The organism is Nocardia sp. NPDC019219 (assembly GCF_040632645.1).
GTDB lineage: Bacteria > Actinomycetota > Actinomycetes > Mycobacteriales > Mycobacteriaceae > Nocardia > Nocardia sputorum.
Genome location: NZ_JBEYCG010000016.1, coordinates 1 through 56,841, shown reverse-complemented (window position 1 = coordinate 56,841; position 56,841 = coordinate 1). Strand labels below are relative to the sequence as shown.

Sequence of the window (56,841 nt, the reverse complement as noted above, 5' to 3'; positions counted from 1 at the left end):
CCCGTCCGCGATCTGTGACAGGTTCTCCCGCAGCGCGGGCTGCAACGTCGGATGCTCGGCGATCTCGATGAAGGTGTCCACCTCGGCGGTGGCCGCCACGACCGCGCGATCGAAGCGAACCCGGTTGCGCAGATTCCAGTACCAGTAGTCGTGGTGGGTCAGCTCGGCGGTGATCGGGGCACCGAGCGTTCCCCCGTAGCAGGGGATCTCGCCGATCGTGAACGTTTTGCTGCCCAGTTCTGTCAGCGCCGATTGGAATTCACCGCGCAACCGCGTCATGGCGGAGGTATGCGAGGGGAAGGACATCTGAATCTGCTTGGCGAACAGTCCTTGCGCGGTCGCGGTCGCCACGAGTTCCGCGATCGCCGCTTCGTCGCCGGAGACACCGGTCAGGTTCGGTGAGTTGACGAGGGAGACCTCCGCCCACCCCGAATTCCGCGCCAGCAGCGCTTCACACTCGTCGCGGCCCGCGCCGAGCACAGCCACTGCGTAGCCGTCCGACAGGTCCCGCTCCAAGAGCTGGGCCCGGTGGGTGACGATCAGCACGGCATCGCGCAACGTCAGCGCTCCGGCGACGACGCAGGCGGCGAGTTCTCCCTGACTGTGCCCGATGGTCGCGGCGGGAAGCACGCCCGCCGCCCGCCACATGGCGGCCAAGCCGATCAGGTGGAACATGCGGGCAGGCTGTAGCTCCCAGAGTGTTTCGCCGTACTCCTCACCGCTTCCGAGCAGATAGTGCACCGGCCGCGCATGGCCGTAGTGCTCCTCGTGCACCGCCGCGCACTCGTCCACGACGGCGCGGTACGCCGGCGAGGAGTCGTAGTACGGCTTGCCCATGCCGGGGCGCTGGCTGCCCTGGCCGGGGAAGACGAATCCGGCGCGGCGCGCCGTGACAGCGCCGCCGGAGGTCACAACCGCGGGATGCGCGGTACTCTCCGCGACCGACCGCAGCGCGTCGAGCAGTTCGTCGCGCGTGCCGACCATGGCCAGCGCGCGATACCGGCGGGCGATCCTGGTGCGGAACAGGTGCTGTGCCAACCGATCCGGATCCACCCGGGGATGGGCCGCGCAGTAGGCCGATATCGCGGCGGCCTCCGCGCGCAATCCCTCCGCGCTGTCCGAGGAGAGCAGGACGGGAATGGTGCCGTCCGGCAGCCGGTATTCAGGCATCGCCGTTCTCCTCCAGGACGGGCATTCCCACGATCGCGTGCGCGTTGGTCCCCGCCACCCCGAATGCCGATACCGCGCCGTAGCGGACACCGTCGATCGGCTCCCACGGCGCGTACTTCGTGGCCAGCCGCAGGCTGGTGGCCTCCCAGTCGACGGCGTCGGTCGGGTTCTCGGCCCAGAGACTCGGCACGACGTGACCGTTCGCGCCGCACAGCAGCATCTTGATCAGGCCGAGCATGCCCGCCGCCGCCTGGGTGTGACCGATGTTCGACTTGACCGAGCCCAGCAGCGCGCCGTGCGCTCGCTCGGGTGCGCCGTACATCCGGATCAGCGCGGCGAGTTCGATCGGGTCACCCACCGAAGTACCGGTGCCGTGCCCCTCGACGAGTCCGATCTGTTCCGGGGACACGCGGGCCGCGGTGAGCGCGGCCCGGATCAGCCGTTCCTGCGCGTCGGCGCTGGGCACCGCCAGCGGAGCGCCTTTGCCGTTGTGGTTGACCCGAGAACCGAGCAGCCGCGCGTAGATCCGATGACCGAGCCGCCGTGCCCGCGACTCCGGTTCCAGCACCACCACTCCCGAGCCCTCACCCCACAGCGTTCCGGTGGTGCCCGCGGAGTACGCGCGGCAGTGGCCGTCGGTCGACAGCGCGTTGTTCTTCGCGAACTCGACGAACATGCCGGGCGAACCCATGACGCACACGCCACCCGCCAGCGCCCAGTCGCATTCGCCCGCGCGGATCGCCGCCGCCGCCTGATGCAGTGCGGTCAGTCCCGCCGCGCACGAGGTGTCGACGCTGATCGAAGGACCGATCAGTCCCAGGCTGTGCGAGATCCGTCCGGCCACCGCGCCGAGCGTCGTGCCGGTCATCCGGTAGCCGCTGTGCTCGCTGACGCTCGCCATGCGCGGGCCGTACTCCAGCGGTGTGACGCCCATCCAGCATCCCGCCTCGGCGCCGTCGACGTCGCCGGGATTCAGCCCGGCATCCTCGACCGCCCGCCACGCGACACGCATCCCCACGCGCTGCTGCGGATCCATCGCGACGGCTTCGCGCGGCGTGATCCCGAAAAATGCCGCGTCGAATTGCGTTGCTTCGGACAGAAATCCACCCGCGTCACGCACATCGCTCCACCCGGCGTTCCGGCCGAGAGTGCGCAATTGTTCGATCGGCCATTCCCGGTCCCGGGGCAGGGGGCCGATGAGTTCCCTGGATTCGGTGAGCGCCGACCAGAATTCCTGTGGACTGTTTATTCCGCCGGGGGCCTCGACCCCGATTCCGACGATGACGATATGGTCTTCGTCCCCCGAAGCCGATCCTGACATGGTGAACCTAACTGGAAAGAGCGGACTGTCCGGCGTCGGCGGCTGCGGCGGAAAGCAATTCCGCGACGCCGTCGATGTGGTCGTACAAATAGAAGTGCCCGCCGTCGAAGAGCGTGACCGAGCCGCCCCGGCTGCTGTGCGCCAGCCACGGCCGCAGATCGGCGACGGTGACGAAATCGTCGTCGGCTCCGCCGATGACCTCGATCCGCGCGCCGATCCGCGCGTCCGGACCACAGGTGTAGGCGTCGAACGCGCGATAGTCGGCCTTGAGGACGGGCAGCGTCATCCGCATGATGTCGCGATCGGCCAGCACGTCCGCGCCGGTGCCGTTCAGGGCGATGAGCCGGTCGAGCAGTGCCTCGTCCTCGGTGGGCAGCGGCTCGCTGTCGGCCACCAGCGCCGGCGCCACCGCGCTCGACGCGCCGAGCAGCGCCACCGGCACACCGGCCGCCTCCGCTTGCCGGACGAACTCGAAGGCCACCATCGCTCCGACGCTGTGCCCGAATACCGTAAGGGGAACGCCGCGGTGATACGGCGATTCGAGGAATTCCGCGAGGGCGCCCGCCGCGAGTTCGGCGAGATCGGCCGCCATCGGTTCGGCAGCCCGATCCTGACGTCCCGGATATTGCACGAGAACGACGTCGAAATCAGCACTGAGCCGCTTGGACATGGTGCGGTAGGTGGAAGCGCCACTGCCCGCGTGGGGAAACAACACCAGTGGCGGCAGGGTTTCCGCGGCGGGCTTGTGAAACTTCCGAAGCCACCCAGGTTTTCTCGACATCCAACAGCTCCTACACATGACGCGGTGTCAGCGAAAAGTTCCCACGACCAGTCGAATTCGACCGCGGGCCGCTGCGGCCGAAAGCCGCCCTTCCGGAACGGCCGGGCCTCGCCGACCACGTGAGGTTATCATAGGCTAACCTTACATTCATCCAGCAGGGCCACTACCGAACGGAGCTCGACAACCGATGAACCCGACCGAAACGCCTTATGTCATCGCGCGCGAGCTGACCGACATCTCCGATGAGCTGCGGGCCGTGCCCGCTCCGCCGACGCCCGCCCTTCCCGCACCGTTCGACATCCGCACGGCCGACGCGGACGGCGCCGACGCGGAGCTGCTCACCGAATGGATGAGCCGGCCACACCTGGTGGAGACGTGGGAACAACCGTGGCCCCTCGAACTGCGCAGGCAGAATCTGCGCGCGCAGCTGCTCGGATCCTATTCCCGCCCATACATCGTCGGCTACGACTTCACCGCGGCCGGTCGGCCGGAGCTGGGCCGCCGCGACATCGCCTACTTGGAGCTCTACCGCCCGGCCAAGGACGAGATCGCCCGCATCTATCACGCCGACCCCTACGACGTGGCCTTCCACCTGGCCACCGCCGATCCGGAGGTGATCGGGCGGGGCATCATGTTCTCCTTCGTCAGCGGCCTGCTGGCCGGCGTCTTCGAAGCGGAACCGCGGTGCCGCCGCATCGTGATCGAGCCCGACCACCGCAATGTCGCGGTCCGGCGCATGACCGAACGGTTCGGCGTTCCCAATCTCGGCGACTTCGACATCCGGCCGGATCGCCGGATCACGCTCTACTATCTCCCGCGCACCCCGGCGGACATCCCGGTCGCGCGGTAGTGCGCCGCGGCGCGCGGCCGCGGCGCCGCGAGCGTGGGTGCTCACCCGAGCGCCCACGCGCCGGCCACCTGCGGATAGGGACCGTATCGCCGCGTGACCGGTTGCAGGACGCGATCGGAAAGTTCGCCCAGGCAGCTGAGATTCGGGAATCCCGGCCCCTGCGCCACCCCGGCCAGATTGGGCAGATACAGCTTCGTGTCCATCGCCGACACCGCGAGGTCGTAGCCGATCGATACCTCGATCCGCTCCTGAGTCGGCCTGCCGCCGACCGCGAGCTCCAGCAGATCCGCCGCGTCCTGATCGAAGAGGTCCAAGAACCAGAGCGGCTGTCCGCCAGTGGCATCGATGACCAGATCGAAAGTATGCGTTTGATCCGGACGCCGCTCGTTGCGCAGCGTCAGGGCCACCCCGTCGCCCTGCTCGGCGACCCGGACGGCACGGCCTTGCAGGTGATGCACGCGGCTGTCGCCGAGCAGGCTCTCCTGCACCCGTACCGAGAAGACGCCGCGATCGGTGCGGCGGATGACGTCCCGCCGCTCCTGAACGGTCAGTCCCGCCCATTTGACCGGATCGCTGAACAGCGAGTTCTCGAAGTAGCTTTCGCCACGGGTGTAGATGGTGGCCATCGGTGAGATCACCGAGATCGACAGCATCCCGTGGCGCACCAGCTCGTCCAACGCGGAGCCCGCGGTCTCGCCGCCGCCGATCACCGCGACCCGGGAGGACACCGGCAGGCTGCGCCGCCCGGCCAGATCCCAGAATTGCGCGATGCTCAGCACGCGCGGATGGTCGGCGAGGGCTTTGGTGCTGGCGCCCGGGCCGGTGATCATCAGTCCGGCCGCGTCCAACCGGACCGCGCTGCCGTCGGGATCGGTCGCGGTGACCAGCCACCCGTCGGCGGTCGCGCCGATGGATCGCACTCTGCCCGAGATCAGTTCGAGATCGATCCGGTGCGCCACCCACTGCAGGTACTTGGCCCAGACGTGGTGGGCCGGATTCGGGCGGCCTCGATCGATCCACTCGGCATAGGTGCCCTGCTCGATGAGGAACGACGTCCAGCTGTAGGACATCATGGCCGCGTTGATCTCCTGGTTGCGTCCACGCGCCCAGGTCGAGTGGTACGGGAAGCCGATGTCCTTCTCCGGGCTCGTGCCCAGCCGGTGCCTGCCGTCGGTCCAGCCGCCGCTCGGCAGCCAGTTGCCGCCGACCGCGTGTGCCTCGACGACCACGACCCGAGGAGCGGGCAGGCCGAGCGTGCGCAACACATGCGCTTTCGCCGCCACCGCAAGGGCTTTCGGACCAGCTCCGATGACCAGAAGCGTTTCCACCGGTTCTCCACTCTCTCCGACGTCCCGCGGTTTCCCGCTGAGTGCGCGGGGTCTGCTCCGCGCCGACAACCAGAATCCGTCTGGATCATGTTTGCATAGGCTTACCTTATATTGCACACTCGTACCCGACCAGAGCGGTGACACTCACACCCGCGAACGATTGGATGAACAAATGACCACTCCGAACAAGGCACTCGCCCGGCTGGCCGCGACGGCGGTCGCGCTCACCGCCGCACTCGTCGGCGCGGCGGGTACCGTTGCGCCCGCGGTCGCGGCACCCTTGGTCGCACCCCTGCACGCTCGAGCCCCCGGCGCCGGTGAGCTGACCGCCAAACTGCGCGTTGCCATCAACACCGGCGCCGCGCGCAGCACGCGAGCGGCGGAACTGGAATCCGGCGACGCCGGCGTCGCCACGATGGACAAGATCGCGGGCCTGCTCGCGATCTCCCCGCCGAGCCTGCGCTACAACGTGATCAACCCGTCGACCTCCGGCGACCGGATCGACGCGCAACTCCTGATCACCACCGAGGGCTACCCGGACTTCACCTACGACGTCTCGTGGAAGCAGATCGACGGCTATTGGAAGTTGACCCGCCAGGCGGAATGCAGCCTCGCCTCGGCGCTCGCGCTGTCCTGCTGAACCAGAACCCTTCTCCTCCGCGGTTTTCCGCGGGAGCCGACGGTCGAGTGTCGCGCGACTGCACCTACAGCGCGCGACATTCAACTTTCGTTAGGCTAACCTTAGTGCCATGGGTAAAGGCTTGAACGGTCTGATGGTCAAGGCGTGGGGTGGCAACGACTACCGGCTCACCGTCACCTCGACCGAATACGTCACGGACAAATACGTGCGACTCGGCTTCACCGCGGGCGGGCTGCTCGCCGATCACCCGGTGCACCCCACCCAGTGGATCCGCGGCTGGTTCCCGGACGGCGACAGCGGCAAGTTGCAGCAGCGCGGCTACACGCTGGTCGACCCCGATCCGGACGGCGACCGCTTCTCGATCGAGTTCGCGCTGCACGACGGGCCTGCCGCCCGCTGGGCCCAGAACGCCTCCGTCGGTGACGAACTCGACGCGTCCGTGCTCGGCTCGAATTTCCAGCTGCCGGAGTCCACTCCCGGCGAATACCTCATCTTCGGCGACACCGCCTCACTGCCCGCGATCAACTCGCTGCTGGACGCCATTGGAGACACCCCGGCGCGGGTCTGGCTGGAGTGGCAGTACGAATCCGACACCACGATCCCGCTGCGCAACAAACCGCATCACCAAGTGACGTGGGTGCAGCGGATCGATGACGGCAGGTTGCTGCGGGAAGCGGCACAGGAACTCACCTGCCCGGCGAACGCGTTCGCCTGGGTCGCCTGCGACGGGCACACCACCCGCTCGATCGTGAAGAGCTTCAAGACGATGCACAATCTGCCCAAGACGGCGATCAAATCCCAGGCCTACTGGAAATGAGGTCCGCGACGCCGCACCGCCTTCGCGCGGTGCGGCGTTTTCGATCCGCGACGCCGGCACACCGCCCAGAGGTCGTCTCGTTCGCCGTCGGAGCGCCTGATCCCGCCCTGCTCCCGAGCGGCTTGCCGATCGACCCGTAACGAGGCGAGTAGCCGATTCACCAGCGGCAGCGGCGAACCCGCAGACCACCCGGCGAGCATCTCGGCGCAGCTGCTCGCGCACGATGCGAGCCGGTCGGCGGACGTGCCCGTCACGGCCACCGGGTGTCTCGGCGTCCACGGCGACTTCGTCCGCCGACCGGCTGTTCGCGCTAGCTCGCGACCGGTTCCAGATGCCAGCCCGCCGCGCGGGATCGCTCGTTCCAGAACGCGGCGTACCGGCCGTTCAAGGCGAGCAGTTCCGCGTGGGTACCGCGCTCGATGATCCGGCCGCCGTCCACGAACAGGATCTGGTCGGCGTGGGCGATGGTGGCCAGCCGGTGCGCGACCACGATCACCGTTTTGTCCTTGGTGATCTCGTGCATCCCGCGCACCACGAGCGCTTCGCTGTGCGGATCCAACGCACTGGTCACCTCGTCCAGCAGCACGATAGGCGCGTCCTTCAACAAGGCCCTGGCGATCGAGACCCGCTGGCGCTCACCGCCGGACAGCGCCGCGCCGCCCTCCCCGACCCGGGTGTCGAAGCCGTCGGGCAGACGGTCGACGATCTCGTCGACTCGCGCCGCCTCCGCCGCGCGACGCACCTCGTCGTCACCGGCCTCCGGCCGGCCGATCCGAATGTTGTCCGCCACCGACTGATCGAACAGGTAGACGTTCTGGAAGACCAGCGACAGCTGGCTCAGCAGAGTCGCCGACGGCTGGTCGCGCACATCGTGCCCGCCCACCGACACCCGTCCCGCATCCACGTCGTAGAACCGGGCGGCCAATCGCAGCACAGTCGTCTTGCCCGCGCCGCTCGGCCCGACGATGGCCGTGGTGGTGCCCGCGGGGACGCTGAACGTCACATTCGACAGCACCGGCTCACCGGGACGGTATCCGAAACTCACGTCGTCGAACACCACCGACGGCGCCCCCGGCGTAACGGCCGACTCCGCCTCCGGCAACACCGGTTCGTCCAGCAGTTCGGTGATCCGGCCCGCGGCCGTGCCCGCCGAGCGCAACGCGGTGCCCAATTGCGCGGCCTGGTTGAGCGGTTCGATGAACCGGGAGCTCACCGCGATCAGCGCGATCGCGGCGGCGGCGGAGACGGCGCCGTCGGTCACCCGCGCCACCGCGACGTACACCAGCACCAGGAACACGGCCTGCACGAAGAGCGCGAACAAGATCAGGCCGGGCACGCTGGCGAACACCATGCGCGACCCCGCCGAGCGCTGTCCGGCCAGCGCGGCGTCGAGCGCGCGGTTGCCCGACCCCACCGCGCCGAACGCGCGCAACACCGGCTGGGCCTGGGCGAATTCGATGACGCGCGAATCGGCCTCGGCCGCCGCCGCGTGCATCCGCTGATCCGCGCCTAGGTAGGCGCGGTTGGCCAGACCGTTCACCAGGTACAGCACCGGCGCGGCGAGCAGCATGGCCACCGCGATGCGCCAGTCGACCAGCAGCATGCCGACCGCGACCGCGAGCGGGACGATGACACCGGTGAGAATCTTGGCCAGCAAGTAGGCGACCAGACCTTGCAGCTCCCGCACGTTGTCGACCATCAGCCGCCCCAGCGGCCCGGCGTCATGGGTCTCGAACCAGCCGAGGGGCAGCGCGTTGAGGTGGTCGCCGAGCCGGGTCTGCAATCCGCGCTGCATGCCGATGCCGACGCGCAGGCCGATCGCCGCTTGCAGATAGCCGAACACCACCACGCCCGCGACGGCGGCGAGCATCCCGAGCGCCCAGAGCCAGGCGCGGCCGAGGTCGTCGTCGAACAGCGCCGTCAGGACCGGGACCAGCAGCAGATACGCCGCGGCCTGACTGAGGGCCTGCGCCACGATGGCGGCGAACAACCTCGGTGTCAGCCGGGCGAATTCGGCCGGAACCAGGTCCAGCACCTTGCGGATCATCGGGCACCCTCCACACTGTCGACGAGGGCGATCTCGCCCAGCGCCGCTTCGTTGATCTCCCACAGCCGCTGGTAGGCGCCGCCCGCGGTGACGAGACTCGCGTGGTCGCCCTGCTCGACCAGCCGTCCCCGCTCGAGCACCAGGATCCCGTCCACCCCCGTGATGGTGTGCAACCGGTGCGCGATGACCAGCACCGTGCGGCCCGCGACCAGGACCGCCAGCGCGTCCTGCACCGCCGCTTCCGATTCCGGGTCGGCGAACGCGGTCGCTTCGTCCAGCACGAGGACGGGAGTGTCCGCGAGCAGGGCGCGTGCGATCGAGAGCCGTTGCGCCTCGCCACCGGACAAGGTGGCGTCGACGCCGAGCTCGGAGTCGTAACCACGCGGCAGCGCCACGATGCGGTCGTGGATCTGCGCGGCGCGGGCGGCCTGCTCCACGGCGGCGTCGTCGGCGTCGGGCTGGGCCAAGCGCAGGTTCTCCCGGATGCTGCCCCGGATCAGACGCACGTCCTGGAAGACGAATCCCACCGTCCGGTAGAGCTCCTCGCTCGGAATGTCGCGGATGTCGCGGCCTCCGATCGTGATCCGGCCCGACCCCACGTCATAGAACCGGGGGAGCAGTTTGGCCAGTGTCGACTTGCCCGATCCGCTCGGTCCGACCAGAGCGGTGATGGTGCCGGGGACGAGCTCGAGGTCGATGTCGTGCAGCACGTCATGGCCGGAGCGATAGCCGAAGCCGACCCCTTCGAACCGGACCAGACCGGACGCGGATTCTGGCTCGGCGGGAGTCGGCGCCCCGGTGCTCAATTCGGGTGTCTGTTGCAGCTCATGCAGGCGCTGCGCGGCCACCGCGGCAGCGCGGAGCGCCTGCGCGCCGTAGCCGAGACTGAGCAAGGAGCTGCCCAGGCCGAGGCCGACCAGCAGGAACGGCAGCACATCCAGCGGCTCGATCCAGTCCAGACCGACGGCGCCCAGACCGGCGACGACCACGACCAGCATCACGAACACCGGGGTGACGACGATGTCGGAGGCGGCCTGCACCTTGATGATCGGCGTCTTCAGCCGGTCGACGCTGCGCGCCTGGTGCTCGACGGCGTCTTGGAAGACGCTGTGCGCCTTGCCCGCCTGACCGAAGGCACGCACCACCTGGATGCCGTCGACGAATTCGATGGTCGCTTGCTTGGTGGCCTGCTCGGCGCGCGTGTAGACCACGTAACGGTCCTGGCCGTCGCGGTCCATCATCCGGCTGTAGAGCACCGCGTAGGCCAGGATCGGCAGCAGCAGCACCACGGCCAGCCGCCATTCGACGGTGACCAGGTATCCGAGGGTGATCAGCGGAATCGTCACCGCGCCGACGAACTCCAGGCGGGCGTGGGCCACCAGGTAGTGCAAAGCCTCCACGTCATCCTGGAGGTACTTCTTCACCTCGCCCGAGGTCCGTTCGCCGAACCAACCCAGCGGCACCCGCGTCAGCTTGGCCGCCAGCGCCCGGCGCACGGCGAGCTGATAGCCGGCGTCGACCAGGTGCGTCCAGGTCAGCGCCGCGGCTTGCAACAGGGCCCGCGCCACCAGCACCAGCACCGCGATCGTCAGCAGGCGCCACACCCGGCCGGTGTCCACCTGGTCCCGCAGCAATTCGCGGCAGGCTTCCACGATCAGCACGAAAGGCACGACCGCGCACGCCGACGCGACGACCATGATGAGGCTCGCGACGGTCAACGAGCCGCGCACGGGCGCGAGGATTTCCTTGCGCGCCTGCGCCTCCTGCTGCTTGCGTTCCTTCAGCACCGACTTCGGCGGCCGGTTCCCCGCCTGCTCCGCCGGCAGCGGCGCGACCTCTACCGTCATCTGACCTCGTCTCTCGCGGCATCCGTCTCTGGGATCGTCCTATCCTCACACAGCGACGCCCAGTAAGAAAGGTTAGCCTAAGTTATCTTGCCCCGAGCGGTCGTCGGGGTGACCACGCACTCAGCGCGGCGCGCTGCGACAGATCCGGCCGCGCGCCTCCCGACTCGCCGGACTCGAAGGCGTTGCGCTCCGGCGGAGCCCGCCCACCCCACCGGTCGTTGTCCTTCGGGACTTATTTCGTCCATGTGCGAGAACCCCTGCGAACCCATGGTTTTCGAGCGTCCGACGCGCCGGGGAAACCTCCGGAACGGGGCTGTATGCTGGCCCGATAGCCCGTGCGCATCGCTAACTTCGAGTGAAAGCGAAACAATGGGACGCACAGGAGTACCGATATGTATGGCACGGAGTTGTTTTCGGTTCTGTCGAATTGCACGAGAGATCCCGGCGAACTCACCGCGGGTCAAGCGCACCGCGCCATGCAGGTGCACTTGGATTGCAGCGTCGAGATGTGCCGGGTCCGGCGGCGCGCACGCAGGACGCTGGTGGAGGCTCGGTTGATGGTGCTCGACGAGCGGGCGACGCCGTAATGACGTCCGCGATGGGCGCACCGCGCTCATGCCTCCGGTCGCAGGCGCGGACCGCCATGAACTCGCACGCACCCGCATGGCTCATCCGCGTCGAGCGGAATCGTCCCGGCCGGAGAAGCGTTGTCTCGGTCATGACCGCAACGGCATCCGATCGATCCGCCACCCCCGTCGTCGACACCGAGACCGAATTCGGCGCGAGAGTCGCCGAACGCCTGGCGCGCGAATCCGTCCTCTGGCTGACCACCGTCGGCCCCACCGGCACACCGCAGCCCAACCCCGTCTGGTTCCAGTGGCGCGACGGCGAATTCCTCGTCTTCAGCAAGCCCGCCCAGCCGAAGATTCGCAACATCCAGCGCAACCCCCGGGTCTCGCTGAATCTCAACAGCACCGAGACCGGCGGCGACGTCGTCGTACTCACCGGCACGGCCCGCGTGGTCGACCAGCGGCCCGGCGCGGACGAGATCGACGCGTTCACGAAGAAATACGCCGACGGCCTGCGCTCGATCGGCATGACCGACGAGCAGTTCTACGCCGAATACTCCGTCGTCCTGCGCGTCACCCCCGATCGGTTGCGCGGGTTCTGACCCCGATGACCTTCGCGCCGCCGCCGCCCACCGCCGCGTGGCGGCACCGGTCCGCCCGCGACGGATTCGAGGTGGCGTATTTCCGCGTCACCGAGCAGGGCGTGCTGATCGACGGCTGCACCACGGCCGTCGAGGGCGGCGCGGCGTGGGTGGTGGACTACCGGATCGCGCTGGACACCGAATGGCGCACGCGCCGGGCCCAGGTCGCGATGCGCAAACCCGGTGGCTGGAACACGCTGGTGCTGGAGTGCGACGGCGCGGGGTCCTGGCTGCTGGACGGCATGCCCGCGCCATTGCTCGACGGCTGCCTGGACGTGGACCTGGAGTCTTCTGCGCTGACCAACGCCCTGCCGGTGCACCGGGCCGCGCGGGACGTAGGCGACGGCATGGACGCGCCCGCGGCGTACGTCTACGCCTCCGGCGCCGCGGTCGGCCGGTTGGAACAGCGCTACCTCCGCACAGCCGACGGCGAGCACGGACCGCGGTTCGACTACGCGGCCCCCGAATTCGACTTCCACTGCACCCTGGACTACGACAAATCGGGCTTGGTGCTCGAGTACCCGGGCATCGCGGCCCGTGTCCACTGATCCCCCGGCCTCGGACAACGCCGCTCCCGCCTGCAGTTAGGGTCTATACCGATGAGAAGGCGGCAACAACCGCCGTTGCCGAAACGGCACGGCTTGGACCCGGCCCGGCTACGACTACCGGAGCAGGGCGACTGGGCGACCATCCGGGACCATCTGGTGGAGCGCCTCCCCCGGGTGCCCGCGACGCGGATCGACGAACTGCTGCACGCGGGCGGCATCGTCGACCTGAGCGGGCCGATCGCCCCCGACGCACCGTACGTGCCCGGCGGCGCGGTCTGGTTCCATCGCGATCTGCCCGAGGAGACGGTGGTCCCGTTCGACATCCCCGTCGTGCATCGCGACGACGACCTCCTGGTGGTGGACAAACCGCATTTCCTGGCCACGATTCCGCGCGGTCAGCACATCCTCCAGACCGCGCTGGTGCGACTGCGCCGAGAACTGGACCTCCCCGACCTGGTCCCGGCGCATCGGCTCGACCGCGTCACGGCGGGCCTGGTGCTGTTCGTGATCAACCCCGCCCGCCGCGGCGCGTACCAGACCATGTTCCACAAGCGCACCGTGCGCAAGGAGTACGAGGCGATCGCCCGGTTCGATCCCGATCTCGCGCTGCCCCGGGTGGTGCGCAGCCGGATCATCAAGGAGAAGCAGGTGCTCGCGGCCCAGGAGGTCCCGGGCGAACCGAACGCGGAGACCGAGGTCGAATTGCTCGAGCATCGCGACGGCCTCGGCCGCTACCGGCTGCGACCGCACACCGGCCGGACCCACCAGTTGCGACTGCACATGAACAGCCTCGGCATCCCGATCCTCGGCGACGACTTCTACCCGGCGCTCACCGACAAGCCCGTCGACGACTTCACCAGGCCGCTCCAGTTGCTGGCCGCCTCGCTCGAGTTCACCGATCCGGTCACCCGCGAGCCGCGCCGTTTCGAGACCACTCGCACGTTGCAGGCCTGGACCGACCCACACGGGTGGGCCGGCTGACGGCAGGGCATCAGCGCCCGTCCGTTGTCTCGGGTAGCGCCGTCGGGCCTTCTGCGAGCAGACTCCGGCGGACCCCGACGGCGGCGGAAAAGTGATCGATCCGGCAATAAGACCGGGATCCCTGGTGAAGGTGCTCCTTTTCCGTAGACTCGGCCGGGATGTCTGAGCCGGACCTAGCAGCCCCGACCCATCCGCGCCACAAAGTGCACGCCTACGTCGACGTCGCCGTCGTCGTGATCGTCCTGGCGGGCACCAATCTGATCGCGCATTTCACCACCGCGTGGGCGAACATCGTGACGGTGCCGGTCGCGGCGATCGTCCTCCTCGCGCTGATGCGCAGGCGCGGCCTCGGCTGGTCGGAACTGGGGCTTTCACCCCGCCACTGGCGGCGCGGTTCGCGCTACGCGCTCGCGGCGGTGGCGGTGGTCCTCGCGGTCGTCGCGATCGGCGCGGCGCTGCCCCTGACCCGCCCGTTCTTCCTGGCCGATCGCTACGCGACCATCTCGGGCGCGCTGATCGCCTCGATGATCGTCATCCCGCTGCAAACCGTGATCCCCGAAGAGCTGGCCTTCCGCGGCGTGCTGCACGGCACGCTGCACCGCGCCTACGGTGCGCGCGGCGTCTTCGCGGCGGGCTCCCTGCTGTTCGGGCTCTGGCACATCGCGTCCTCCCTCGGCCTCACCTCCGGCAACCGCGGCCTGAGCGGCTTCATCGGGGGCGGCGTGGCCGGACAGATCATCGGAATCCTGCTCGCCGTCGTCGCGACAGCCGCGGCGGGCATGGTGTTCACCTGGCTACGCCACCGCAGCGGCAGCCTGCTCGCCCCCATCGCCCTGCATTGGTCGGTCAACGGCGCGGGAGCCCTGGCGGCCGCCGTCGTCTGGCACACCACGCTCGGTTGATTGGCCGCGACTGCAGCGTTGGTTTTCCAGCGCCTGCGGCGCTGGGTGTTCGCGGCCCCCTTATGGCTCGCGAACGGCGGATGCTCGGTCTCGCTTCGCTCGAAAGACGTGGTTCAGGTGAGCCGGGCGCGTCAGCGGGGAACTCCGGCCCCATCGCTCACAGGGTCGGTCGATCATTTCCGTCCAGGCTCGGCGGGTCCGTTCTCACAGAGTCAGTGCCGTCCGGCGGGCATCCGGGCCGGGCGCTAGACCGCGAGGGCATGCTCGATCTCGCTCGAAAGGCGTCGTTCAGGTGAGCCAGGCGCGTCAGCGGACGAACTCCGGGTACATGGCTTGCGCGAGGTCGGTTGATCTGTCCTGGAGGGTTCGGTGCGGACGGTGACCATCCCGTCCGTGAGCCGTGCCCGCGAACAACGCACGTTGATTCCGTTTCGCCCGCAAGACGTGATTGAGGCGAGCGGACGTGTTGCGGTTCGACCAAGAGCCCGTGGGATGCAGGGCGGAACCCGTAGCGGGGAATTCACGCGATTGCTATGCGCAGATTCGAACTCAGTTTCGACACGCGGAGGGCGCCGATAAAAGCGCCGCTCATCCGGATATTCGAGCCAGCCATGAATTTCCCCTGCTCGGCGTGTCGCCTTCGACCGGGAGAGCGCCACGTTGACCACGGGAAGAGCTCGGTTTAGTCTCACTCCGATCACACATATGTTCGAGCAATCATGTCTCCACCACCCGACATGACACCTGCTCTTGGGAAGGCTCGCGATGCCCGACGAACCCTCGAACGGTAGTTCCGAGATTGCCGCGCTGGCAGAGCAGGTCGAGACCGCGCGGGGCAAGTTGCCCCTGCAGCTCGATCCGGCCCTGCTGGAGGTGCTGTCCGAACGCGAGATCGCCGCCGAGCGCGAACTCGCGGAGTGGATTCGCGCGCAGCGGCGCACCCAGCGGCGCCGGGAGATCGAGGCGGAATTGGCCGCCGAGCAGCGTGATCGCAAGTCGGCCGCGGCGTTGCGCCGCTCCGAGGAGGCCGACGCCCGCTGGCACCGGCGGGCGCTGGCCGCGCGGCGGCGGGCGTCCAGCGAGGACGCGCGACTGGCCCAGCTCTACCGGCGGGCGGAGTGGTCCTCCCGCGCCTTGATCGCCGTCGTGGTGCTCGGCATGGTGTGGGCCGGTGTCAACGTGCAGCACAACCTGGTGCCCAGCGGCGACATGTCCGATCCGCTGTACTGGTTGAGCTACGGCATCGAAGCGATGATCTCCATCCCGATCATCACCATCATGGTCGCGGCGACCACGGCCGCCAAGTGGGGCCGGGAGCTGGCGCGCGGCAAGGTGATCTTCTTCGAGGCGGCCCTGCTCGGCACGACCGTCGCACTCAACACCGGCCCGCATCTCGCCGCAGGCGACCTCGGCCGCGCCGCCGAATACGCGATCGCCCCGGTGATGGTCGGCGTCGTGATCTGGTTGCACGCCTGGGTTTCCGCGCGGTACGCGGTGCTGATCGACGGTGCGCCGGTGATCGAGCGCGACCGGCGGATGATCCGTGTCGATGCGCAACCGGACATGCCGGAAGCCGAGGGATATCACTCCCTCGACGCAGCGGCGACCAACCGACGTAGTCCCTGGGAAGGCGATATCTACACCGCGCCGGTGAGCGATAGCCGCGCGGCACACCACCATGCGGACTCCGGAACGGAAGTCGGTCATCGAGGTGGCGTCCACCATCCTGGGCGGGAGACCTCCGTCCACCGCACGATCGCGGGCGCCGGATCCGCACCTCACGACCGAAGGACATCCGAAACGCCTTTCACGCACCGCGCTACGCAGGCAGAGTCCGCGAACTCGAGCGCAGCCACCTCCCACGTCGACCACGGAAGGTTGCCGACCCACGGTCACGCAGTCGACTCGCCGATCAACGGCCGCCCACACACCGCCGACCGCGCCTTCCTCGCTGCCGCGAGCCATGGAGATGGCGAGGACGGGGGCGACTCGAATTCGACTGATATCCGCTCCGCCAACGGTCACGCCGTCGAGTCGCTGATCAGCGGCCACTCCCTCGACGTCGACCGCGCCCCGCTCACGCCGGTGGATGACAGGGCCGGCGAAGCTCCAGCGCCGTCCCCTGCTTCGGACCGGACCGATGCTCGCCCGACCAACGGGCACGCGGTCGAGCCCGGTGCCGCAATCCACCGCGCCCCGAACGGCCACCCCGTCCAAACCACCGTCAACGGGCACCCCCAGGACCTGTCCACGAACGGCCACACCCTCCCGCCGATCGAGCGCAACACCGACCAGCCGCCTGTCAACGGAAACGCGCACCCGCGCATCAACGGACACGCGGTGCGCCCAGCCACCAACGGCCACATCACCGCGTCCCCCACGAACGGCGATGCACACACGAACGGCGATGCACAAGCGGCCAGCGGTCACGCCGCCGAGACGCCCGCCGACATTGCTGCGCAAGCCATTCCGCTCGACGAGCACACCGCTCCCGCCGCCGAAGACCACCCGATCGCTCCCAACGGATACCGTGGTCAGTCGGTTGTCAGTAGCGAAGTGACGATTCCTTCCCCGCACGCCGTTCCGCCTGTAACGCAGCATGTCCCGGAGGCCCGTGTCGACGGACACCCGACTCGATCCGCCGAATCTGAAACTGCACAGATCTCTCCTGCCACCTTCGAGGAGGGAGTCTCGAACCGAGCGGAAGCGCCTGAGTTCGAGAGCCCGCTGCCGCGTTTCGAATCCACGCGATCTGCGGCACAGCAGATCTCGCTTGCCGACCTGCACGACGGCCTGGAATTCGGTGCGCACTCCCGTACGCAGGCGAACGGTGCGGCATCGACGCACGCTGCTGCCAACCGAGGCGAACGCTCGATCGATCGCGCGCATCGCGGAGACGACGCACGGCGTCTTGGCCCCACCGAACCCATGCCCGCGCCGTCCCCCGCATCCGCCGACACCGCCGCACAGGTGCACCCGAACGCCACCGCCCCGCGCGCGGCGAAACGCGGAAAATCGGCGACCGCCGAGCAGAACGACCGCTCCGCCGACGCGGAGAGCGAACAACTGGCCCTCGAGGAAACACCTGAGCTTTCGCACCCGCGCGTCGAACCGATGCCGATCCTCGAGGACGACGACGAAGACGACGAATTCCCCACCGAACCAGAGGAAGCCGACACCGACGACGACGAAATCTCCGCACTCGCCCGGGCAATCACCGACCGCCACCTGTCCAACCTCCCGATCGAGGAGGTCAGAGAAATCCTTACCCTCGCCGACCAGGGCGGCACCACCCCCGCCATCGCCAACGAACTCGGCGTCCCCCGCTCAGCAGTCACCCGCGTCCTGGACTCGGCCCTCAAAGTCCACCGCCCCTACGCAACCATCGGCTGATCACTGCCAGTACAGAACCTGAGCCGACCTTCCTGATTGTGCTGCATCACCATGCTCACGGCCCCCGATGATCGCGAGGTGGCAGCCCACCCCCGTGCTGCCGAGCGGGCGGCCTATCGGCAGACTGAAGTCACGGTCATCACTGTGGACCCTCTGGCTGCGATGACTGGCAGGACAGGCCCTAGTCGCTCGCTTGACTGTCCGGCGTGCTGCCCTCGCCGCGTGCGCGTAGGTAGCGCTCAGCGGACACCTTGCGCGGGCACGGCGGTTCGCAGCTCTGGTGAAGCTTCGACAGTCCGCGCGCGTGCTCCTCGTCCTCGGGCATGTTGCCGTCGTCGCAGTAGTCCTGCACCCAGGAACCCCGAGTCGTCATCCCTGCTCGTCCTCCAGCCGCGCGAAGATCTCACGTGCCGGTACGGATTCGTCCGGGTCGTCGCCGAGGTCGAGTAGCAAGGGCAGCACCCAGAACACGAGTATCAGCAGTCCGCCGACGGCGGCCATGACGATGAGGACGGTTGCGAGCTCTACGGTCATTCGATGACCTTTCGGCGTGTCGTGTCGTGGTTGCCGGGCACCCGACGCCGGGGGCTCGGGACTCAACCCGACGCCGGGGCCTGCGGATACTTTGGCCTGGGTGAAGCCCTGCGAAGCGGCACATCCTGTGTCACCGTGGAGGCATGGACGATGCCGGGATCGGAGAACGTACCGCCAGAGCTCGCAAACTCACCCGGCTCACACAGCAACAGCTCGCGCAGAAGGCGAACGTCTCGGTGTCGCTGCTCCGCAAGGTCGAACGGGGCGCCCGCCCGGCCTCGCCCGCGTTCATCGCAGCCGTGGCCGGAGCACTCGGGGTCGACATCGAGAATCTGACCGGTCAGCCCTACACCCCGGCGCGCGACGATGCCGGAGCTCACGCCACCATTCGCGAGTTGCGCCGGAAGATACTGGCATTCAACGACGAACCATTGAGCGCGCCGATCACCTTGAAAGAGCTGACCACAGCACTGCATCGGGTGCAGGAGAGCAGGCGGCGCGGCCGGTACGGCGACCACATCGCCGAACTGCCGGACGTGATCCACGGGTTGCACGCCCTCGCGGCCGAGGAGCCTTCCGAGCGTCGTCTGGAGAGGATCTATGCGACGCTCGCCTACGCCTACAACAGCGCGTCTTCGGTGGCCTACCGGTACGGCTACCTGGACCTCGCCGCGTTGGCCGCTGAGCGCTGTGTGTGGGCGGCTGAACGCAGCGGCGACCCGGTTTGGCCGATCGCGGCGGAATACCATCGCGCGCTGATCCTGCTGTACTCCGGCTCGTACGCCGGTGGTCTGCGGATCATCGCGCGCGCACAGACCGTCGGCGAGCAGCTGCCCACGACACCGGAAGTCCTCGCGGTGCGGGGCGCATTACATCTGCGGGGGTCGATACTGTCGGCCCGTGCTCTCGACGCCGACGCCGCCGACACGCATCTGCGGGAGGCCCGCCGGATCGCCGAGACCATCGGTTCCGCGCAATACCAGGAGTACGGAACCGGGTTCCACTTGGCGAACGTCGATATCCACTCCGTTTCTGTGCCCGTCGAGTTGTCCGATGGCACGACAGCGGTTGCGCGTGCCGAGCGGATTCGTCTACCGGCATCGGTCACGCCCTCTCGCGCCGGGCATCACTGGATCGATGTGTCCCGCGCGTGGTTGCTCCACGGGGACAAACAGCGCGCTCTCGCCAGTCTCGACCGAGCACGCCGGATCGCACCAGGGCTCACACGCAACCACCCGCAGGTCCACGAGACCGTCCGCGTGCTGGCTCACGCCCGGCGCGGAACCGACTCCCTGGCCCGGTTCGCGAAATGGGCAAACGTCAAGATTTGAAGTAGGAAAGAGCTGTGCACCCGATGAATTCGGGTGCACAGCTCTAATCCGGCTTACTCATCCGCGAGCGCCGAGTGTCGAACGCTCGGGCCCGCTCACCTCTCGCCGACCGAAGTCCCGACGACCTCCTGCGCCTCCGGTCGCGCCCCACCGGGCTTCTCGTCCCCATGCCCCGGCCACCACGCCTTGTGCCCGATGAGCGCCGTGAGCGCGGGCGTGAAGAACATCGCCATGACGAAGGCCGCGATCGCGATGCCCACCGAGATGGCGAAGCCCATCTGTGCGAGGACGTTGTTGCCGGCCAGCATCATCGACGCGAACGTGCCCGCCAGGATCACTCCGGCCGCCGCGATGGTGGGGCCGGTGTGCCGCACGGCCAGCGCCGCGGCCTGTTTCGGCTCGTTGCCCTCGCGCGCCTCTTCCCGCAGCCGGGCGACCATGAGGATGTTGTAGTCGGTGCCCAGCGCGACCACGAACAGATACATGATCACCGGAAGCGTGAAGATCAGGCCGGTCTCACCGCGGAAGTGCTGGAACACCAGCACCGCGGCGCCGAGCGTGGCGGCGAAGCCGAGGAACACCGAGGCCATCAGGTACCACGGCGCGACCAGACTGCGCAGCAGCAGTCCCAGCACGATCATGATGAGGATCGCCGCCACCGGGAACACGATCGAGTAGTCCCGCGCCATCGCCTCCTGGAAGTCGACGAACACCGAGGTCAGACCACCGACGGCGGCGGTCGTACCGGCGGGCGCCGCCGCGTGCGCGGTATCGCGCAGCGGGCCCTTGACGGTGTCCAGCGCTGCATCCGACTCCGGCGCGGCATCGAGCGTCACCGCGAAGTCGGCGATCGTCTTATCCGCGGACAATTTCGGCTCGGCCACCTGTCCCACACCGGGTACCCCGGCCAGCGCGTTGCGGTAGGCGGTGAGCTGCTCGGCGGTCAACGCGCCGTCGGACTGCAACAGGACGTCCGAAGGTTGGGTGGTCCCGGCGGGCAGGCCCTTGACCAGCTCCTTGCTGTAGACGACGGATTCCGAAGCCTCCGAGGTGGACCCGGAGCTGAGATCGAACGTCGGGTGGAAACCGAACGCGAAGACGCCGAGCACGATCAGCGCACCGCCGGAGACTACGGCGAACACACCGGGCCGCCGGCCGAGCGCATTGCCGATCGCGGTGAACCGCGCGCCCTTCGGTTCGGTGCGCCAGGCCTTGGACGGCCAGAACACTTTGGTGCCCAGCAGCGACACGACGGCGGGAACGAGTGTCAGCCCCGCCAGCAGCGCGACCGCCACCGCGATCGCCAGCGCCGGCCCCATGGCGCGGAACATGCCCAGCGTGGAGAGCACCAGCGCCATGAACGCGATGATCACCGCGCCCGCCGCGGACGTGATCGCCTCACCCACCCGGGTGACGGCGCTGACCATGGCGGTCTTCGAATCCTCGCCTGCGCGCAGGCGTTCGCGGTAGCGGAACATCAGGAACAGGATGTAGTCGGTGCCGACACCGAACAGCACGACCACGAGGATGGCATTGATCGAGGCGTCGATCTGCAGGTCGAACGCTTTGGCCACCATGGCGATCAATCCGCCGACCATGCTGGAGACCGCGCCGATCACGATGATCGGCAGCAACGCGATCACCGGGCTGCGGAAGATGACCAGCAACAGCACCAGGATCAGCACGACGGTGGCGACTCCGACGATGGCCAGACCCTTGTCGCCCGATTCCTGCTGATCCAGCACCTGCGCCGCCTGGCCGGTGATGCCCGCCTTCAGCTCGGTGCCCTCGATGCGCTCCTTCAACTCCTTGCGCAGCGCCTTGACCGCGTCACCCTGCGTGGTGTCGTTCGGGTTCGTCACCTTCGTCATCTGCACCGCGATGATCTGCACCAGGCGGTTCTCCGACGGCGGCGTCGGTTGCATTCCGATGACGTCCTTGATCTGCGCGTCGCGCAGGTTGCCGCCGATCGACACGACCGAGGCCGCGTCCGCGTCGGTCAACGGCGTGCCGTCCTTCCGGGCGAACACGATGATCGCCGCGGGAGCGGAGCTGTCGGGGAAAGCCTTCTGCTGCAACTCCAATGCCTGAATAGATTCGTAGTGGGAAGGCAGGAAGGCTGATTGGTCTGTCGTCGATTTCAGTTCCGGCGCCGAGGCCACCACCGCGATGGCGAGCAGCACCCACAGGCCGATCACCTTCCACGGATTGTGGACGACCACGGCCCCCAGTCGTGCGAACATCTGCGAAGAAATCCTTTCCGGATTCGGCGAAAGCGGCGGGTATCTCAGATCTGCAGGTCCTGCGAGGTCGGGTTCTCGGCCACATCGACAACGGTTCGGTAGATGTGCTCCGGGATTCGGCCTCGCAGCTCAGCGGGCGAGTCCACGATCTCCACCGTGTAATCACCCCACTCGCGCTCGCCGCTGCCGGGCCGCAGCAGCTCGCGCCAATTCTTCCATTCGGTCCAGTCGATGGCGACGGACATTTCGCGCCAGTCCGATTCCCGCCGGTGCACCACGAACTTGCCTTTGCGGCTCACGTAGACCCGCACCACGGTGATCCCGACCTTGGTGTATTCGCGGGATTCACCGAGCAATCTGCCGAAGAACCGCTGCTGACGCCCGCCGCCCGGGCCCACCCGCAACACGACCTGGCGCAGGTCGTCCGCGTCGACCGGCTCGGCGGATTCCTTGACGATGGTGACGCCGCAAGCCTGCTCCTCGACAGTGCCCGCACCGTCCAGCTCGTTCGGATCGGTGGTCATGATTTCCCCGTTTCATAGATCAGTGCGCATGCAGGCATGCGTCTATGCCAGTTCGGCCCCCTCCGAATCCGCTTCTCCAGGTGCGCATTCGATGTTCTCAGATCATTCGGGCCGCTGTCTCACTATAAGTAGATGTATACGTATAACGCAAGACATGACACGCCACCGACCCCGCACGGGCCGTTGAACCTAGTCGCCGCGCCCGACCGGACGCCCGTGTTCGAGATACCTGGGGCAGCCGTCGAGGTATGCCAGGTGCGCTCGCCGCACCCGCCGAGCCAACCTCGGTATCACGTAGTCATCGAGGTCGTCGATCGAAACCCACTGCCACGCATCGAGTTCCGATTCCTGCAAGCGGATGGCACACTCGTCGGCACCGAGCACACCGCAATCGAATACGTACAGGACCTTGTCGCCTTCTCCTGGCCTCGGCGCCCAGTCGTGCACGAGCAGCCGACGGACGGAACGATCGATCCCCAGTTCCTCCCGAACCTCGCGCCGACAAGCGGCAGCGGGCGCCTCCCCTGGCTCCACGTATCCGCCCGGCAGATCCCACCCATTGCCGTACGTCTTGTGCACAAGCAACACATGGTCACCGCGCACGAACAACGCCCCCGCAGCCATCCGCGCTCGCCCGAGTTCCACCACCCCAGCCAACCACGGAAGACATTGGCCGCGGTTCGTTCAGCGCACGGTTCCACACTGCCGCGCCAGGCGGTACACGACTCGCCCAGACCCCCGTCTGTGCGTTATCGCAGAAAAGAAGGCGTTCCCGGTGATGGCGCTGCCATGCCAGGCGGTACACGACTCATCCAGCCCCCGTCTGCGCGTCGTCGCAGCCAGAAGGCGATCCCGGCGATGACACTGCCGTGCCAGGCGGCGCACGGCTCGTGCAGGCACCCGTCTGCGCGTCGTCGCAGTCAGAAGAAGAGATCCCGGAGACGGCACTGCCATGCCAGGCGGTACACGACTCATCCAGCCCCCGTCTGCGCATTGTCGCAGCCAGAGGACGGTCCCGGCGATGGTGGCGTTCTGACCGGCAGCAGGCGGTGCGTTCGACGTAGCGGGGTAGCCAGATAGCACCGCCCGCCGTCATACGCCGAGGCGGCCCACCGGTGCGGGACAGGTGGGCCGCCGTGCGTCGATCTCAGGAGTCGAAGCCGGTGTTCGTTCCCAGCTCGGCGGTGGCGTCGAGGTCGGCGGCGACCTGGGCGAGCTTGTCCCTGATGCCCTGTATGGCATCGGGGCCCAGCGCCAGGCGCAGCGGCGCGCCGGGGCGGCCGACCGTCGCCAGGACCGCGGCGGCGGCTTTGTCGGGGTCGCCTTCCTGTTGCTGATCGGACTCCGGCAGGCCGTCGCGGACCGCGCCGGCGGTCGCGGCGTAGTCGGAGATCGCGGAGCTGATAGCCAACGCGGCGGGTTTCGCGAAACCGGTGCGGAACGCGCCGGGCTCGACGATGAGCACCTGGATGCCCAGCGGGTTCACCTCCTGGGCGAGCGCTTCGCTGGCCAGCTCCAGCGCACCCTTGGCGGCACTGTAGATGCCGACGCCCGCGAAAGACATGAATCCGCCCATGCTCGTCACCTGCACGATCGCCCCGGCACGGCGTTCCCGCATCTGCGGCAGCACCAACTGCGTCAACCGGAGCGGGGCGTGGAACATGACCTCCATCGCATCACGCACGTCGGCCGGACTGGTCTCCTCGATCGCGCCGACGACGCCGTAGCCGGCGTTGTTGACCAGCACGTCGACGTGTCCGGCCTCCTTCACCGCACGCTCGGCGGCGGCGGGATCCCGCATGTCGAGTGTCACCACCTGCACCCGGTCCGGATGTGCGGCAACGACCTCCGCCATGGTCTCGGGCCGGCGCACCGCCGCGACGACTTCGTCACCCGCGGCGAGCACGGCACGGGTGAACGCCGCACCGAAGCCGCTGTTCGCGCCGGTGATCAGCCAGCGGCGCGCAGTGGTTTCCGTAGTCATGATCGATCCTTCTCACTTCCCGGGTCCGATGCGCCCGGTCGTCGCCACAATCCAGAATGCCGATGCCGCTGCGAGATTCGGCCATCCGAACCACAGGCCGGGCGGACCCCGGCATGCGTGCATGAATATACGACATAACGTATCTTCTTGCACAGATGGGGTGTGGCAGCTATTGCGATACGTTACGAAAATTCTTCCGAAATAAGTTCTGGTCGCGGCCCAATGCAGGTTCCTGCACCAAGCGCTGCACAAAGCTGCATCAGCCCGGATCCACCACACCTCGACAGCGGTTCGGGGCGAACAATTCTCGTCTCAGCACAAGATTTCCGCTGGTAGAAGCGCCGTGAAGAATGGCCGATGCACGATATCCGTCGGCGCCGGCAGGTGCGGCAGCGCATTGCGTGCGCCATAAACCAAGCGGCGCGGCCGCTTCCCTTCTGCTAATTGTGGCAGTACGAATAGCACTCCCCGTGGCGCGAGAGCCCTCGACGCGGCAGATACCGCACCCTGAGCCACTCTCGCACCGCAAATCAGCAAAGGATTCATCAATGTCGTTCACCAAGCTGCTCGGCGCAGGCATCACCGCGCTGGCTTTCGGAGCAGTCCTCAGCGCAGGTAACGCAGTCGCCGAACCGCTGGCACCCGCACCCTCGGCTCCCGCACCGGTGGTCGCGCCCGGCGAACCCGCACCCGGCGGAGTATCGACCGGTAGCTCGCTCATCGACCTGAGTTCGCTGCTGCGCCTGCTGCAATGCGGCTCCGCCGCGCAGTGCCCACTGCCCGCGGCATAGCGGATATCCGCCCGGGTGGACTGGTTCCGGCCGCTGGCCACCTGCGCCAGACCTCCCGGGCGATCGCTCGACCCGCGAGGTTGTGCAGCCCGTGCCCGCGAGCGCGGACCGCTTCCGGCACCAACGGAAAGACGTGTGCTGATCAGACGTCCGCCCCGAGCAACAGCGACTCCTGTTCGGTGACAAGATCGTATGGTGCGCGTTCTCGTCACCGGAGCGAACGGCTATATCGGCAGCGCGGTTGTCGATCTGCTGGGCAGCGCGGGGCACGAACCGATCGCGATGGTTCGTGAGAGCGGTCCGGCCGTGCGAGTGACGACTCGGATCGCCGACCTGCTGGACGAGGCCGGGTTGTGGGAGGCGCTGGACGGCGTGGACGCGGTGTGCCATCTCGGCGGGCTGACTCGGGCGCGTGAATCGACGGCCGATCCGCTGCGGTACTTCCGCGTCAACACCGGCGGGACCGTCGCCTTGCTGGACGCCATGGCCGCGACCGGCGTCTCGCGGATAATCTTCGCCTCGACCGGATCGATATACGGAACTCCGGAGCGCCAGCCGATGACGGAATCCCTACCCGACGCGCCCCCGCACCCGTACGCCGCGAGCAAGCTGGCGGCGGAGTGGGCCATCCGCTCGCAGACGGGCACCGGCCGCTTGTCCGCCACCGTACTGCGCTTGATGAACGTGGCCGGTGGCGCGGACCCCGATCCGACGCGTTTGATCCCCCGAGCGTTCGCCGCCGCGCGGAACGGCTCGGTATTGGAAGTCAACGGCGACGGCAGCGCGGTGCGCGACTATCTGCACCTCGACGACGCCGCAGCGGCTTTCGTGGCGTGCCTCGCGAACATGCCGCCGAAAGGCGAGTTCGCGCGCTACCTCGTCGGCAGCGGTCAGGGCAGCAGCATCCTCGACGTCGTCGCCGCGGTCGAGCGGCGGACCGGCCGCCGGATCCGGCTGACCCATCGGCCTGCCGCGCCCGAACCGGCCGTCCTGATCAGCGATCCCGCCAAGGCGATGACCGAATTGCATTGGCGCCCTGATCGTTCCGATCTCGAAACGATCGTGCGCGACACCCGGCTCATCCTGTGAGCCCCGCCCGATCCAGCAGATAGGCGATCAGCGGCCGGTAGTGGTCGGGATGGATTCCATCGTCGAGCGGCACCGTAACCGCGATCTTGCCTTCGGCCTGCCCGGCGAACAGCGCCGGATCGTTGCTGTCGGCGAATCCGACGGTCTCGATTCCGGCCTCCCCCGCCGCTCCGGCCCAGCCGTGATCGGCGACGACCAAGTCGGGCCAGTGGCCGGTCGCGGCGTCGCGCAGTTCCCGCAGCACCGCCCGCATCGGGTGCGGATCATGGGTGTGCCGCAGCGTCCCGTCGGTGCCGAGCGCGGCGACGCCCGAGGTGTAGACGATTTCGCGAATCTGCGGACCGAAGGGTGTGGTGACCGGATAGGACCAGCCGGCGGCAGGCGCGAGCACCACGCACCCTGCCGCCCGCAGCGCGTCCTCGACGGCGCGATAGACGCCCATGAGCGTGTCCGGATGCCCGGTCGCCAGGAGCACGGTCTCCCGGCGACGAGCAGCGATCCCGATCCGCGCCCCCATCGCATCGAGCGCGTCGAGCGTCAGGTCGACGTCGATGGTGTCCGCGCCCCGCAGGTGACGAGGATCGGGGCTGACCCCGCAGAGCCGAGCCATCATCTCCAGCGTCTCGGCGAACGTCCAATCCTTCAGCGTCAGCCCGAACTGGTACCCCGGGTCCTTCTGCACCATCTTGCGGTAGTTCGCGAGATTCCCCTCCCGAGGCGTCGCGACGTCCCCCGCGATCCGCGTCTTCAGCAGATGTTCGCGCAACAGCGCCCGGTCATCGGGCTGATCAGGTCGAGTCACATTCCCCACCGCTCATACCTCCGCATCGGCCGTCGGCGCGATCGATCACCGGTCAGGCCAGGACTCGATCGCCACCCGCACGACCAGACAGTACCGATCCAGGGTGCACAGCGCGGGAATTCCTCAGCCGTACCCGGATACGGCGAAGGCCCGCCTCCCGGGACGGGAAGCGGGCCTTCGGGTTTCACGCCGTGGAGCAGGCTTACTTGGCCTTCTCCAGGACCTCGACCAGACGCCAGCGCTTGGTGGCCGACAGCGGACGGGTCTCCATCAGCTGCACGCGGTCGCCGATACCGGCGATCTCGTTCTCGTCGTGCGCCTTCACCTTCGAGGTGGTGCGAATGATCTTGCCGTAGAGCGGGTGCCGGTTACGGTCTTCCAGCTCGACGACGATCGTCTTGTTCATCTTGTCCGAGACAACGTAACCGACACGCACCTTGCGGGTGCCGCGCTGCCCTTCTACTTTGTCGCTCATGCGGCATCTCCCTTGCCAGCGGGTCCGGTGGCCAGACCGAGCTCACGCTCACGCATGACCGTGTAGATGCGCGCGATCTCGTGACGGACGACGCGCAGACGACGGTTGTTGTCCAGCTGACCCGTCGCCATCTGGAAGCGCAGGTTGAACAGCTCTTCCTTGGAGTCGCGCAGCTTGGCCACCAACTCCTCTTCGGTGAGCTCGCGGAGCTCTGCGGCCGGTGTTCCGGTAGCCATCAGAACTGCTCCTCCCTGGTCACGATCCTGCACTTCATCGGGAGCTTGTGCATCGCGCGGCGCAGGGCCTCACGAGCGATCTCCTCGTTGGGGTAGCTCATCTCGAACATCACGCGACCGGGCTTGACGTTCGCGACCCACCACTCCGGCGAACCCTTACCCGAACCCATGCGGGTTTCGGCGGGCTTCTTGGTCAGCGGGCGATCCGGGTAGATGTTGATCCAGATCTTGCCGCCACGGCGGATGTGGCGAGTCATCGCGATACGCGCCGACTCGATCTGCCGGTTGGTGACGTACGCCGGCTCCAGCGCCTGGATGCCGAAATCGCCGAACGCCACCGAGGTGCCGCCCTTGGCCGTTCCGGAACGGCTCGGGTGATGCTGCTTGCGGTGCTTCACCTTGCGAGGCATCAGCATGCGTCAGCCCTCCTGTGTCTCTGCCGGAGCGTCGGCCACCGCGGTGGCGGCCCGCCCGGCCTCCGTGCTGGTCGCGGTGGTGCCGGTGGAACCGGACCGACGCGGGCGGCTCGGCCGCTCCCGGCGCGGACGCTCGGGCGCGGCGGCAGCGGCGGCGAGCTCACGCTTGCCACCGACGATGTCGCCCTTGTAGATCCAGACCTTCACGCCGATGCGACCGAAGGTGGTCTTGGCCTCGTAGAGGCCGTAGTCGATGTCGGCGCGCAGCGTGTGCAGCGGCACCCGACCCTCGCGGTAGAACTCCGAGCGCGACATTTCGGCGCCGCCGAGGCGGCCCGAGCACTGCACACGGATGCCCTTGACGTTCGGCGAACGCATGGCCGACTGGATGGCCTTGCGCATCGCGCGACGGAACGCCACACGGTTGGACAGCTGCTCGGCGACGGCCTGGGCCACCAGCTGCGCGTCCGACTCGGGGTTCTTCACCTCGAGGATGTTCAGCTGCACCTGCTTGCCGGTGAGCTTCTCCAGCTCGGCGCGGATGCGGTCGGCCTCGGCGCCGCGGCGGCCGATCACGATGCCGGGACGCGCGGTGTGGATGTCCACCCGCACGCGGTCACGGGTGCGCTCGATCTCGACCTTGGCGATGCCCGCCCGCTCCATGCCGGTGGCCAGCAGCTTGCGGATCGCGACGTCTTCCTTCACGTAGTCCGCGTACTGCTTGTCCGCGTACCAGCGCGACTTCCAGTCGGTGGTGATACCGAGGCGGAAGCCGTGGGGATTGATCTTCTGTCCCATTTACTTTGCCCCTCCCTTCCGGCGGTTACGAGTGGCTCCACCGGCGGTGGGGATGCTCTCGACCTCGATGGTGATGTGGCTGGTGCGCTTGCGGATGCGGAACGCACGGCCCTGGGCACGCGGCTGGAACCGCTTCAGGGTGGTGCCCTCGTCGACGTAAGCCGTCGAGATGACCAGCGTGGCCGGGTTCAGGCCGAGGTTGTTCTCGGCGTTGGCCGCGGCGCTGGCGACGACCTTGGCGACCGGCTCGCTCGCGGCCTGGGGCGCGAACTTCAGCAGGGCGAGGGCGTCCTCGACGCGCTTGCCGCGGACCAGGTCCACGACACGGCGTGCCTTCATCGGGGTGACGCGAACGTGCTTGGCGGTCGCGCGCGCAGTCGGGTTCTGAGTCTCGGTCGTCGTCATCGCCGCTTGCTCTTCCGGTCTTCCTTGACGTGGCTCTTGAACGTCCTGGTCGGCGCGAACTCACCGAGCTTGTGCCCGACCATGTTGTCCGAGACGAACACCGGCACGTGCTTGCGGCCGTCGTGCACCGCGAACGTGTGGCCGATGAAATCGGGGATGATGGTCGAACGACGCGACCAGGTCTTGATGACCTGCTTGGTGCCCTTCTCGTTCTGCACGTCCACCTTCTTCAGGAGGTGGTCGTCGACGAACGGGCCTTTCTTGAGGCTGCGTGGCATTTCTTACCTCCTCCTTCAGCGCTTCTTGCCGGTCTTGCGACGGCGGACGATGAGCTTGTCGCTCGGACGGTTGGGCTTGCGGGTGCGGCCTTCCGGCTGACCCCACGGCGAGACCGGGTGGCGACCACCGGAGGTCTTGCCCTCACCACCACCATGCGGGTGGTCGACCGGGTTCATGACGACACCACGGACCGTGGGGCGGCGGCCCTTCCAGCGCATGCGGCCGGCCTTGCCCCAGTTGATGTTCGACTGCTCGGCGTTGCCGACCTCGCCGACGGTGGCGCGGCAGCGCACGTCGACGCGGCGGATCTCACCGGAGGGCATACGCAGCGTGGCGTAGGGGCCTTCCTTGCCCAGCAGCTGGATGCTCATGCCGGCCGAACGGGCCAGCTTGGCGCCGCCGCCCGGACGCAGCTCCACCGCGTGGATGGTGGTACCGGTCGGGATGTTGCGCAGCGGCAGGTTGTTGCCCGGCTTGATGTCGGCGGTCGGGCCGGACTCGATGCGGGTGCCCTGCGTCACGCCCTTGGGGGCGATGATGTAGCGCTTCTCGCCGTCCACGAAGTGCAGCAGCGCGATGTTCGCGGTGCGGTTCGGGTCGTATTCGATGTGCGCGACCTTGGCCGGAATGCCGTCCTTGTCCAGTCGACGGAAGTCGATCAGACGGTAGGCGCGCTTGTGCCCGCCACCGCGGTGCCGGGTGGTGATCCGGCCGTGGGCGTTGCGGCCGCCGGACTTGGTCAGCGGGCGCAGCAGCGACTTCTCCGGGGTCGACCGGGTGATCTCGGCGAAGTCCGAGACGCTGGAGCCGCGGCGGCCCGGCGTAGTCGGCTTGTACTTACGGATTGCCATGAGTTCTTCTCTGCTTTCTGGATTCCCAGGCGCTTACGCGACCGGGCCTCCGAAGATCTCGATGGGCTTGCTGTCGGCCGAGATGGTCACGAGCGCGCGCTTGGTGTCTTTGCGCTTGCCGTAACCGAAGCGGGTCCGCTTGCGCTTGCCCTGACGGTTGGCGGTGTTGACGCTGGTCACCTTCACACCGAAGACCTTCTCCACGGCGATCTTGATCTGCGTCTTGTTGGAGTCCGGGTGCACCAGGAAGGTGTAGGTGCCTTCCTCGATCAGTCCGTAGGACTTCTCGGAGATGACCGGCGCCAGCAGAATGTCGCGGGGGTCGGCGATGGTGGTCACTTGCTCTCCTCCTGTGCAATCGCCGCAGTGTCTTGCGGAGACTCCGCGGGGCCGTGCACGAACGCGTTGAGCGCCTCGACGCTGAACACCACGTCGTCGCTGTTGAGCACGTCGTAGGTGTTGAGCTGATCGGGTGCGATCGGGTGCACGTTCTGCAGGTTCGCCACGCTCTTCCACGCGGCGACGTCCTCGCGGCCCACCACGACCAGGAACTTCTTGCGGTCCGACAGCTCGGCCAGGAAGGTCTTGGCGGTCTTGGTGGACGGCGCCTGGCCCGCCACCAGTTCGGTGATCACGTGGATGCGCTCGTTGCGCGCCCGGTCCGACAGCGCGCCACGCAGGGCGGCGGCCTTCATCTTCTTGGGCAGGCGCTGGCTGTAGTCGCGCGGCTGCGGGCCGTGCACGGTGCCACCGCCGGTGAACTGCGGCGCGCGGGTCGAACCCTGACGGGCGCGACCGGTGCCCTTCTGCCGGTACGGCTTCTTGCCGCCGCCGGAGACCTGGCCCCGGGTCTTGGTCGCGTGCGTGCCCTGGCGCGCGGCGGCCTGCTGGGCCACGACGACCTGGTGCATCAGCGCGATGTTGGCGGTCACGTCGAAGATCTCCGCGGGGAGGTCGACGGTGCCGTTGGTCTTGCCACCGATCTCCTTGACCGGCAGCGTGAGATTCGCGGACTTCTTCTCAGTGTTCACAGCTGAGCTGGTCATGCGTGCGCACCACCCTTCACGGCGCTCTTGACGATCACGACGCCGCCCTTGCGACCCGGGATCGCTCCCTTGATCAGCAGCAGGCCGTTCTCGGTGTCGACCTTGTGCACCGACAGGTTCTGCGTGGTGACGCGGTCGTTACCCATCCGGCCCGACATGCGCATGCCCTTGAACACGCGGCCGGGGGTGGCGCAGCCACCGATCGAACCCGGACGGCGGTGCACGGCCTGCGCACCGTGCGAGGCGCCCTGGCCACGGAAGCCGTGGCGCTTCATGGTGCCCGCGAAGCCCTTGCCCTTGCTGGTGCCGGTGACGTCGACGTAGCTGCCCTCTTCGAACACGTCGGCGTTGATCTCCTGGCCGACCTCGAAGGTGGAGGCGTCCGCGACGCGGATCTCGGCGACGTGGCGGCGCGGGGTGACGCCCGCCTTGGCGAACTGGCCTGCGACCGGCTTGTTCACCTTGCGCGGGTCGATGGCGCCGAAGGCGACCTGGACGGCGCTGTAGCCGTCGCGCTCCTCGGTGCGGATCTGGGTGACGACGTTCGGCCCGGCCTTGATGACGGTCACGGGAACGACGCGGTTCTTGTCGTCGAAGACCTGGGTCATGCCGAGCTTGGTGCCCAGGATGCCGGCGGCCGGCCTGTTCTTGTTGTCAGTCATGTCTCGAGTCCCCGTCACTGAATGTTGACGTCGACGCTGGCCGGCAGGTCGATGCGCATGAGCGCGTCCACCGTCTTCGGCGTCGGGTCGAGGATGTCGATAAGGCGCTTGTGCGTACGCATCTCGAAGTGCTCGCGCGAGTCCTTGTACTTGTGCGGCGAACGGATGACGCAGTACACGTTCTTCTCGGTCGGCAACGGCACCGGGCCGACGACGCGTGCCCCGGTGCGGGTCACCGTCTCCACGATCTTGCGCGCCGATGCGTCGATCGCCTCGTGGTCATAGGCCTTGAGCCTGATGCGGATCTTTTGTCCCGCCACGCTAAGTGTCCTTTTCTCCGCTTTCCTTCGTGGTCCGAAGCCCGGCTACACCAGTCCTCTGGACCACCCTCATTTGCACAGCCCGAACACACGAAGACGTCCCACACGGTGGAGACCCCGACCGGGCGTGCCCGATCCTCGCCGCTGTTCATCTGTCATGGTTCTCCGGTCCACGCGGTCGGGCGTGTCGCCCGTCCGCTCATTCCTCGGCCTCGGATCGCGAACGCATCTCAGGCCTGGAACACTGTCCCGGACGTACCCACGCCAGAAACCCGGCGAGGTACACGATGGGGTACTGCTCGCCCCGCCCAGCCACCCGTTTCGCAGGGAAACGGACATGACCCGGTGCAGGGCAACCCGAACAGTATGCACGACCCCTGCGAGTCACTTCAAATCGGTGGGGTGTTCGGAAACTTACTTCTGAGTAAGATACGCGTATGGCGAAAGAGACCGCGACCTACCGCGGCTGGAAGAAGCTGCCGGACAACCGGCTGGGGCATGCGCTGTTCTCGCTCGGGATGGTGGCCCGGGTGCCGTATTTCGGCACCGTGCTGCCGAACGTGGTCCGGCTCGAACCCGGGTTGTGCGAGGTGACCTCGCCCAAGTGGTTCGGCATCCACAACCATCTGGGCACCTTCCACGCCATCGCGGCGTGCAACCTGGCCGAGGTCGCGATGGGCATGCTGAGCGAGGCGACGGTCCCGGCGACGCACCGGTGGATTCCCAAGGCGATGAACGTGCAGTATCTGGCCAAGGCCGAGACCGGCCTGCGGGCCGTGGCGAAGCTGGCCGAACTCCCCGATTTCCCGAGCATCACCGAAGGACGCGAGGTCGTGGTGCCGGTCTCGATCTACGACAAGCACGGCCTCGAGGTGGTGCACGCCGACATCACCACCTGGGTGACGCCGCGGTAGTCGGCCTCCGTGAGCCGCGTGCGTCCGGTCCCGCGCAGGCCGTCCGACCTGGATCGACCGGGGCCGGAGGCGATGCGTCCCCGGCGACGAGTCGCCCGTGATCGAGGTGCAGGACGCTCTCCGCGCATCCGGCGAGATCGTCGGCGAGACAAGCCGAAACGACGATCGTCATGTCTTGGTGCGCGAGCGCTCGCAGCATTCCGGCCAGATAGCGACGACCGTCGTGGTCCAAGTCGGCCATCGGGTTGTCCAGGACGAGTGCCGTCGTACCCGCGGCGAGCGCTCTGGCCAGGCTCAGCCACTTCTTCGCACTCCGGGAGAGACGGAGAACCGGCGTGGCAGCGGAGTCGGCCAAACGCGCGAGATGCAATGCCCGGTCGACGAGTTCTTCGGCCGTGTCTCCGCTGTGGCCCGCGATCTTCGCGGAGAACCGCACGACCTCCGCGATCGACCAGGTCTCACTGCCCTCGTACACGTCGGGGACCCAGCCGACCCGGGAGCGGACCACCCATGGTTCGACGCTCGGATCCGCGTCCTCCACGCGGAGCCACCCTCGGTGCGGCCGCAACTGACCGGCGAGCATCGACAACAGCGTCGTCTTCCCCGCGCCGTTCGGTCCGACCACCGCGGTGACCCGGCCCGCAGGCGCGCGGAAGGTCACGCCGTCGATCACCGCGACTCCGGCGAATTCGCGGCAGAGCCCGCTACAAGTAATGCCGAAACTCACCGAGGTTCTCCATCTTCGTGCGTTCTGTCCGGCCGGGGCCCGCTCAGCAGGGCAACGCTCGTCGATCTCCGGCGAGCGCGGAGAGGACGGCGGCGGCCGCGCGCGGGTCTTCGAGCATGCCGCTGTGATCGGCCGTGTTGCCGGGGCAGCCCTCCTGCAGCCAGACGTTGCGGTCGGCGGGGGCGGGGGCGGCGAGCAGAGCGGTGTCCTGCGGCGTGATCACTTGGTCGGCGCGGGAGGCGATGGCCGTGTACCGGGGACCGGTGACGGTCTCGCCTCCCGCGTTCAACCGGTTGAGCAGCGGTGACCCGACCACTTGCTGCTGTCCCGGAGCTCCGAACACCTGAGCCGCGATCTGCGCGTCCCCGAGGCCGAGGGCGGCCAGATCCGGATAGGCGCCGCGCAATCCGGCCCAGGTCGAGCCGCGATACGGCGTTCCGAGGGTCACCACCTGGGACACCGCCTCGCCGCCGCGAGCGCGGAGGTATTGCCGGACCACGGTGCCGCCGGTCGAGTGACCGACCAACGCCACCCGGCTCGCTCCCGTCGTTTCACGCACCGACCGCACGACTTCGGCGAGCTCGCCCGCCATCCGGTCGATGTCGGCCACGCCGTAGACCACGCGTCCCAGCAACGCGGCGCCGATCGGGCCGATGCCGGTGGAACTGGAGCCGCTCTGGCCGCTGACCGCGTCGACGACGCCGGGCGCGGCGCCGAGATTCGCGGCGAACACGCAATGTCCCTCGGCCCGGATGGCGCGCGCGAGCAGGGGGAAGCTGCGGCCGACGTCGGTACCCGAGCCGTGCACGAGCACCACCGGCTCCGGCCGTTCCGGGGTGGGACGGCAGGACCAGTCGTTGGCGCCGTCCAGCACCGGCGTCTCGGGAGCGGCGGCCGCGCTCGGCGCGTGCGGCAACGCCGCGGCGGCCGCGACCAGCATGAGGCCGGCGACACGCGCGGCCCGGAGGCGAATAGACATCTCGAATTCCCGACGGTTCAGATTCCCAATGGAGCGGCGAGCGTCGGCCACGAATCCTTCAGCGCGTCCTCCCAATAGCCCCAGGAGTGGGTGCCTTCGGGGCGGAAGTTGTATCGCGCGGGGATGCCGAGGTCGTCCAGCCGGGTTTTCATGTTGTGCGAGCAATAATTGGTGGCCGCTTCGATCACGCCGCCGACCACGAGCTGATTCGCGAAACCCCACGGGCCGTTCAGCGAGTATTTTCCGCCGTACTGGTCGTAGACGCCGGGCATGCCATTTCCACTGGCGATGTAAATGGATTTCCCGCGCAGTCCCTCCGCCTGCACGTAGGGATCATTGGCCACCCATTGCGGATCGCCCGCTGGCCCCCACATGTTGTCCAGCTCCGCCAGACCCCATTCCTCCACGGTCAGCCGGACGAACTCGCGGCCGACCGGATCGCTGGTCTGCGCGCAACCGCTGTAGGCGGCCACGCTGGAGAACAGGTCACCCGTGGTCGCGGCGAGCGCGAGGGTCGTGGTCCCCGACATCGAGAAGCCCGCGAGGGCATTGCGCCCGCTGGTCCCGAGATACGCGTCGATCAACGGGGGCAGTTCGCTGCTCAGGAAGGTCCGCCACTTCTGACGGCCCAGCCTGGCGTCATCCTTCTGCCAGTCCGCGTAATAACTGAACATGCCGCCGATCGGCGTGACCGCGTGCACGTTCTTGTCCGCGAGGAACTGCATCGCATCGGTCTTGGTGGCCCAGGTGGAGCCGTCGATGCCACCGGCCGCGCCGAGCAGCAGATACAGCACCGGACGCGGCACGCTGGTGTCCGCGGCGCGCTGCACTTCCACCGGAATATCGAGGTCCATGGCGGCGGAATGCACCGTCAATGTCAGGCTCCGCGCATCGTGCTCCCGCACGGAGACGATCGAAGACTCCGCGGGCGCCGCTTCCGCCTGCACCGAAACCATTGCCGATGCGACGGCACCGGCGACGACCGCCGACAGCACCAGTCGGCGGAGGTGGCTTCCTCTCATGACTCCCCTTATCCCGAATCCCGGAACGCCTCGCGATCCGAGCCCAGGCTATGGTGCGTCTCGAGCCGATTCACGACTGAAATTGCTGGGCCACCGATTCTGGGGGCATGCGCGCCAACGGGATTCCACCGATTCGGTCGATTTGATTCGGAAAAAGCGAGACCCCAATTCCTGGGGCTCGCTCGCTTCGAATAGTTGCGCCCGCGTCGGCCGACCGGATTGAATGCCCCTATGGGTGTCAGCGCGGACCGGGAAGTCGATGTGTGCGTGGTCGGGCTCGGTCCCACCGGGCGGGCGCTCGCGCACCGCGCCATGCGCGCCGGACTGTCGGTGACCGCGATCGATCCGCGCCCGGACCGGCTGTGGCCGCCCACCTTCTCCTGCTGGGTGGACGAGCTGCCGCGATGGCTGCCGCCCACGGCCATCGCGACCACCATCCCGGCGCCCACGGTCTGGACGAAGACCGAACATCGCATCGATCGGCCCTACTGCGTGCTGTCCAAGCCCGGTCTGCGCGCGGCGCTGCCGCTCGACGACGCCACCGTCGTCGCGGGCCGCGCCACCCGGGTGGACGCGCACGAGGTCGAACTCGCCGACGGCACGGTGCACCGGGGGGCCGCGGTGTTCGACACCCGGGGCCTGCCCCCGCTCGGACGCCGCAGGGCGGCCAGCGCGCACGGCATCTTCGTCGACGCCGAGACGGCCGCGCCGATGGTCGCCGAAGGCTCGGGCCTGCTGCTGGACTGGCGACCGGAGAACGGCGCCGGCCCGGACGAGCCGCCGTCGTTCCTCTACGCGGTGCCGCTCGGCGAGGGCACGGTGATCTTCGAGGAGACCAGTCTCGGACTCCGGGGCGGCATGCCACAGCGCGAATTGCGCAGACGCACGCTCGCGCGCCTCGCCGCGCACGGCATCCGCCTCACCGGCGCCGAACCGAGCGAGGCGGCGCACTATCCGCTCGACCAGCCGCCGCCGCGAAAGGGCGAGGCGCGCGCGATCCCGTTCGGTTCGCGCGGCGGCATGATGCATCCGTGCACGGGGTACAGCGTCGCCGACTCACTGGCGCTGGTGGACACCGCGATCACCGCGCTGCGGCAGGGCCGCGACCCGATCGCCGCGCTGTGGCCGCCGCGGGCGCGACTGGTGTATTGGATGCGGATGCGGGGGCTCTACGGCCTCGGCAGACTCACCACCGAGCAATCCATCGCGATGTTCGACGCGTTCTTCAGCGCCTCCCCGCGCGGTCAGCGCGCCCTGCTGTCCGCACACGACGACTACATCGCTCTGGGCGCGGTGCTGTTCAACACGGTCGCGCACACCTGGCCGTTCCACTGGCGTTACGACCTCGTCGGATGGACCAATCGGAACCGCTGGCTGGACTACGACTTCGCCGAACCGCGCGAAGCGGCCGAACGCCGGGTCCGGTAACCCGGCGAACGACCACGACGCCGGACTAGGGCCCCGTCTCCGCGGCGCGCCGGTATCCCCGCACCGCGGGGTAGGCGAAGACGACGATGATGCCGAGCGTCCAGGCGAGCGTCTCGAGCAGCGGGTCGGCGACCGCACCGCCGTAGGACAACCCGCGCATCGCATCGATCGCGCAGCTCATCGGCTGATGCGCCACCACGTCCTGCAACCAGACCGGGTAGGCGAAGACCGGGACGAAACCGGAGTTGAAGAACATCAGCAGCGTGCTGACCATGCCGATGATGTTCACCAGCATCACGCCCTCCGACACGGTGGCCAGCGCGGTGACCAGAACGGCGAACGCGACGCCGAACAGCACCGGGATGCCGATCAGCGCCACCGCCGCGAGGGGCCCCTGGCCGAACCGGAATCCCAGCAGCAGGCCCACCGCGACGACGAACACCGTCGTCACCAGGACGCGGATCGCTTCGGCCAGCAGCCTGCCGGTGAATCCGGCCGCGCGGTGCACCGGCATCGTCCAGAACCGGCCGAGCAACCCGGTCATCTTCTCGGTCTTGAAGCCGAGGGCGCTGACCACCGCGCCGGACATCGCCGCGACCAACGTCAGCAACGGGACCGTGCCGTACACCGCGGGCATGCCGGTGGCCCCGGACACGGGCTTGTTCAGCACGATGTAGAACATCAGCAGGGTCAGCGCCGGATAGACCAGGGTCTGGATGGTCGTCGCCGGATCACGCGCCCAGATCAGCAGCAGCCGCTTGCACTGGATCAGGCTCTGCACCACCCAGGTGACCAGCGAGCCCTCCGGCCGCGTCCGGACGACGGGCAGGGGCTCGGCCGCGCGGACCTCGGCCTGCTCGGCCCCCTGGTCGACGCGTTCCACGGTCGATTCCACCGAACTCATGACCGCCTCACACTCGCCCAGATCGCCAACGGGAGGAACACCGCCGCCAGCCCGATCAACCACACCAGCGGAACCCACAGCACGTGCCAGGTCACCCCGTCGGCCGCCATGTCGCGCAAGGCGAAGGAGAACTGCGAGATCGGCTGATTGCGCACGAACGGGCGAATCCACTCCGGGAAGTTGCGTTCCGGCACGAACCCGCAGGAGAGCATGCCGAAGATCAGTGTCGGCAAGGTCAGCGCCTGGCTCAGCGACTCCGGGCTCTTGGTCAGGCTGCCGAGCCCGTCGGCGCCGATCGCGAGCACCGTGCCGACCGCGAGGGAGAACGCGCAGAACAGCACGGCCTGGCCGACGCCAGCGACGAAACGGAAGCCGATCAGATACCCGAACAGCACCGCCGCGGTGAGCGAGGTGACCGAACGGACCAGACCGGCGCAGATGCGCGAGGTGAACGGCACCAGCATGCCGATGGGCATGGTCTGCAGACGGGTGCTCAGGCCGGTCATCGCCTCGAACGCGGCCAGCTGCGCGTTGGACATCATGGTGAAGGCCATCGTCTGCAGCACGATGATCGGCATGACGTACTGGGCGTAGTCGACGCCCTGGATCTTCATCACATAGCGCAGCGGCAGGTAGAAGCCGAGGGTGAAGATCAGCGGCGTGATCGCCGCGACGATCAGCTCGCCCTTGGTCGCCATGGTGCGCACGATGCGGCCGGTCAGCGCGCGCCACTGCGCGAACGACGACAGCCGCGGCGCGGGAAGTTCGGCGAACAACGTCGCCTCGGCCGGAGTCTGCTCCGGGGCTGTCGCAGCGGTCACGCGCGCCCGCCCGAGTGGCCGGTGATGGAGAGGAATACGTCGTCGAGCGAAGGGCGGCGCAGCGCGATGTCGGCCAGCTCGACGCCGGCGCTGTCGAGCCTGCGCAGCGCCTCGGTCAGCGTCGCCGCGCCCTCCGGCGCGGGGATGGACAGCCGGTCGCCGCCGTCGATGTCGGCCAGCACTGCGGGCGGCACCAGGTCGCCCAGGGCGTACGCGGCGGTGCGCAGCTTCTTCTGATCCAGCGGGACGACTTCGCAGTAGCTGCCGCCGGTCTTCTCCTTGAGTTCGTCGGCGGTGCCCTCGGCGATCACCGTGCCCTTGTCGATCACGATGATGTTGTCGCTGAGCACGTCGGCTTCCTCCAGGTACTGCGTGGTCAGCAGCACCGTGATCCCCTGCGTCTTCAGCGCGGTGACCAGGTCCCAGACGCCCTGCCTGCTGCGTGGGTCGAGGCCGGTGGTCGGCTCGTCCAGGAACACCACCTCGGGCCGCACCACCAGGCCGCAGGCGATGTCGACGCGGCGGCGCATGCCGCCCGAGTAGTTGCGCACGGCGCGGCGGCCCGCGCTCACCAGATCGAATTCCTCCAGCAAGGTGTCCGCGCGCTTGCGGGCCGCGGACTTGCCCAGACCCATCAGCCTGCCGAACAGCTCGAGGTTTTCCCGGCCGGAGAGGTTCTCGTCCAGCGCCGCGTACTGACCGGTCATCATGATCGAGCGGCGCACGCCCGCCGGGTCCCGCAGCACGTCGTATCCGGCGACGACGGCGGTGCCGGAGTCGGGCCGCAGCAAAGTGGAGAGCACCTTCACCATGGTCGTCTTGCCCGCGCCGTTGGGCCCGAGGATGCCGAGGACGGAGGCGCGTTCGGCGACGAAGCTGACGCCCTGCAGTGCATGCACATCGCCGAACGACTTGCGAACGTCCGCTACCCGGACCGCAGGCTCACTGGCATGCGAATCTGCTTGGTTGGAACTCGGCATCAACTCTCCACTATCGACCGGTGCGGCGACCAGGTCGCCCGAGCGCAATCGCACGCCCGGATTGGTGATCCGTCGCGCTCGGCGTGATGTTACCGGCCCGATGCGCGGGCTTTCGCGTCGCGCGCGGTACCCGCACCAGCGTGCGCTCAGTGTGTCCTTACTCACATTTCTCGCCGCCCGTCCACCGCGCAAGGGATCGACGCTGGTGAGCGCGATCCGATGCGGCCGGGCGCCGGCGGCCGAGCCTTGTCGGCCCGCTGCGCCAGACCATAGTCTGCTTTGCGGGGGAAAACACTCACTCGTCCACGGCTGTGGGCCCGCTGAACGGTCCGCACGTTGGTTTCGACACTGCGAGAGGTGATCATGGCCGAGTCCGCGCAGCCACGGTTGGCGGCGCGTCCGGGAGGAACGGGCCGAACGAACGTGCTGACGTCCTACGATCCGCGCACCGGTGAGGTCGTGGGCAACTACGCCGTGATGAGTTCCGGTGAGCTGAACCGTGCGGTGCGCGCGGCCCGCTCCGCCGAAAAGTGGTGGGCGGAACTGGGATTCGCCGGCCGGAAGCGGTGGCTGCTGGACTGGAAGCGCGAGATCGCCCGTCGCTCGGGGGAATTGGTCGCGCTACTGTGCGAGGAGACCGGGAAGCCGGAAGCCGACGCCGCCATCGAGGTGATGCTCGCGGTGGAGAACCTGGACTGGGCCGCGCGCAACGCGAGCCGCGCGCTGGACCGGCGGCGCATCGGTTCCAGCTGGCTCACCCGCAATCAGCGGGCCTCGGTCGGTTACCTGCCGCTCGGCGTCGTCGGAGTGCTCGGCCCGTGGAACAACCCGGTGTTCACTCCGATGGGCTCGATCGCCTACGCGATGGCGGCGGGCAACGCCGTGGTGTTCAAGCCGCACGAGCTGACCACCGGCGTGGGAGTGTGGCTGGCCGACAGCTGGTCCCGGCTCGCGCCCAACCAGCCGGTGCTGCAAGTCGTCACAGGGGACCAGGCCACCGGCACCGCGCTGTGCCGGGCGAAGATCGACAAGATCGCGTACGCCGGTTCGGAGGCGGGCGCGCGCGAGGTGATCTCGGTATGCGCGCAGACCATGACGCCGGTCGTCGTCGAGCGCAGCGGCAAGGGCAGCATGGTCGTGCACGTCGACGCGAAGCTGGACGACGCCGCCGAGGCCGCCGTGTTCGGCGCGATGGCCAACGCCGGACAGAACGCCACCGGAATACAGCGGGCCTACGTCGCCCAGTCCGTCTACGACCGCTTCCTCGACCTCGTCGTGGACCAGGCCCGCAAGCTGCGGCCAGGCGCGGACCGGAAGGCGTCCTACGGCCCGATGATCATGGAGTCACAGGTCGACGTGGTGCGCAGGCAGGTGCGCGACGCGGTGGCCCGCGGCGGCCGCGCGGTGGTCGGCGGACTCGACTCCATCCGCGATCCCTACATCGAGCCGATCGTGCTGGCCGAGGTGCCGGAGGAGAGCATCGCGATCACGGGTGAGGGCATCGGCCCGGTGCTCATCGTGAACAAGGTGGCGAGCATGGACGATGCCGCCGAGCGGATCAACGCGGTGGGCACCGATGTCGCGGTGTCGGTGTTCACCAGGGATGTGCACGAGATCGAGGCGTTCGCCGAGCAACTGCGCGTGGGCGTGGTGACCATCAACTCCTCGACCGCCTACGCGGGCATTCCCGCGCTGCCCTTCGGCGGTGTCGGCGAGTACGGCCAGGGCCACAGCCACGGCGACCAGGGCCTGCGGGAGTTCAGCCGGACCCTGGCCATCACCCGCAAGCGGTACCAGGCGCCGGTGAACCTTTCCACGTTCGATCGGCACCCGCGTCACCTGCGGCTGGCCAAGACGATCTTCCGGATCCGGCACGGCCGCAGGCCCTGAGACGGCTAGTCGAGCAGCACCGCGTCCATCAGCGCGGTGACTCGCGCGACTTGCGCGGGCCGGGAGTCGAATCGGATCAGCCTGCCCACATCGATCACCTGGCTGATGGCGGCGTGCACCCGGAAGCGCGCCTCCACCGGGTCCCCGTCCAGCAGGTTGGCCCACTCCAGCACGTTCTGCCGCTGAATGGCGCGCAGCTTGTGCTGCTCGGCCTGCGGCAGATTGCCGAACTCGGCGTAGTACACCGCCATGATCTCCGGCATGGCGAAACTCAGTTTGGCGTAGCGGTCGGCCACGCGCCGCGCGGCGTCGGCACGGCTGGTCGCCTCGGCCAGCGCCTCGGTGATCGCGATGGCCAGCCGGTCGCCGGTGCGGTGGAACGCGGCGGCGAGCAGGTCGGCCTTGCTCGCGAAGTATCGGTACACGCTGGAGGCGTTGATGCCGACGGCGGCGCCGATCTCCTCGATGCTCGCCTCGTGATAGCCCTGCCTGCCGAAGATCCGGATGGCCTCGGTGAGCAGCTGTTCACGCTTGGAGGTCACCGGGATGCCGCGCACGGGCGCGCCGGGATCCGGTTCCGCCGGCGCCGGCGGCAGGTCGGTTCGCAGGATGGCCCAGGACATCCGATGCAGCAGGGGGAGCAGCCGAGCGCTGGACAGTGCGGTGCGGTGCGCGGCGATGCTGGCGATCGCGCTCAGCACGCCCGCGGCGAGCATCGCCACGTCCGCGGGCGGCGTTTCGGGGCGCAGCAGCGCGATCGGCGCGGCGAGGGTGCTGTTCAGGTCGTCGTAGATCTTCTTGATCCGGACCCGGTCGTCACGCTCGAGATAGCGCCGCTCCCAGCGGTAGAGCCCGGCCTCGCGGCGGATCTCGACGGTGTGCTCGCTGATCGCGCGGATCAGCGCGTCCGCGCGCCGCGCCGGGTCCAGCCGGGCGTCGTCGGCGGCCTCGGCGACGGTCAGCAGGTGCTGCGCGCCTTCTTCGGCGGCCGCCACCAGCAGCGCGTACTTGTTCGTGAAATGCCGGTAGAGGGCCGGACCGGAGATGCCGACCTCGGCGGCGATCTCGTCCACGCCGACCGGGTAGTACCCGCGTTCGCTGAACGCGCGCGCGGCCGCCCGGATGATCTGGACCTTGCGGTCCTTCGGACGGCGGCGCACCGATGGCGCGCCCTCGGCCCCCACCTTTCTACCCGGTTCGGGCCGCGCGGGAGCGAGGTCGACCTCGCTGCGATCCGCGACCATGCACCTCTCCGTTCTCCGGCGACGCTGGTTGACAGCGCCCGATATTGGAACCTAAGTTAACCACAATTCGCAATGTTAACCACTATTCACGGCCTGGCGTCCGCCGAATTGCAGCTTAGGAGCAAACATGAGCAACAACGATTCCGCGGCCCCGGCCGCACCCGCCGCCGCGAAGTTCACCGCAGTCCAGGACGGCAAGGTGCTCCGGATCACGATCACCAACCCCAAGCGGAAGAACGCCATCGATTACGACACCATGGTCGCGCTCGGGGACGCCTTCCGCACGGCGGCCGAGGATCGCGCGGTGCGGGCGATCGTACTCACCGGCGAGGGCGGCGATTTCTGCACCGGCGCGGATCTCTCCGCGAGCGCGGGCGAGGCGCAGCGGGGCATCACCTCGGACATGGTCATGGACGCGGCGAACCGGCTGGTGCGCGCCATCGTCGACGCGCCGGTCCCGGTGATCGTGCGCATCCGGGGCGCCGCGGCGGGCGTCGGCGTCGGCATCGCGCTGGCCGCCGACCTGGTCTACGCGAGCGAGGACTCCTACCTGCTGCTGGCCTTCATCAACATCGGCCTGATGCCCGACGGCGGGGCGGCCGCGCTGGTCGCCGCCGCGGCGGGCCGCCCGCTGGCGGCGCGGATGGCACTGCTCGGCGAGCGGCTGCCCGCCCGGGAGGCGGCGGCCGCCGGGCTGTTCACCGCGGTCGTGCCGGACGACGAGCTCGATGCCGCGGTCGAGGCGGGCGTCCAGAAGATCGCCACCGGTCCGCGCCGCGCGCTGGAGCTCACCAAGCAGGCGCTGAACCAGGCCACGCTGGCCTCGCTCGACGCGGCCCTGGCCGCCGAGAAGGCGGGGCAGACCGAGCTGCTGCGCTCGCCCGATTTCGTCGAGGGCGCCACCGCGATGCTCACCAAGCGCAAGCCCGTCTTCGCCGACTGATCGGCCCGCCGCAACCCAGCAACCGGCAGGCGACTATGTTCATCGGCTATGACTTACCTGGTTACCGGGGCAACTGGGTTCATCGGTCGGTTCCTCATCCCCGAGCTGCTGAAACGCGAGGGTGACATCCATGTGCTGGTCCGGCCGGGCGACGCCTCGGCCGACCGGTTCGCCTGCTGCGCGCAGGAATGGGCGGGCGGCGACCGCGTCCGTCCGGTGCGCGGCGATCTGGGCGCCCCGGGACTGGGCATCGACCCGACCTGGCTGGCCCGCCATCGCGGCGCCATCGAGCACGTCTTCCATCTGGCCGCGGGCTACGACCTGACCGAGCGCGGCGGCGGCACCAGGCACCTGGTCGACGTCGCCGAGGAGCTGGGGGTCGATCTGCTGCACCACCTCTCGACCGTCGAGGTGGCCGGGACCAGCACCGGCCTGTTCACCGAGGACATGTTCGATCACGGCCAGACACTGACCACGCCGGCGCAGCGGGCCAGGTTCGAGGCCGAGCGCATCGTGCGGGAGTCGTCGATGCGCTGGCGGATCTACCGGCCGTCGATCGTGATCGGGCATTCCCGCACCGGCGAGATCGATCGGATCGACGGTCCGTACTACTTCTTCCGCCTGCTGCGCATGGGCGCGCAGCTGCCCAGGCTGCTGCCGGTGCTGGTGCCCAGACTGGGCGAGACCAACATGGTGCCGGTGGATTTCGTCGCCCGCGCCCTCGACCACATCGCACACCGCCCCGGTTCGGACAAGACGACCTATCACCTGGTGGATCCGCGCAGGCAGAGCGCGGTCGACGCGCTGAACCTGTTCGCCGACGAGGCGGGCGCGCCGCACTTGGTGGAGGTGATGCCCAAGCGCACCCTGGACATGATGTTGCGCGTCCCCGGCGTGAACTGGCTGCTGCCCCGGGTCGGCGTACCACTGGACGTGCTGGAGCACAGCGAGTTCGCCTGCTGGTTCGACTGCAGGCACACCAGCGCGGCGCTGGCGGGCACCGACATCAGGGTTCCGCCGTTGGACGCCTACGCACCGCGGATCTGGAAGTACTGGATCGAGAACTGGGTCTGACCGGCGCGCGTCACCGGCTACCGGCCGGTGACGGTGAGATAGATCAGCGCCGCGTTGAGCACGGAGATGATCGCGGCGACCGTCCAGGCCAGCGCGGTGGTCACGCGGTGGTTGACGTCCGCGCCCATCAGCGCGCGGTCACTCGTGAAGCGCACCAAGGGAATCAGCGCGAAGGGAATGCCGAACGACAGCACCACCTGAGAGATGATCAGCGCGCGCGTCGGGTCGATGCCGAGCGCCAGGACCGCGATGGCCGGGATCAACGTGATCAGCCTGCGCGTGAGCAGCGGGATCCGCTTGTGCAACAAGCCCTGCATGATCATCGCGCCCGCGTAGGCGCCGACCGACGTCGAGGCCAGGCCGGAGGCGAGCAGGCCGATCGCGAGCAGCAGCGCGGCGGCGGGGCCGAGGGCGTCGCCGACCGCGGCGTGCGCGTCTTCGATGGTCTCCACATTCCTGCCGCGCAAGGTGTTGGCCGCCATCAGCAGCATGGCCAGGTTCACCGTGCCCGCCAGCACCATAGCCAGGCCGACGTCGACCTTGGTGATCCGCAGGAGCCTGGTGCGCAGCGGCCCTGCCGCCGGATGCCCGTGCCGGTCGCGGGCGAGGCCGGAATGCAGATAGACCGCGTGCGGCATGACCGTCGCGCCGATCATCGCCGCGGCCAGCAACACGCTCTCGGTGCCTTGGAAACGCGGCACCAGACCGCCTGCCGTGCCCCCGGGCGATGGCGGCGCGATCACCACGCTCGCCAGGAATCCGATCGCGATGATCGCGAGCATCCCGGTGATCACCCGCTCGAACGGTTGCTGCCCGCGGCGGTCCTGCACCAGCAGCAGACCCATCGACACCGCGCCGGTGATCGCGCCGCCGAGCAGCAGCGGCAGCCCGAACAGCAGATGCAGCGCGATCGCGCCGCCCACCACCTCGGCCAGGTCGGTGGCCATCGCCACCGTCTCGGCCTGACCCCAGTACGCCAGCCGGACCGGGCCGCTCGCCTTCGCCCGCACCGCCTCCGGCAGCGACCACCCGGTCACCAGCCCGAGCTTGGCCGAGAGGAACTGCACCAGCCCAGCCATCACGTTGGCCAGGACGATGACCCAGACGAGGAGGTAGCCGAATTGCGCCCCCGCACTGATATTGGACGCGACGTTGCCGGGATCGACGTACGCGATGGCCGCGACGAACGCCGGGCCGAGCAGCACCGTCGCGGCACGCGCTCGCCCGGTGACGGACTTGGTCGACTCGGCCAGCGTGATACCCACGAACAGAATTTTACGGGTTCCCGAACTTTTCGTTGACGGCTGACTCAAAAAGCAGACCGCCTGGTCGCATCAATGTGCGACCAGGCGGTCGAGGGAACTCGGCCGGGGCGTCCGACGCTATGCGGCGGCGCTCAGATACCGAGACCCTTGGCCAGCACGGGCCACGACAGCTGGAACTCGTCGCGCCAGTAGCCCCACGAGTGCGTGCCCGAGTTGCGGAAGTTGTAGGTGGCCGGGATGCCCAGTTCGTTCAGCCGGTTCTGCAGGTTGTGCGTGCAGTAGTTGGTGCCCGCCTCGATCACGCCGCCGATGATGATCTGGTTGGCCAGGCCGTACGCGCCGGGGAGGGCGTACTGACCGTTGAGCGTGTCGTACTGGCCGGGCAGGCCGTTGCCGGTGGAGATGTAGAGGTCGAGCCCACGCAACCCCTCGGCGTTCACGTACGGGTCGTTGGCCACCCACTCCGGGCCGCCTTCGGGGCCCCACATGTTGTCGGTGTTGCCGCCGCCCCAGGTCTCGACGGTCAGCTTGACGAACTCGGAGCCGACCGGGTCACTGGTCTGCGCGCAACCGCTGTAGGCCGCGGCCGCCTTGTAGAGGCCCGGCTTGGCGATCGGCAGCGCCAGCACCGTGGTGCCCGACGTGGACAGGCCGGCGATCGCGTTCACGCCGTTGGTGCCCAGCGCGCCGTCGACCAGCGGAGGCAGCTCCTCGGTGAAGAAGGTCTTCCACTTGTTGCGGCCGAGTACCGGGTCGTCCTTGATCCAGTCGGTGTAGTAGCTCCACTTGCCGCCGATCGGCTGGATCACGTTGACGTTCTTGTCCGACAGGAACTGCAGCGCGTCGGTCTTCGCCTGCCACGAGGCCTCGTCCTCGCCACCGCCCGCGCCGTTGAGCAGGTACAGCGTGGGGCGCGGCACCGAGGCGTCGGCCGGCCGCTGGACGTCGATGATGATCTTCTCGTCCATCGCCGCCGAGTACACGTACAGGCGGATGCTGCGCGCGTCCTTGTATTCGGCCTTGGTGATACGCGAACCGTCCGGGGCGACCGGGTCGGCCAGCAGACTCTTGGAATCGATGATCGGGTCAGCTGTCGCGCTGGACGCGCCGAGACCGGTCATCATTCCCGCGAGCACCGCGGTTGCCGCGATCGCGGCCGCGGCCCGCAGGCCACCGCGCCGGCTCTGTCGACGTATCAATTTCGCACCTTCGCTTCGTCTCGAGATTCGCTCTGCATGCCCCACGCGCCGGGTGGATGCCCAGCATCACGCCCGACCATACGGCCTATGTAGTCGTCACGACAGGGGACTTCGTTACCGCACCGTTGCCCATCATGCCGGAACGGTGTCGGTCCGATCATGACCGCCCCATGTTCCGTGTCGCTTCCCATCCCGGGGGATCCAGCAACTCGGACAATCTGGGGCCGATCTGCGCCAGCGCTTCCGGTGACGTCATCTGGTCGTGTGAGACGCCGACGGGATGATCGTCGACCCGGCCGTCGACGTAAGGTTGCCAGCCGTCCGCCGCGGTGTCGTGACCGGCCGCGCTGAAGTAGTCCAAGCGGCCGCGGAAGACGTCGGGCCGGTGCTCGGCGATCAGCTCGGCCGAGCGCACGGCGCTGCGGTAGATCCGGCGCACCCGCTCGGGGGTGAGCACCGCCATGTCCGGCGGGATGGTGGCGTGCAGCGCGGCCAGCGCCTCGTCGCTCAGATCGCGCACGTCGCCGTCGCCGGGCAGCAGAGCGTCCGCGCCGATGCCGAGTTCGGCCAGCGCCTCGCGGATCGCCGCCCGGAAGTCGGTGACGTCGATGTCCGGGTGGCTGTCGAGCATGGTGAGCAGCCCGATCTCCTCCCCCGCCGCCTGCAACTGGGTGGCCACCGCGTGCGCCAGCACACCGCCGAGCGACCAGCCGAGCAGCCGGTAGGGGCCGTGCGGCTGCACCGCGCGGATTTCGGCCACATAGCGGTGCGCCATCTCCGCCAGCGACGCAGGCAGGTAGCCCTCCTCGGTGAGCGCGGGCGACTGCAGGCCGAAGATCGGCGTGCTCGCGGCCACGTAGCGCGCCAGACCCGCGTAGCACCAGGACAAGCCGTACATCGGATGCAGGCAGAACAGCGGCTGGGCGGCGGCCACGTCGTGCGGCACCATGGTCCGGATCGGCAGCAGCACGCCGAGCGCCGCGTTCGAGTCCTGGTCGTAGTCGTGGTCGTCGGCCAGCGCGGCCAGGATGCGGGCCGCCAGCGCCGCCGGGGTGGGATCGGTGAAGAACCACTGCACCCGCACCTCGGCGCCGGTGAGCGCGCGCAGCCTGCTGACCGCGCGCGTGGCGACCAGCGAGGTGCCGCCCAGGTCGAAGAAGTCGTCGTCCATGCCGACCCGCTGTCCGGCGCCGGGCTCGAGCACCGCGTCGAACACCTCGACCACGGTCCGCTCCAGCGGCGTGCCGGGCGCGCGGTACGGACGCGTCACCAACCGCGGCTCGGGCAGCGCCTTGCGGTCGAGTTTGCCACTCGCGTTGAGTGGCAGTTCGGCGAGCTCGACGACCGCCGAGGGCACCATGTACGACGGCAGCGCGGCGCGGGCGTGCCGGAGCAGCGCGGCCTCGTCGACGCTCTCCGCGGGCGCGGCGACCACGTAGGCGACCAGCCGGTCACCCGTGGCGCCACGCACCACCGAGACCGCGGCATGCCGCACCTGGGGGTGACCGGTCAGCACGGCCTCGATCTCCCCGAGTTCCACGCGCTGGCCGCGCAGCTTGACCTGGAAGTCGCCGCGCCCGAGGTATTCCAGCGATCCGTCGCGCCAGCGCACGATGTCGCCGGTGCGATACAGGCGCGTGCCGCCGGCGTGCGCGACGAATCGCTCGGCGGTGAGAGCCGGCGCGCCGAGATAGCCGCGCGCCAATTGCACACCCTCGACGTACAACTCGCCCGCCGCGCCCGGCGGCACCGGCCGCAGCCGCCGGTCGAGCACGTGCACGCGGGTATTGGCCACCGGGAGACCGATCGGGACCGTCACCGCGGCGGTGTCACCGACCGGGTGGTCGGTGACCACGGTGGCTTCGGCGGGGCCGTACCAGTTGACCAGCGCGGCGGCGGGCGCCATCGCGGCGAAACGCGCCGCCGTCTCCCCCGGCAACGCCTCGCCGGCGGCGAACACCCGCCGCAGCGACGGGTATGCAGCGATCGGGTTGGCCACCGGGTCCAGGAACGCGTCCAGCATCGACGGCACGAAGTGCACCGTGGTGACGGCGTTCTCGACGATGAGGCGGGCCAGATAGGCCGGGTCGCGATGGCCGTCGGGCGCGGCGACCACGATCGACGCCCCGGTCTGCAACGGCCAGAACAACTCCCATGCGGAGATGTCGAAGGTGATCGGCGTTTTGTGCAGCACCACGTCACCGCCGTCGTGCGGGTAGACCGACTGCGCCCAGCGGAACTGGTTGACCATCTGCCGGTGGGTGATCATCACGCCCTTGGGGCGACCGGTCGAGCCCGAGGTGTAGATGACGTAGGCGACGGTGTCCGGGCGGACGTATTCCTGCGGCCACGGGCCCTCGTACGGCAGCAGATACAGCGTGTCCACCGCGACCACCGGCACGCCGGTCGCGGTGTCGAACGCGTCCGCGGTGGTGGTCAGGACGCAGATCGGAGCGGCGCTGTCGAGGACGTACTCGCTGCGCTCGGCCGGGTGATCCGGATCGATCGGAACGTAGCCGCCGCCCGCGCGCAACACCGCGTAGATCGCGACGACCAAGTCGATGCCGCGCCGCATGGCCACGGCGACCAGCGTCTCCGGGCCGACGCCCCAGCGCATCAGCTCGACGGCCAGGGACCGGACGCGCGAGTCGAATTCGGCGTAGCTGAGCGTGGTGTCGCCGAAGCGCACCGCGGGCGCGTCCGGGGTGCGCGCCACCTGCGCGTCGAACAGCGACGGCAACGTCGCGCCGTCGAGCAGTTCCGGCACGTCGGTGGCGTTGCGCGCGGCCAGCTCGGCGCGCTCGTCCGCCAGCAGGACATCGATGTCACCGACCCACGCTTGCGGAGTGGTCACGAAACGGCCGATCAGCGCCGACAACCGTTGCGCGAGCGCGAGCGCCGCCGGTTCGCCGGTCACGTCCCGCAGGTATTTCACCGACACGCGCAACCGGCTGTCCAGCACCACCATCACGGTGAACGGGTAGTGGGTGCCGTTGACCGCGCCGACGCCGATGACGTTCATCCCGTCGATGGCGCCCGCCTGATCCAGGCCCTCCCGGTCCACCGGGAACGACTCGAACACCACGAGCGAGTCGAACAAGCCCTCCACGCCGACGGCTTCCTGGATCTCGCTCAACCCCAGATAGTGGTAATCGAGCAGCGCCGCCTGCTCGGCCTGCAACTGACGCAGCAGTCCGGCGAGCGTGTGCGTCGCCTCCAGCCGCACCCGCACCGGAATCGCGTTGAGGAACAGGCCGACCATCGCCTCGACGCCGTCGAGCCGCGGCGGGCGGCCGGAAACGGTGGCGCCGAAGACCACGTCGTCACGATCGACGGTGCGCCCGATCAGCAGACCCCAGGCCGCCTGCACCACGGTGTTCACCGTGACGCCGAGACCGGAAGCCAGCCGGGTCAGCGCGGTGGTGTCGGCCGGGGACAGCTCGAAGCCGACCTCGCCGACGCCCGCGGAGATCTCGCGGCCGGGGTCGGCCGGCGCCAGCGGCGTCGGCTCGGTGATCCCGGCCAGCGCGGTGCGCCACGCGGCGCGGGCGGCCTCCGCGTCCTGGGCGACCAGCCACGCCAGGTAGTCCCGGTAGGACCGCACCGCGGGCAGCTGACGGGAGTTGCCGCCGAACGCGTACAGCGTGAGCAGGTCCTTCAGCAACAGCGGCATGGACCAGCCGTCGATCAGGATGTGATGGCTGGTCACCAGCAAGTGGTACCGGGCGGCGGCGGAACGGATCAGCGCGAAACGCAGAAGCGGCGCGGTCCGCATGTCGAAGTGGTCGGCCAGGTCGGCCGCCTTGATCCGGTCCAGCTCGGTGTCGGCCGCGACCGGTTCCAGCTGAGACAGATCGATCAGCCGCCACGGCACCTCCAGCGACTCCTGCACGATCTGCACGGGCTTGCCTTCGCTGTCGTCGGCGAAGGCGACCCGCAGGTTGTCGTGCCGGTCCAGCACCGCCTGCGCGGCCGCCTGCATCCGGCGCGCGTCCACCGCGCCGCCGAGATCGAGCACGAACTGGGTGGTGTAGACGTCCACCGAGTGCTCGGCGAGCAGGGCGTGGAACAGCATGCCCGATTGCAGCGGCGTGAGCGGCCAGGCGTCGGACAGGTCCGGGTAGGCGCGGGCGAAGCGATCGATGTCGGGTTGCTTGAGCCGCACCAGCGGGAAGTCCGACGGCGTGAAACCGCCCGCGTCCGGGCGCAGGCCGTGCTCGGCGAGGCCGCCGAGCGCGCGAATCCAATGCTCGGCGAAGGTTTTCGCGTCCTCACCGCGGAACGCGGCGGCGGCGAAGTCGAACCGGGCGAGCAAGCCCTCGTCGGTGGCGTCGACGGTCAGCACGAGCAGCAGATCGTCGGACGGGATGTCGGTGTGCACCCGCGCCGGGCGCAGATCCCGGTAGCGCAGCGCGAACCGGCCACGGCCGAGCCCGCGCAGTTCGGCGGCGGTCTCGGCGTTGAGATAGCGCAGCAGTCCGTAGCCGGCGCCGCGGGAGGGCACCGAGCGCCGCAGCTCCTTGATCTGCGCGATCGCCGTGCCCGCCGCGGGGCCGCCGATCAGGGCGTCCTCGATGTCGATCCTGGTCAACCGCAACGGCAGCGGATATTCGGTGACGAAACCGCCCACCGTGCTCTCCGCGTCGGCCTGGGTGACCACGCGCCCGTCGGAAGGCAGCCGGACGACCGACCCGATCGCGCGCGTGACGGCCTCCCCCGCGGAGGTCTGCAGGGCCAGTGCCAGCGCGGTGAGCAGGATGTCGTCCACCCCGGCGTGATAGGCCTCGGCGGCAGCGGCGACGGCCGCGGCACCCTCCGCCGTGATGGTGAGCGAGACCCGGCTGCGTGCGCGCAGGTCTCGTCCCTCGGTCCCCGCACCCTCCGGGACGGAACCGAGAGCTCGTCGCCACCAGTCCATTTCGGCTACCGTGACCGGATCGTGCGCCTTGGCCGACAGGGCCCGGATGAGCGGGCCGAGGCCGGACTCGCGGCTCGCGGGCGCGGCGTGCCGGGCCCGGTTCCAGCGCGCGGTGAGCTGGTCGACGACGGCCCGCCAGGAGACGTCGTCGACCACCAGGCTGCTGGCCACGACGAGCAGCGTGGAGCGGGCCTCGGGACCGCCGGTGAGCACGAAGTAGATGTTGCGGCCCTGCTCGGGGTCCAGGGCGGCCGCGACCGCCTGCACCACATCGTCGATGGGCAGCGAAGTCTCGCCACGCTCCGGGTCCAGCCTGCGGAACGCCTCGCCGGTGCGCTCGGCGGCGGGCGGGATGCGCAGCACCGGCGCGCCGTCGTCGCCGTAGCGCACCTGCACCCACAGCATCGGGTGCTGGTCGAGCACGGCGGCCACCGCATGCCGCACCGTCTCGACCGAGCAGGTCTCGGGGACGTCGAGGGTGATGGCCCGCACTTCGATGCCCTCGTCCAGCATGCGCGCCGCGTCCGGTGTCAGCGGTAGTTCGCCCGCCTCGTCGCCGGGGCCGCCCGCCACCGCGGCGGCGCGGGCCAGCGCGGCGACGGTACGGCATTCGAAGACATCGCGCGGCGCGAAGGTCACGCCGCGGGCGCGCGACCGGGAGACCACCTGGATGGACACGATGCTGTCGCCGCCGAGGGCGAAGAAGTCGTCGTCCAGTCCGACCCGTTCGAGTCCGAGCACCTCGCCGATCACTTCGGCGATCACCAGTTCGGCCGGGGTGCGCGGCGGGCGATAGGCGCGGGTCCGCGCCTCCGGCTCCGGCAGCGCCTTGCGATCCAGCTTGCCCACGGGGGTCAGCGGAATCGCGTCGAGCACGACGATCGCCGCCGGAACCATGTACTCCGGCAGCGTGCGCCCGATCCGCTCGGTCAGCGCGGCCTGGTCCACCGTGGCGTCTTTCGCCGGCAGCACGTAGGAGACCAGCATGGTCGCGCCGGAACCGGTCGGGCGTCCGAGGGTCACGGCGAAGCCGACTTCGGGCTGGGCGGAGAGGGCGGCGTCGATCTCACCGAGCTCGATGCGGAAGCCGCGCACCTTCACCTGGAAATCGTTGCGGCCCACGTATTCCAGCACCGGCGCGTCCCCGTCCCGGCGCCAGCGCACCAGGTCGCCGGTGCGGTAGAGGCGCTCGCCGGGCGCGCCGTGCGGGTCGGCCACGAACCGGGCGGCGGTGAGCGCGGGGCGGGCGTGGTAGCCGCGCGCCAGCTGGACGCCACCCAGATAGAGCTCGCCCGCGACGCCTTCGGGCACCGGACGCAGCCTGGCGTCCAGCACCAGCGACCGCGTGCCACGGATCGGTCCGCCGATCGTGACCGGCTCGCCGGGCCGCAGCGGGTCGCTGATGTTGGTCATGATGGTGGTTTCGGTGGGCCCGTAACCGTTGTGGAAGGCGCGCTCCGGCGCGGTCGTCCACTTGTCCGCCAGATCGGCGGGCACCGCTTCACCACCTGCCACGATCGCGCGCATCCCGGACAACGCGTCCGGATCGAGCGAGGCGAGCACCGAGGGGGTGAGGAAGGCGTGCGTGACTCCCTCGGCGCGGATCAGCTCGGCCAATTCCGCGCCGCCGAAGGTGTGCGGCGGTGCCACCACGAGCGCGCCCGCCGAGCCGAGCGCGAGCAGCAGTTCCAGTATCGACGCGTCGAACGACGGCGACGCGAACGCCAAGGCGCGGGCGGATCGGTCGAGCCGATAGCGTTCCACCTGCTCGGCGCTGAAATTCGCCAGTCCGGCGTGGGTTACCACGACGCCCTTGGGCAGCCCGGTGGAGCCGGAGGTGTAGATCATGTACGCGGCGTTGCTCGCACGCAGCGGGCCGCGTCGTTCGCTGTCCCGCAACGGCTGATCCGGGCGCGCGGCGACATCGAGGGTGAAGTCGTGATCGTCCAAGGCGACCCAGGCGCCATCGGCCAGAACGGGCAGGTGGTCCAGCTCGGCGGTCACCGTCACACCGAGGGCCACGCCGGAATCGGCCACCATGTGCGCGATGCGATCGGCCGGATAGGCCGGATCGATCGGGACGAACGCCGCTCCGGTCTTGGCCACCGCCCACAACGCGAGCACGGATTCCACCGAACGGCGGATCGCGATGGCGACCAGCGCCTCCGGCCCCGCACCGCGGTCGATCAGCGCACGTGCCAATTGCGCGGAGGCCGCGTCGAGGTCGGCGTAGCTGAAGGTGCGATCGTCCGCGACCACGGCGACGCCGGATGGGTTCGCGGCGACGGCGGCGGCCATCAGATCCGGCAGCGTGCGCGGTGGCATGGCAGGTGCGCCGGCACGGGCGATCAGGTCGGCGCGCTCGGAGTCGTCCAGGATCTCCAGGTCACCGACCGCGGTGCTCGGGCGCCGGACGACCGCGGCCAGGAGTCGGCGGAACCTGCGGCCGAACTCGGCCACGGTCTGCTCGTCGAACAGATCGTGGGCGTAGGTGAATTCGGCGGCGAGCCCGGCTTCCGCACCGGACGCGGTGCGCTGCTCGCGGATGGTCAGCAGCAGATCGAATTTCGCGGTGTCGACGGCCGGGTCGAGCGCCGTGCAATGCAAGCCGGGTAGTTCGAAGCTGGTGGCGGCCAGGTTCTCGAACGACAGCGCCACCTGGAACAGCGGGTGGCGACCGGCCGAGCGTTCGGGGTCCAGCGCCTCGACCAGCCGCTCGAACGGGATGTCGGCGTTGGCGAAGGCACGTAGGTCCGTTTCCCGCGTACGGGCCAAGAGTTCGGTGAAGCGGAGTCCGGGCGCGACCCGGGTGCGTAGCACCAGCGTGTTGACGAACATGCCGATCAAGTCGTCGAGTTGGGCTTCGCCGCGGCCCGCGACGGGCGTGCCGACGGCGATGTCGTCGGTGCCGGACAGGCGCGCCACGAAGACCGCGAACGCGGTGTGCACCACCATGAACAACGTGGCGTTGTGCTGCCGCGCGAGATCGGCCAGCGCGGCGTGCACGTCGGCGTCCACGACGAAATCGGTCCGGCCGCCCACGAAGGACTGCGCGGGCGGGCGTGGGCGATCGGCGGGCAGGTTCAGCTCGTCGGGCAGGCCGGCGAGTTCGGTGGTCCAGTAGGCCAGTTGCGCGCCAGCGATCGACTCGGGATCGTCATCGTCGCCGAGCGCGTCGCGCTGCCACAGCGCGTAGTCGGCGTACTGGAGGGGCAGCGGCGCCCAGGACGGCTCCGCGCCGCCGCTGCGCGCCACGTAGGCCAGCATCAGGTCCCTGGTCAGCGGCCCCATCGACCAGCCGTCGGCACTGATGTGGTGCGCGACGAAGACCAGCACGTACTCGCCGGCCGCGAGCTGGAACAGCCGCGCGCGGAACGGCACCTCGACGGTCACGTCGAAGCCCGCGGCGACGATGCGCTGTGCCTCGTCGGCGACGTGCCCGTCGCCGATCTGCGCGGGGTCCAGGCCCACCGGGACCTCGTGCGGAGCGAGTATCCGCTGTACCGGGCCGTCGGGCGTCTGCGGGTAGATCGTGCGCAGAATCTCGTGCCGCGCCACCAGATCCGCGACGGCCTGCCGCAACGCGGCCACGTCCAAGTCCCCGGACAACCGGATCGCGGCCGGAATGTTGTAGACCGACGCCGAGGTGTCGAACTGGTTCAGGAACCACATGCGCTGCTGCGCGAACGACAGCGGGATGCGGTCGGGGCGGGGCCCGGCGACCAGCGGGGCGCGTTTGCGCTCGCCGAAGCCGCGTTCCGCCTTGATCGCCAGTCCGGCCACGGTGGAGGCCTCGAAGATCGTGCGGACGGGGACGCGGGCGTCCAGTGCCGCGCCGATCCGCGCCGCGACCTGCGTCGCCAACAACGAATTACCACCCAGCGCGAAGAAATCGTCATCCGCACCGACACG

The 56,841-nt window shown here is 68.9% G+C and carries 50 protein-coding genes and 1 pseudogene (1 of these 51 only partly in view); 17 read left to right on the top strand and 34 right to left on the bottom strand.

Going from position 1 to position 56,841, the window contains the following annotated elements; genetic code table 11:
• The 3 genes in view from nbtC to ABZ552_RS26045 are tightly spaced (at most 7 nt apart) and all read right to left on the bottom strand, a layout consistent with a single transcriptional unit that may run on beyond the window.
• Positions 1-1,170: the 5' end (the start) of a nocobactin polyketide synthase NbtC gene (gene nbtC, locus ABZ552_RS26055; protein ID WP_281875599.1), read on the bottom strand. It extends 1,872 nt beyond the left edge of the window; only the first 1,170 of its 3,042 coding nucleotides appear in the window; the start codon lies at positions 1,168-1,170; its stop codon lies beyond the left edge, outside the window.
• Positions 1,163-2,491 carry a polyketide synthase gene (locus ABZ552_RS26050; RefSeq protein ID WP_357440351.1) on the bottom strand — a complete coding sequence of 443 codons (1,329 nt, stop codon included), beginning with the start codon at positions 2,489-2,491 and terminating at the stop codon, positions 1,163-1,165. The genes nbtC and ABZ552_RS26050 overlap by 8 nt, the downstream gene beginning before the upstream one ends.
• 7 nt (positions 2,492-2,498) lie before the next feature.
• A complete protein-coding gene (locus tag ABZ552_RS26045) occupies positions 2,499-3,272 on the bottom strand; it encodes an alpha/beta fold hydrolase (protein WP_281875601.1) in 774 nt (257 codons plus the stop codon).
• Positions 3,273-3,459: 187 nt separating this feature from the next.
• Here ABZ552_RS26045 and ABZ552_RS26040 point away from each other — a divergent pair, with 187 nt between their 5' ends.
• A complete protein-coding gene (locus ABZ552_RS26040; protein ID WP_357440347.1) occupies positions 3,460-4,122 on the top strand; it encodes a GNAT family N-acetyltransferase in 663 nt (220 codons plus the stop codon).
• A gap of 41 nt (positions 4,123-4,163) precedes the next feature.
• On the opposite strand, the gene ABZ552_RS26035 is transcribed toward ABZ552_RS26040, so the two are convergent.
• Entirely contained in the window at positions 4,164-5,450 is a 1,287-nt protein-coding gene (locus tag ABZ552_RS26035) for a SidA/IucD/PvdA family monooxygenase (RefSeq protein ID WP_357440345.1), read from the bottom strand.
• Between the two features lie 172 nt (positions 5,451-5,622).
• Between ABZ552_RS26035 and ABZ552_RS26030 the strand changes: the two genes are divergently transcribed.
• Together ABZ552_RS26030 and ABZ552_RS26025 are read left to right on the top strand one after the other, a co-directional pair.
• The gene (locus ABZ552_RS26030) at positions 5,623-6,090 is read left to right on the top strand and encodes a hypothetical protein (protein ID WP_281875606.1); all 468 of its coding nucleotides are present in this window, start codon (positions 5,623-5,625) and stop codon (positions 6,088-6,090) included.
• A gap of 109 nt (positions 6,091-6,199) precedes the next feature.
• Complete coding sequence (locus tag ABZ552_RS26025) at positions 6,200-6,907, top strand: siderophore-interacting protein (protein WP_281875607.1); 708 nt, start codon at positions 6,200-6,202, stop codon at positions 6,905-6,907.
• Between the two features lie 310 nt (positions 6,908-7,217).
• On the opposite strand, the gene ABZ552_RS26020 is transcribed toward ABZ552_RS26025, so the two are convergent.
• On the bottom strand, positions 7,218-8,954 hold the full coding sequence (locus ABZ552_RS26020) for an ABC transporter ATP-binding protein (RefSeq protein ID WP_281875610.1): 1,737 nt from the start codon (positions 8,952-8,954) through the stop codon (positions 7,218-7,220).
• Positions 8,951-10,801 (bottom strand): ABC transporter ATP-binding protein, encoded by a 1,851-nt coding sequence (locus ABZ552_RS26015; RefSeq protein ID WP_357440340.1) that lies wholly within the window; start codon positions 10,799-10,801, stop codon positions 8,951-8,953. The genes ABZ552_RS26020 and ABZ552_RS26015 overlap by 4 nt, the downstream gene beginning before the upstream one ends.
• A 392-nt stretch (positions 10,802-11,193) precedes the next feature.
• Here ABZ552_RS26015 and ABZ552_RS26010 point away from each other — a divergent pair, with 392 nt between their 5' ends.
• The 6 genes from ABZ552_RS26010 to ABZ552_RS25985 all read left to right on the top strand — a co-directional run bounded on the left by ABZ552_RS26010 (position 11,194) and on the right by ABZ552_RS25985 (position 17,835).
• Complete coding sequence (locus ABZ552_RS26010) at positions 11,194-11,388, top strand: hypothetical protein (protein ID WP_357440337.1); 195 nt, start codon at positions 11,194-11,196, stop codon at positions 11,386-11,388.
• A 131-nt stretch (positions 11,389-11,519) separates the two neighbouring features.
• Entirely contained in the window at positions 11,520-11,972 is a 453-nt protein-coding gene (locus ABZ552_RS26005; RefSeq protein ID WP_281875613.1) for a TIGR03667 family PPOX class F420-dependent oxidoreductase, read from the top strand.
• Between the two features lie 5 nt (positions 11,973-11,977).
• Positions 11,978-12,559 carry a putative glycolipid-binding domain-containing protein gene (locus ABZ552_RS26000; protein WP_281875615.1) on the top strand — a complete coding sequence of 194 codons (582 nt, stop codon included), beginning with the start codon at positions 11,978-11,980 and terminating at the stop codon, positions 12,557-12,559.
• A gap of 51 nt (positions 12,560-12,610) precedes the next feature.
• On the top strand, positions 12,611-13,540 hold the full coding sequence (locus tag ABZ552_RS25995; RefSeq protein ID WP_281875616.1) for an RluA family pseudouridine synthase: 930 nt from the start codon (positions 12,611-12,613) through the stop codon (positions 13,538-13,540).
• A 158-nt stretch (positions 13,541-13,698) separates the two neighbouring features.
• Positions 13,699-14,442, top strand: a complete 744-nt coding sequence (locus ABZ552_RS25990) for a CPBP family intramembrane glutamic endopeptidase (RefSeq protein WP_281875617.1) — start codon at positions 13,699-13,701, stop codon at positions 14,440-14,442.
• A 765-nt stretch (positions 14,443-15,207) separates the two neighbouring features.
• Positions 15,208-17,835: a hypothetical protein gene (locus ABZ552_RS25985; protein WP_357440332.1), complete on the top strand. Its 2,628-nt coding sequence runs from the start codon at positions 15,208-15,210 to the stop codon at positions 17,833-17,835.
• Positions 17,836-18,016: 181 nt separating this feature from the next.
• Here ABZ552_RS25985 and ABZ552_RS25980 read toward each other — a convergent pair whose 3' ends face one another.
• Entirely contained in the window at positions 18,017-18,208 is a 192-nt protein-coding gene (locus tag ABZ552_RS25980; RefSeq protein ID WP_281875619.1) for a hypothetical protein, read from the bottom strand.
• Positions 18,205-18,369, bottom strand: a complete 165-nt coding sequence (locus ABZ552_RS25975; RefSeq protein ID WP_357440329.1) for a hypothetical protein — start codon at positions 18,367-18,369, stop codon at positions 18,205-18,207. Before ABZ552_RS25975 ends, ABZ552_RS25980 begins: the two co-directional genes overlap by 4 nt.
• Before the next feature lie 143 nt (positions 18,370-18,512).
• Here ABZ552_RS25975 and ABZ552_RS25970 point away from each other — a divergent pair, with 143 nt between their 5' ends.
• Positions 18,513-19,700 (top strand): helix-turn-helix transcriptional regulator, encoded by a 1,188-nt coding sequence (locus tag ABZ552_RS25970; RefSeq protein ID WP_357440326.1) that lies wholly within the window; start codon positions 18,513-18,515, stop codon positions 19,698-19,700.
• Between the two features lie 95 nt (positions 19,701-19,795).
• Here ABZ552_RS25970 and ABZ552_RS25965 read toward each other — a convergent pair whose 3' ends face one another.
• The 4 genes from ABZ552_RS25965 to ABZ552_RS25950 all read right to left on the bottom strand — a co-directional run bounded on the left by ABZ552_RS25965 (position 19,796) and on the right by ABZ552_RS25950 (position 24,451).
• Positions 19,796-21,943 (bottom strand): MMPL family transporter, encoded by a 2,148-nt coding sequence (locus tag ABZ552_RS25965; RefSeq protein WP_357440324.1) that lies wholly within the window; start codon positions 21,941-21,943, stop codon positions 19,796-19,798.
• 44 nt (positions 21,944-21,987) lie between these two features.
• Positions 21,988-22,467, bottom strand: a complete 480-nt coding sequence (locus ABZ552_RS25960) for an EXLDI protein (protein WP_281875623.1) — start codon at positions 22,465-22,467, stop codon at positions 21,988-21,990.
• 189 nt (positions 22,468-22,656) lie between these two features.
• Entirely contained in the window at positions 22,657-23,112 is a 456-nt protein-coding gene (locus ABZ552_RS25955; RefSeq protein WP_281875625.1) for an NUDIX hydrolase, read from the bottom strand.
• Between the two features lie 502 nt (positions 23,113-23,614).
• Positions 23,615-24,451, bottom strand: a complete 837-nt coding sequence (locus ABZ552_RS25950) for an SDR family NAD(P)-dependent oxidoreductase (RefSeq protein ID WP_281875626.1) — start codon at positions 24,449-24,451, stop codon at positions 23,615-23,617.
• 548 nt (positions 24,452-24,999) lie between these two features.
• Here ABZ552_RS25950 and ABZ552_RS25945 point away from each other — a divergent pair.
• Positions 25,000-25,242: a hypothetical protein gene (locus ABZ552_RS25945; RefSeq protein ID WP_281875627.1), complete on the top strand. Its 243-nt coding sequence runs from the start codon at positions 25,000-25,002 to the stop codon at positions 25,240-25,242.
• 195 nt (positions 25,243-25,437) lie between these two features.
• On the top strand, positions 25,438-26,331 hold the full coding sequence (locus tag ABZ552_RS25940; RefSeq protein WP_281875628.1) for an NAD-dependent epimerase/dehydratase family protein: 894 nt from the start codon (positions 25,438-25,440) through the stop codon (positions 26,329-26,331).
• On the opposite strand, the gene ABZ552_RS25935 is transcribed toward ABZ552_RS25940, so the two are convergent.
• The 12 genes and pseudogenes from ABZ552_RS25935 to rpsJ form a co-directional block, all read right to left on the bottom strand.
• Positions 26,321-27,133, bottom strand: coding sequence for a phosphatase (locus tag ABZ552_RS25935; protein ID WP_281875629.1), 813 nt, complete (start codon positions 27,131-27,133; stop codon positions 26,321-26,323). The genes ABZ552_RS25940 and ABZ552_RS25935 overlap by 11 nt on opposite strands.
• Positions 27,134-27,335: 202 nt before the next feature.
• Positions 27,336-27,584, bottom strand: a pseudogene (gene rpsQ / locus ABZ552_RS25930) (30S ribosomal protein S17); the annotation flags it as partial.
• A gap of 20 nt (positions 27,585-27,604) precedes the next feature.
• Entirely contained in the window at positions 27,605-27,844 is a 240-nt protein-coding gene (gene rpmC, locus ABZ552_RS25925) for a 50S ribosomal protein L29 (protein ID WP_040864843.1), read from the bottom strand.
• On the bottom strand, positions 27,844-28,260 hold the full coding sequence (rplP, locus tag ABZ552_RS25920; protein ID WP_281875631.1) for a 50S ribosomal protein L16: 417 nt from the start codon (positions 28,258-28,260) through the stop codon (positions 27,844-27,846). Before rplP ends, rpmC begins: the two co-directional genes overlap by 1 nt.
• Positions 28,261-28,263: 3 nt before the next feature.
• Entirely contained in the window at positions 28,264-29,058 is a 795-nt protein-coding gene (gene rpsC / locus ABZ552_RS25915; RefSeq protein WP_067808069.1) for a 30S ribosomal protein S3, read from the bottom strand.
• Entirely contained in the window at positions 29,059-29,463 is a 405-nt protein-coding gene (gene rplV, locus ABZ552_RS25910) for a 50S ribosomal protein L22 (protein WP_063021257.1), read from the bottom strand.
• Complete coding sequence (rpsS, locus tag ABZ552_RS25905) at positions 29,460-29,741, bottom strand: 30S ribosomal protein S19 (protein ID WP_281875633.1); 282 nt, start codon at positions 29,739-29,741, stop codon at positions 29,460-29,462. The genes rplV and rpsS overlap by 4 nt, the downstream gene beginning before the upstream one ends.
• 15 nt (positions 29,742-29,756) lie before the next feature.
• Positions 29,757-30,593, bottom strand: a complete 837-nt coding sequence (rplB, locus tag ABZ552_RS25900; RefSeq protein WP_039795441.1) for a 50S ribosomal protein L2 — start codon at positions 30,591-30,593, stop codon at positions 29,757-29,759.
• A 33-nt stretch (positions 30,594-30,626) separates the two neighbouring features.
• Positions 30,627-30,932, bottom strand: a complete 306-nt coding sequence (gene rplW / locus ABZ552_RS25895) for a 50S ribosomal protein L23 (protein WP_014981657.1) — start codon at positions 30,930-30,932, stop codon at positions 30,627-30,629.
• Entirely contained in the window at positions 30,929-31,639 is a 711-nt protein-coding gene (rplD, locus tag ABZ552_RS25890; protein WP_281875634.1) for a 50S ribosomal protein L4, read from the bottom strand. The genes rplW and rplD overlap by 4 nt, the downstream gene beginning before the upstream one ends.
• Positions 31,636-32,301: a 50S ribosomal protein L3 gene (gene rplC / locus ABZ552_RS25885; RefSeq protein WP_281875635.1), complete on the bottom strand. Its 666-nt coding sequence runs from the start codon at positions 32,299-32,301 to the stop codon at positions 31,636-31,638. Before rplC ends, rplD begins: the two co-directional genes overlap by 4 nt.
• 14 nt (positions 32,302-32,315) lie before the next feature.
• Positions 32,316-32,621, bottom strand: coding sequence for a 30S ribosomal protein S10 (gene rpsJ / locus ABZ552_RS25880; protein WP_003938093.1), 306 nt, complete (start codon positions 32,619-32,621; stop codon positions 32,316-32,318).
• A gap of 437 nt (positions 32,622-33,058) precedes the next feature.
• Here rpsJ and ABZ552_RS25875 point away from each other — a divergent pair, with 437 nt between their 5' ends.
• Positions 33,059-33,535: a hotdog fold domain-containing protein gene (locus ABZ552_RS25875; RefSeq protein WP_281875636.1), complete on the top strand. Its 477-nt coding sequence runs from the start codon at positions 33,059-33,061 to the stop codon at positions 33,533-33,535.
• On the opposite strand, the gene ABZ552_RS25870 is transcribed toward ABZ552_RS25875, so the two are convergent.
• The 3 genes from ABZ552_RS25870 to ABZ552_RS25860 are packed head-to-tail and all read right to left on the bottom strand — an operon-like array spanning position 33,510 to position 36,263.
• Positions 33,510-34,262 carry an ABC transporter ATP-binding protein gene (locus ABZ552_RS25870; protein ID WP_281875637.1) on the bottom strand — a complete coding sequence of 251 codons (753 nt, stop codon included), beginning with the start codon at positions 34,260-34,262 and terminating at the stop codon, positions 33,510-33,512. The genes ABZ552_RS25875 and ABZ552_RS25870 overlap by 26 nt on opposite strands.
• A gap of 43 nt (positions 34,263-34,305) precedes the next feature.
• A complete protein-coding gene (locus tag ABZ552_RS25865) occupies positions 34,306-35,241 on the bottom strand; it encodes an alpha/beta fold hydrolase (protein WP_281875638.1) in 936 nt (311 codons plus the stop codon).
• A gap of 17 nt (positions 35,242-35,258) precedes the next feature.
• Positions 35,259-36,263: an alpha/beta hydrolase family protein gene (locus ABZ552_RS25860; RefSeq protein ID WP_281875639.1), complete on the bottom strand. Its 1,005-nt coding sequence runs from the start codon at positions 36,261-36,263 to the stop codon at positions 35,259-35,261.
• Positions 36,264-36,494: 231 nt separating this feature from the next.
• On the opposite strand from ABZ552_RS25860, the gene ABZ552_RS25855 reads away from it, so the two are divergent.
• A complete protein-coding gene (locus tag ABZ552_RS25855) occupies positions 36,495-37,691 on the top strand; it encodes a lycopene cyclase family protein (protein ID WP_281875640.1) in 1,197 nt (398 codons plus the stop codon).
• Positions 37,692-37,716: 25 nt separating this feature from the next.
• On the opposite strand, the gene ABZ552_RS25850 is transcribed toward ABZ552_RS25855, so the two are convergent.
• From ABZ552_RS25850 to ABZ552_RS25840, 3 genes are read right to left on the bottom strand one after another with little or no spacing between them, the layout of a single operon-like run.
• The gene (locus ABZ552_RS25850) at positions 37,717-38,595 is read right to left on the bottom strand and encodes an ABC transporter permease (protein ID WP_281875642.1); all 879 of its coding nucleotides are present in this window, start codon (positions 38,593-38,595) and stop codon (positions 37,717-37,719) included.
• Positions 38,592-39,371, bottom strand: a complete 780-nt coding sequence (locus ABZ552_RS25845; RefSeq protein WP_281881156.1) for an ABC transporter permease — start codon at positions 39,369-39,371, stop codon at positions 38,592-38,594. Before ABZ552_RS25845 ends, ABZ552_RS25850 begins: the two co-directional genes overlap by 4 nt.
• Before the next feature lie 41 nt (positions 39,372-39,412).
• Positions 39,413-40,396, bottom strand: coding sequence for an ATP-binding cassette domain-containing protein (locus ABZ552_RS25840; protein WP_281875644.1), 984 nt, complete (start codon positions 40,394-40,396; stop codon positions 39,413-39,415).
• A 363-nt stretch (positions 40,397-40,759) separates the two neighbouring features.
• Between ABZ552_RS25840 and ABZ552_RS25835 the strand changes: the two genes are divergently transcribed.
• Positions 40,760-42,286 carry an aldehyde dehydrogenase family protein gene (locus ABZ552_RS25835; RefSeq protein WP_281919451.1) on the top strand — a complete coding sequence of 509 codons (1,527 nt, stop codon included), beginning with the start codon at positions 40,760-40,762 and terminating at the stop codon, positions 42,284-42,286.
• A 5-nt stretch (positions 42,287-42,291) separates the two neighbouring features.
• Here ABZ552_RS25835 and ABZ552_RS25830 read toward each other — a convergent pair whose 3' ends face one another.
• Positions 42,292-43,530 carry a helix-turn-helix domain-containing protein gene (locus ABZ552_RS25830; RefSeq protein WP_357440310.1) on the bottom strand — a complete coding sequence of 413 codons (1,239 nt, stop codon included), beginning with the start codon at positions 43,528-43,530 and terminating at the stop codon, positions 42,292-42,294.
• A 127-nt stretch (positions 43,531-43,657) separates the two neighbouring features.
• Here ABZ552_RS25830 and ABZ552_RS25825 point away from each other — a divergent pair, with 127 nt between their 5' ends.
• Together ABZ552_RS25825 and ABZ552_RS25820 are read left to right on the top strand one after the other, a co-directional pair.
• Positions 43,658-44,473: an enoyl-CoA hydratase gene (locus ABZ552_RS25825; RefSeq protein WP_357440307.1), complete on the top strand. Its 816-nt coding sequence runs from the start codon at positions 43,658-43,660 to the stop codon at positions 44,471-44,473.
• 48 nt (positions 44,474-44,521) lie between these two features.
• Positions 44,522-45,547, top strand: a complete 1,026-nt coding sequence (locus ABZ552_RS25820; protein WP_357440304.1) for an SDR family oxidoreductase — start codon at positions 44,522-44,524, stop codon at positions 45,545-45,547.
• A 17-nt stretch (positions 45,548-45,564) separates the two neighbouring features.
• Here ABZ552_RS25820 and ABZ552_RS25815 read toward each other — a convergent pair whose 3' ends face one another.
• The 3 genes from ABZ552_RS25815 to ABZ552_RS25805 all read right to left on the bottom strand — a co-directional run.
• Positions 45,565-46,806 (bottom strand): Nramp family divalent metal transporter, encoded by a 1,242-nt coding sequence (locus tag ABZ552_RS25815; RefSeq protein WP_357440503.1) that lies wholly within the window; start codon positions 46,804-46,806, stop codon positions 45,565-45,567.
• Positions 46,807-46,943: 137 nt separating this feature from the next.
• Positions 46,944-47,933, bottom strand: coding sequence for an alpha/beta hydrolase family protein (locus tag ABZ552_RS25810; RefSeq protein WP_281881159.1), 990 nt, complete (start codon positions 47,931-47,933; stop codon positions 46,944-46,946).
• A gap of 235 nt (positions 47,934-48,168) precedes the next feature.
• On the bottom strand, positions 48,169-56,841 hold an 8,673-nt coding region (locus ABZ552_RS25805), incomplete at its 5' end, for an amino acid adenylation domain-containing protein (protein ID WP_357440301.1).

Excerpts from the sequence above, each read along its gene's own strand:
- ABZ552_RS26050 (WP_357440351.1), bottom strand. The coding sequence starts at position 2,491 with ATGTCAGGATCGGCTTCGGGGGACGAAGACCATATCGTCATCGTCGGA.
- ABZ552_RS26045 (WP_281875601.1), bottom strand. The coding sequence starts at position 3,272 with ATGTCGAGAAAACCTGGGTGGCTTCGGAAGTTTCACAAGCCCGCCGCG.
- ABZ552_RS26040 (WP_357440347.1), top strand. The coding sequence starts at position 3,460 with ATGAACCCGACCGAAACGCCTTATGTCATCGCGCGCGAGCTGACCGAC.
- ABZ552_RS26030 (WP_281875606.1), top strand. The coding sequence starts at position 5,623 with ATGACCACTCCGAACAAGGCACTCGCCCGGCTGGCCGCGACGGCGGTC.
- ABZ552_RS26025 (WP_281875607.1), top strand. The coding sequence starts at position 6,200 with ATGGGTAAAGGCTTGAACGGTCTGATGGTCAAGGCGTGGGGTGGCAAC.
- ABZ552_RS26020 (WP_281875610.1), bottom strand. The coding sequence starts at position 8,954 with ATGATCCGCAAGGTGCTGGACCTGGTTCCGGCCGAATTCGCCCGGCTG.
- ABZ552_RS26015 (WP_357440340.1), bottom strand. The coding sequence starts at position 10,801 with ATGACGGTAGAGGTCGCGCCGCTGCCGGCGGAGCAGGCGGGGAACCGG.
- ABZ552_RS26010 (WP_357440337.1), top strand. The coding sequence starts at position 11,194 with ATGTATGGCACGGAGTTGTTTTCGGTTCTGTCGAATTGCACGAGAGAT.
- ABZ552_RS26005 (WP_281875613.1), top strand. The coding sequence starts at position 11,520 with ATGACCGCAACGGCATCCGATCGATCCGCCACCCCCGTCGTCGACACC.
- ABZ552_RS26000 (WP_281875615.1), top strand. The coding sequence starts at position 11,978 with ATGACCTTCGCGCCGCCGCCGCCCACCGCCGCGTGGCGGCACCGGTCC.
- ABZ552_RS25995 (WP_281875616.1), top strand. The coding sequence starts at position 12,611 with ATGAGAAGGCGGCAACAACCGCCGTTGCCGAAACGGCACGGCTTGGAC.
- ABZ552_RS25990 (WP_281875617.1), top strand. The coding sequence starts at position 13,699 with ATGTCTGAGCCGGACCTAGCAGCCCCGACCCATCCGCGCCACAAAGTG.
- ABZ552_RS25985 (WP_357440332.1), top strand. The coding sequence starts at position 15,208 with ATGCCCGACGAACCCTCGAACGGTAGTTCCGAGATTGCCGCGCTGGCA.
- ABZ552_RS25980 (WP_281875619.1), bottom strand. The coding sequence starts at position 18,208 with ATGACGACTCGGGGTTCCTGGGTGCAGGACTACTGCGACGACGGCAAC.
- ABZ552_RS25975 (WP_357440329.1), bottom strand. The coding sequence starts at position 18,369 with ATGACCGTAGAGCTCGCAACCGTCCTCATCGTCATGGCCGCCGTCGGC.
- ABZ552_RS25970 (WP_357440326.1), top strand. The coding sequence starts at position 18,513 with ATGGACGATGCCGGGATCGGAGAACGTACCGCCAGAGCTCGCAAACTC.
- ABZ552_RS25965 (WP_357440324.1), bottom strand. The coding sequence starts at position 21,943 with ATGTTCGCACGACTGGGGGCCGTGGTCGTCCACAATCCGTGGAAGGTG.
- ABZ552_RS25960 (WP_281875623.1), bottom strand. The coding sequence starts at position 22,467 with ATGACCACCGATCCGAACGAGCTGGACGGTGCGGGCACTGTCGAGGAG.
- ABZ552_RS25950 (WP_281875626.1), bottom strand. The coding sequence starts at position 24,451 with ATGACTACGGAAACCACTGCGCGCCGCTGGCTGATCACCGGCGCGAAC.
- ABZ552_RS25945 (WP_281875627.1), top strand. The coding sequence starts at position 25,000 with ATGTCGTTCACCAAGCTGCTCGGCGCAGGCATCACCGCGCTGGCTTTC.
- rpmC (WP_040864843.1), bottom strand. The coding sequence starts at position 27,844 with ATGGCTACCGGAACACCGGCCGCAGAGCTCCGCGAGCTCACCGAAGAG.
- rplP (WP_281875631.1), bottom strand. The coding sequence starts at position 28,260 with ATGCTGATGCCTCGCAAGGTGAAGCACCGCAAGCAGCATCACCCGAGC.
- rpsC (WP_067808069.1), bottom strand. The coding sequence starts at position 29,058 with ATGGGACAGAAGATCAATCCCCACGGCTTCCGCCTCGGTATCACCACC.
- rplV (WP_063021257.1), bottom strand. The coding sequence starts at position 29,463 with ATGACGACGACCGAGACTCAGAACCCGACTGCGCGCGCGACCGCCAAG.
- rpsS (WP_281875633.1), bottom strand. The coding sequence starts at position 29,741 with ATGCCACGCAGCCTCAAGAAAGGCCCGTTCGTCGACGACCACCTCCTG.
- rplB (WP_039795441.1), bottom strand. The coding sequence starts at position 30,593 with ATGGCAATCCGTAAGTACAAGCCGACTACGCCGGGCCGCCGCGGCTCC.
- rplD (WP_281875634.1), bottom strand. The coding sequence starts at position 31,639 with ATGACCAGCTCAGCTGTGAACACTGAGAAGAAGTCCGCGAATCTCACG.
- rplC (WP_281875635.1), bottom strand. The coding sequence starts at position 32,301 with ATGACTGACAACAAGAACAGGCCGGCCGCCGGCATCCTGGGCACCAAG.
- ABZ552_RS25875 (WP_281875636.1), top strand. The coding sequence starts at position 33,059 with ATGGCGAAAGAGACCGCGACCTACCGCGGCTGGAAGAAGCTGCCGGAC.
- ABZ552_RS25865 (WP_281875638.1), bottom strand. The coding sequence starts at position 35,241 with ATGTCTATTCGCCTCCGGGCCGCGCGTGTCGCCGGCCTCATGCTGGTC.
- ABZ552_RS25860 (WP_281875639.1), bottom strand. The coding sequence starts at position 36,263 with ATGAGAGGAAGCCACCTCCGCCGACTGGTGCTGTCGGCGGTCGTCGCC.
- ABZ552_RS25855 (WP_281875640.1), top strand. The coding sequence starts at position 36,495 with ATGGGTGTCAGCGCGGACCGGGAAGTCGATGTGTGCGTGGTCGGGCTC.
- ABZ552_RS25850 (WP_281875642.1), bottom strand. The coding sequence starts at position 38,595 with ATGAGTTCGGTGGAATCGACCGTGGAACGCGTCGACCAGGGGGCCGAG.
- ABZ552_RS25840 (WP_281875644.1), bottom strand. The coding sequence starts at position 40,396 with ATGCCGAGTTCCAACCAAGCAGATTCGCATGCCAGTGAGCCTGCGGTC.
- ABZ552_RS25835 (WP_281919451.1), top strand. The coding sequence starts at position 40,760 with ATGGCCGAGTCCGCGCAGCCACGGTTGGCGGCGCGTCCGGGAGGAACG.
- ABZ552_RS25830 (WP_357440310.1), bottom strand. The coding sequence starts at position 43,530 with ATGGTCGCGGATCGCAGCGAGGTCGACCTCGCTCCCGCGCGGCCCGAA.
- ABZ552_RS25825 (WP_357440307.1), top strand. The coding sequence starts at position 43,658 with ATGAGCAACAACGATTCCGCGGCCCCGGCCGCACCCGCCGCCGCGAAG.
- ABZ552_RS25820 (WP_357440304.1), top strand. The coding sequence starts at position 44,522 with ATGACTTACCTGGTTACCGGGGCAACTGGGTTCATCGGTCGGTTCCTC.
- ABZ552_RS25810 (WP_281881159.1), bottom strand. The coding sequence starts at position 47,933 with ATGACCGGTCTCGGCGCGTCCAGCGCGACAGCTGACCCGATCATCGAT.